The 50,328-nt window shown below is 69.6% G+C and carries 52 protein-coding genes; 25 read left to right on the forward strand and 27 right to left on the reverse strand.

Annotation, left to right across the window (positions count from 1 at the left end; all coding sequences use genetic code 11):
- The first annotated feature begins 327 nt into the window (after window positions 1-327).
- The 10 genes from QM582_RS17615 to QM582_RS17660 all read left to right on the forward strand — a co-directional run bounded on the left by QM582_RS17615 (window position 328) and on the right by QM582_RS17660 (window position 9,733).
- Complete coding sequence (locus QM582_RS17615; protein WP_415086592.1) at window positions 328-1,593, forward strand: ATP-binding protein; 1,266 nt, start codon at window positions 328-330, stop codon at window positions 1,591-1,593.
- Window positions 1,594-1,637: 44 nt separating this feature from the next.
- Window positions 1,638-2,273, forward strand: a complete 636-nt coding sequence (locus QM582_RS17620; protein ID WP_415086593.1) for a TetR/AcrR family transcriptional regulator — start codon at window positions 1,638-1,640, stop codon at window positions 2,271-2,273.
- A complete protein-coding gene (locus tag QM582_RS17625; RefSeq protein WP_415086595.1) occupies window positions 2,270-3,616 on the forward strand; it encodes an HlyD family efflux transporter periplasmic adaptor subunit in 1,347 nt (448 codons plus the stop codon). The genes QM582_RS17620 and QM582_RS17625 overlap by 4 nt, the downstream gene beginning before the upstream one ends.
- A 4-nt stretch (window positions 3,617-3,620) precedes the next feature.
- Window positions 3,621-4,403: an HlyD family secretion protein gene (locus QM582_RS17630; protein WP_415086597.1), complete on the forward strand. Its 783-nt coding sequence runs from the start codon at window positions 3,621-3,623 to the stop codon at window positions 4,401-4,403.
- The gene (locus QM582_RS17635; RefSeq protein WP_415086599.1) at window positions 4,400-5,335 is read left to right on the forward strand and encodes an ABC transporter ATP-binding protein; all 936 of its coding nucleotides are present in this window, start codon (window positions 4,400-4,402) and stop codon (window positions 5,333-5,335) included. The genes QM582_RS17630 and QM582_RS17635 overlap by 4 nt, the downstream gene beginning before the upstream one ends.
- Window positions 5,332-6,471 carry an ABC transporter permease gene (locus QM582_RS17640; RefSeq protein WP_415086600.1) on the forward strand — a complete coding sequence of 380 codons (1,140 nt, stop codon included), beginning with the start codon at window positions 5,332-5,334 and terminating at the stop codon, window positions 6,469-6,471. Before QM582_RS17635 ends, QM582_RS17640 begins: the two co-directional genes overlap by 4 nt.
- Window positions 6,468-7,601, forward strand: a complete 1,134-nt coding sequence (locus tag QM582_RS17645; protein ID WP_415086604.1) for an ABC transporter permease — start codon at window positions 6,468-6,470, stop codon at window positions 7,599-7,601. The genes QM582_RS17640 and QM582_RS17645 overlap by 4 nt, the downstream gene beginning before the upstream one ends.
- Window positions 7,598-8,605 (forward strand): ATP-binding cassette domain-containing protein, encoded by a 1,008-nt coding sequence (locus QM582_RS17650; protein ID WP_415086606.1) that lies wholly within the window; start codon window positions 7,598-7,600, stop codon window positions 8,603-8,605. Before QM582_RS17645 ends, QM582_RS17650 begins: the two co-directional genes overlap by 4 nt.
- Window positions 8,606-8,693: 88 nt before the next feature.
- Entirely contained in the window at window positions 8,694-9,179 is a 486-nt protein-coding gene (locus QM582_RS17655) for a helix-turn-helix domain-containing protein (RefSeq protein ID WP_415086680.1), read from the forward strand.
- Window positions 9,176-9,733: a DUF6036 family nucleotidyltransferase gene (locus QM582_RS17660; RefSeq protein ID WP_415086608.1), complete on the forward strand. Its 558-nt coding sequence runs from the start codon at window positions 9,176-9,178 to the stop codon at window positions 9,731-9,733. The genes QM582_RS17655 and QM582_RS17660 overlap by 4 nt, the downstream gene beginning before the upstream one ends.
- 103 nt (window positions 9,734-9,836) lie before the next feature.
- Here QM582_RS17660 and QM582_RS17665 read toward each other — a convergent pair whose 3' ends face one another.
- Window positions 9,837-10,358 (reverse strand): hypothetical protein, encoded by a 522-nt coding sequence (locus QM582_RS17665; RefSeq protein ID WP_415086610.1) that lies wholly within the window; start codon window positions 10,356-10,358, stop codon window positions 9,837-9,839.
- Between the two features lie 393 nt (window positions 10,359-10,751).
- Here QM582_RS17665 and QM582_RS17670 point away from each other — a divergent pair, with 393 nt between their 5' ends.
- Window positions 10,752-10,997, forward strand: coding sequence for a hypothetical protein (locus QM582_RS17670; RefSeq protein ID WP_415086612.1), 246 nt, complete (start codon window positions 10,752-10,754; stop codon window positions 10,995-10,997).
- 18 nt (window positions 10,998-11,015) lie between these two features.
- Here QM582_RS17670 and QM582_RS17675 read toward each other — a convergent pair whose 3' ends face one another.
- The 3 genes from QM582_RS17675 to QM582_RS17685 all read right to left on the reverse strand — a co-directional run bounded on the left by QM582_RS17675 (window position 11,016) and on the right by QM582_RS17685 (window position 12,068).
- Complete coding sequence (locus QM582_RS17675) at window positions 11,016-11,369, reverse strand: hypothetical protein (RefSeq protein ID WP_415086613.1); 354 nt, start codon at window positions 11,367-11,369, stop codon at window positions 11,016-11,018.
- Window positions 11,370-11,436: 67 nt separating this feature from the next.
- Window positions 11,437-11,850 carry a PIN domain nuclease gene (locus QM582_RS17680; protein ID WP_415086614.1) on the reverse strand — a complete coding sequence of 138 codons (414 nt, stop codon included), beginning with the start codon at window positions 11,848-11,850 and terminating at the stop codon, window positions 11,437-11,439.
- Window positions 11,847-12,068, reverse strand: coding sequence for an antitoxin (locus QM582_RS17685; RefSeq protein ID WP_415086616.1), 222 nt, complete (start codon window positions 12,066-12,068; stop codon window positions 11,847-11,849). Before QM582_RS17685 ends, QM582_RS17680 begins: the two co-directional genes overlap by 4 nt.
- A gap of 191 nt (window positions 12,069-12,259) precedes the next feature.
- Between QM582_RS17685 and QM582_RS17690 the strand changes: the two genes are divergently transcribed.
- Window positions 12,260-13,105, forward strand: coding sequence for an intradiol ring-cleavage dioxygenase (locus tag QM582_RS17690; RefSeq protein ID WP_415086618.1), 846 nt, complete (start codon window positions 12,260-12,262; stop codon window positions 13,103-13,105).
- A 24-nt stretch (window positions 13,106-13,129) separates the two neighbouring features.
- Here QM582_RS17690 and QM582_RS17695 read toward each other — a convergent pair whose 3' ends face one another.
- The 3 genes from QM582_RS17695 to QM582_RS17705 form a co-directional block, all read right to left on the reverse strand.
- A complete protein-coding gene (locus tag QM582_RS17695; protein WP_415086619.1) occupies window positions 13,130-13,495 on the reverse strand; it encodes a type II toxin-antitoxin system RelE/ParE family toxin in 366 nt (121 codons plus the stop codon).
- Window positions 13,495-13,779: a type II toxin-antitoxin system ParD family antitoxin gene (locus QM582_RS17700; protein WP_415086621.1), complete on the reverse strand. Its 285-nt coding sequence runs from the start codon at window positions 13,777-13,779 to the stop codon at window positions 13,495-13,497. Before QM582_RS17700 ends, QM582_RS17695 begins: the two co-directional genes overlap by 1 nt.
- 120 nt (window positions 13,780-13,899) lie before the next feature.
- On the reverse strand, window positions 13,900-14,853 hold the full coding sequence (locus QM582_RS17705; RefSeq protein WP_415086622.1) for a phosphatase PAP2 family protein: 954 nt from the start codon (window positions 14,851-14,853) through the stop codon (window positions 13,900-13,902).
- Window positions 14,854-14,891: 38 nt separating this feature from the next.
- On the opposite strand from QM582_RS17705, the gene QM582_RS17710 reads away from it, so the two are divergent.
- Complete coding sequence (locus QM582_RS17710; RefSeq protein ID WP_415086624.1) at window positions 14,892-15,683, forward strand: maleylpyruvate isomerase N-terminal domain-containing protein; 792 nt, start codon at window positions 14,892-14,894, stop codon at window positions 15,681-15,683.
- A gap of 9 nt (window positions 15,684-15,692) precedes the next feature.
- On the opposite strand, the gene QM582_RS17715 is transcribed toward QM582_RS17710, so the two are convergent.
- Window positions 15,693-18,317 carry a hypothetical protein gene (locus QM582_RS17715; RefSeq protein WP_415086626.1) on the reverse strand — a complete coding sequence of 875 codons (2,625 nt, stop codon included), beginning with the start codon at window positions 18,315-18,317 and terminating at the stop codon, window positions 15,693-15,695.
- Window positions 18,318-18,436: 119 nt separating this feature from the next.
- Window positions 18,437-18,886 carry a hypothetical protein gene (locus tag QM582_RS17720; RefSeq protein WP_415086628.1) on the reverse strand — a complete coding sequence of 150 codons (450 nt, stop codon included), beginning with the start codon at window positions 18,884-18,886 and terminating at the stop codon, window positions 18,437-18,439.
- Between the two features lie 691 nt (window positions 18,887-19,577).
- Between QM582_RS17720 and QM582_RS17725 the strand changes: the two genes are divergently transcribed.
- Entirely contained in the window at window positions 19,578-19,811 is a 234-nt protein-coding gene (locus QM582_RS17725) for a hypothetical protein (RefSeq protein ID WP_415086629.1), read from the forward strand.
- Window positions 19,812-20,373: 562 nt separating this feature from the next.
- On the opposite strand, the gene QM582_RS17730 is transcribed toward QM582_RS17725, so the two are convergent.
- Window positions 20,374-21,126, reverse strand: a complete 753-nt coding sequence (locus QM582_RS17730) for a FadR/GntR family transcriptional regulator (RefSeq protein ID WP_415086631.1) — start codon at window positions 21,124-21,126, stop codon at window positions 20,374-20,376.
- Between the two features lie 83 nt (window positions 21,127-21,209).
- Between QM582_RS17730 and QM582_RS17735 the strand changes: the two genes are divergently transcribed.
- Both QM582_RS17735 and QM582_RS17740 read left to right on the forward strand, forming a co-directional pair.
- Window positions 21,210-24,065 (forward strand): FAD-binding and (Fe-S)-binding domain-containing protein, encoded by a 2,856-nt coding sequence (locus QM582_RS17735; protein WP_415086633.1) that lies wholly within the window; start codon window positions 21,210-21,212, stop codon window positions 24,063-24,065.
- A complete protein-coding gene (locus QM582_RS17740; protein ID WP_415086635.1) occupies window positions 24,062-24,541 on the forward strand; it encodes a YbaK/EbsC family protein in 480 nt (159 codons plus the stop codon). The genes QM582_RS17735 and QM582_RS17740 overlap by 4 nt, the downstream gene beginning before the upstream one ends.
- Here the strand turns inward: QM582_RS17740 and QM582_RS17745 are convergent.
- The 4 genes from QM582_RS17745 to QM582_RS17760 are packed head-to-tail and all read right to left on the reverse strand — an operon-like array spanning window position 24,531 to window position 27,925.
- Window positions 24,531-25,949, reverse strand: a complete 1,419-nt coding sequence (locus tag QM582_RS17745) for a sensor histidine kinase (protein WP_415086637.1) — start codon at window positions 25,947-25,949, stop codon at window positions 24,531-24,533. The genes QM582_RS17740 and QM582_RS17745 overlap by 11 nt on opposite strands.
- Window positions 25,946-26,668 carry a response regulator transcription factor gene (locus QM582_RS17750; RefSeq protein WP_415086638.1) on the reverse strand — a complete coding sequence of 241 codons (723 nt, stop codon included), beginning with the start codon at window positions 26,666-26,668 and terminating at the stop codon, window positions 25,946-25,948. Before QM582_RS17750 ends, QM582_RS17745 begins: the two co-directional genes overlap by 4 nt.
- Window positions 26,665-27,354 (reverse strand): M15 family metallopeptidase, encoded by a 690-nt coding sequence (locus QM582_RS17755; RefSeq protein WP_415086639.1) that lies wholly within the window; start codon window positions 27,352-27,354, stop codon window positions 26,665-26,667. Before QM582_RS17755 ends, QM582_RS17750 begins: the two co-directional genes overlap by 4 nt.
- A gap of 58 nt (window positions 27,355-27,412) precedes the next feature.
- A complete protein-coding gene (locus QM582_RS17760) occupies window positions 27,413-27,925 on the reverse strand; it encodes a hypothetical protein (RefSeq protein ID WP_415086640.1) in 513 nt (170 codons plus the stop codon).
- Between the two features lie 77 nt (window positions 27,926-28,002).
- On the opposite strand from QM582_RS17760, the gene QM582_RS17765 reads away from it, so the two are divergent.
- The 3 genes from QM582_RS17765 to QM582_RS17775 all read left to right on the forward strand — a co-directional run bounded on the left by QM582_RS17765 (window position 28,003) and on the right by QM582_RS17775 (window position 30,401).
- Window positions 28,003-28,602, forward strand: coding sequence for a TetR/AcrR family transcriptional regulator (locus QM582_RS17765; protein ID WP_415086642.1), 600 nt, complete (start codon window positions 28,003-28,005; stop codon window positions 28,600-28,602).
- Between the two features lie 471 nt (window positions 28,603-29,073).
- On the forward strand, window positions 29,074-29,916 hold the full coding sequence (locus QM582_RS17770; protein WP_415086644.1) for a DUF222 domain-containing protein: 843 nt from the start codon (window positions 29,074-29,076) through the stop codon (window positions 29,914-29,916).
- Window positions 29,865-30,401, forward strand: a complete 537-nt coding sequence (locus QM582_RS17775) for a DUF222 domain-containing protein (RefSeq protein ID WP_415086646.1) — start codon at window positions 29,865-29,867, stop codon at window positions 30,399-30,401. The genes QM582_RS17770 and QM582_RS17775 overlap by 52 nt, the downstream gene beginning before the upstream one ends.
- A gap of 241 nt (window positions 30,402-30,642) precedes the next feature.
- On the opposite strand, the gene QM582_RS17780 is transcribed toward QM582_RS17775, so the two are convergent.
- From QM582_RS17780 to QM582_RS17790, 3 genes are read right to left on the reverse strand one after another with little or no spacing between them, the layout of a single operon-like run.
- Window positions 30,643-31,131: a GNAT family N-acetyltransferase gene (locus tag QM582_RS17780; RefSeq protein WP_415086648.1), complete on the reverse strand. Its 489-nt coding sequence runs from the start codon at window positions 31,129-31,131 to the stop codon at window positions 30,643-30,645.
- A 6-nt stretch (window positions 31,132-31,137) separates the two neighbouring features.
- The gene (locus tag QM582_RS17785) at window positions 31,138-31,512 is read right to left on the reverse strand and encodes a VOC family protein (protein WP_415086650.1); all 375 of its coding nucleotides are present in this window, start codon (window positions 31,510-31,512) and stop codon (window positions 31,138-31,140) included.
- A gap of 12 nt (window positions 31,513-31,524) precedes the next feature.
- Window positions 31,525-32,325, reverse strand: a complete 801-nt coding sequence (locus tag QM582_RS17790; protein ID WP_415086652.1) for a methyltransferase domain-containing protein — start codon at window positions 32,323-32,325, stop codon at window positions 31,525-31,527.
- A 107-nt stretch (window positions 32,326-32,432) separates the two neighbouring features.
- Between QM582_RS17790 and helR the strand changes: the two genes are divergently transcribed.
- Together helR and QM582_RS17800 are read left to right on the forward strand one after the other, a co-directional pair.
- The gene (gene helR, locus QM582_RS17795) at window positions 32,433-34,580 is read left to right on the forward strand and encodes an RNA polymerase recycling motor ATPase HelR (protein WP_415086653.1); all 2,148 of its coding nucleotides are present in this window, start codon (window positions 32,433-32,435) and stop codon (window positions 34,578-34,580) included.
- A 78-nt stretch (window positions 34,581-34,658) separates the two neighbouring features.
- Window positions 34,659-35,231 (forward strand): cysteine hydrolase family protein, encoded by a 573-nt coding sequence (locus QM582_RS17800; RefSeq protein ID WP_415086654.1) that lies wholly within the window; start codon window positions 34,659-34,661, stop codon window positions 35,229-35,231.
- Here QM582_RS17800 and QM582_RS17805 read toward each other — a convergent pair.
- Complete coding sequence (locus tag QM582_RS17805) at window positions 35,189-35,827, reverse strand: hypothetical protein (protein ID WP_415086656.1); 639 nt, start codon at window positions 35,825-35,827, stop codon at window positions 35,189-35,191. The genes QM582_RS17800 and QM582_RS17805 overlap by 43 nt on opposite strands.
- A 110-nt stretch (window positions 35,828-35,937) precedes the next feature.
- Between QM582_RS17805 and QM582_RS17810 the strand changes: the two genes are divergently transcribed.
- Together QM582_RS17810 and QM582_RS17815 are read left to right on the forward strand one after the other, a co-directional pair.
- Window positions 35,938-37,464, forward strand: coding sequence for a sensor histidine kinase (locus QM582_RS17810; protein WP_415086658.1), 1,527 nt, complete (start codon window positions 35,938-35,940; stop codon window positions 37,462-37,464).
- Entirely contained in the window at window positions 37,461-38,117 is a 657-nt protein-coding gene (locus QM582_RS17815; protein ID WP_415086660.1) for a response regulator, read from the forward strand. The genes QM582_RS17810 and QM582_RS17815 overlap by 4 nt, the downstream gene beginning before the upstream one ends.
- 30 nt (window positions 38,118-38,147) lie before the next feature.
- Here QM582_RS17815 and QM582_RS17820 read toward each other — a convergent pair whose 3' ends face one another.
- The 8 genes from QM582_RS17820 to QM582_RS17855 form a co-directional block, all read right to left on the reverse strand.
- On the reverse strand, window positions 38,148-39,899 hold the full coding sequence (locus tag QM582_RS17820) for an ATP-binding protein (protein WP_415086662.1): 1,752 nt from the start codon (window positions 39,897-39,899) through the stop codon (window positions 38,148-38,150).
- A 181-nt stretch (window positions 39,900-40,080) separates the two neighbouring features.
- Window positions 40,081-41,340: a multidrug effflux MFS transporter gene (locus QM582_RS17825; RefSeq protein ID WP_415086664.1), complete on the reverse strand. Its 1,260-nt coding sequence runs from the start codon at window positions 41,338-41,340 to the stop codon at window positions 40,081-40,083.
- Window positions 41,334-42,107 carry a PIG-L family deacetylase gene (locus QM582_RS17830; protein ID WP_415086665.1) on the reverse strand — a complete coding sequence of 258 codons (774 nt, stop codon included), beginning with the start codon at window positions 42,105-42,107 and terminating at the stop codon, window positions 41,334-41,336. The genes QM582_RS17825 and QM582_RS17830 overlap by 7 nt, the downstream gene beginning before the upstream one ends.
- Entirely contained in the window at window positions 42,104-43,306 is a 1,203-nt protein-coding gene (locus QM582_RS17835; protein WP_415086666.1) for a glycosyltransferase, read from the reverse strand. The genes QM582_RS17830 and QM582_RS17835 overlap by 4 nt, the downstream gene beginning before the upstream one ends.
- Window positions 43,307-43,339: 33 nt before the next feature.
- Entirely contained in the window at window positions 43,340-43,741 is a 402-nt protein-coding gene (locus QM582_RS17840) for a type II toxin-antitoxin system VapC family toxin (protein ID WP_415086668.1), read from the reverse strand.
- A 3-nt stretch (window positions 43,742-43,744) separates the two neighbouring features.
- Window positions 43,745-44,023, reverse strand: coding sequence for a type II toxin-antitoxin system Phd/YefM family antitoxin (locus QM582_RS17845; protein ID WP_415086670.1), 279 nt, complete (start codon window positions 44,021-44,023; stop codon window positions 43,745-43,747).
- 63 nt (window positions 44,024-44,086) lie between these two features.
- On the reverse strand, window positions 44,087-44,986 hold the full coding sequence (locus QM582_RS17850; protein WP_415086672.1) for a GNAT family N-acetyltransferase: 900 nt from the start codon (window positions 44,984-44,986) through the stop codon (window positions 44,087-44,089).
- Window positions 44,987-44,991: 5 nt separating this feature from the next.
- Entirely contained in the window at window positions 44,992-45,249 is a 258-nt protein-coding gene (locus QM582_RS17855; RefSeq protein ID WP_415086673.1) for a hypothetical protein, read from the reverse strand.
- Window positions 45,250-45,434: 185 nt separating this feature from the next.
- On the opposite strand from QM582_RS17855, the gene QM582_RS17860 reads away from it, so the two are divergent.
- Window positions 45,435-45,848, forward strand: coding sequence for an HIT family protein (locus QM582_RS17860; protein WP_415086674.1), 414 nt, complete (start codon window positions 45,435-45,437; stop codon window positions 45,846-45,848).
- On the opposite strand, the gene QM582_RS17865 is transcribed toward QM582_RS17860, so the two are convergent.
- Complete coding sequence (locus QM582_RS17865; RefSeq protein WP_415086676.1) at window positions 45,845-47,569, reverse strand: glycerol-3-phosphate dehydrogenase/oxidase; 1,725 nt, start codon at window positions 47,567-47,569, stop codon at window positions 45,845-45,847. The genes QM582_RS17860 and QM582_RS17865 overlap by 4 nt on opposite strands.
- Window positions 47,570-47,781: 212 nt before the next feature.
- On the opposite strand from QM582_RS17865, the gene QM582_RS17870 reads away from it, so the two are divergent.
- On the forward strand, window positions 47,782-50,106 hold the full coding sequence (locus QM582_RS17870) for a sodium-translocating pyrophosphatase (protein ID WP_415086678.1): 2,325 nt from the start codon (window positions 47,782-47,784) through the stop codon (window positions 50,104-50,106).
- Window positions 50,107-50,328 lie beyond the last annotated feature (222 nt).

The raw sequence follows: 50,328 nt of genomic DNA on the forward strand, positions 1-50,328 counted from the left end.
CACGGGTTGCGCAACGCATCCTCGCCCTGACCACCGCCATCTGGCACAACCACCACACAAACTCCCTAGCCAGAAGAACACTGACCGCCTACGACCACTAACACCCCCAGGAATTGATCATCTAGTGCCCCGGCCACCAACCTTCGCCCGCTGCGCGACGCCCGGATCGGCGCCTCGCTGCGTTCTCCTCGGTCACCAGACGACCCGCCCGGATGCTTCGATTCGAGCGACGGTTCGGGAGCCAGCGGGTCGACCAAACGGGAGTTGGATGCGCGACCATTCGGGACTTCCGATCGCGACGGAACGGGAATGGCGATACGGTGGGCTATGACTTCAGTCGATGGTCTGGTCGAGCGCAACATTCTCTCCGTCACGCTTTCGCGATGCGCCGAGAGTCCCGTCGTGCTGCTTGAGGGGCCGCGCACGGTGGGCAAGTCGACCCTGCTGCGCGCGCTCGCCGCGCAGTTGGGAGGCGAGGTTCTCGATCTCGACGACATCGCGGTGCGCGACGCCGTCGCCGCCGATCCGGCAACCATGATCGGTGGTCCAGGCCCGGTTCTGCTCGACGAGTACCAACATGCGCCCATCGTCCTGGACGCCATCAAGGCCCGGCTCAACAGATCCAGCGAACCAGGGCAGTTTGTGCTGACCGGCTCGGCGCGGCACGAATCCCTTCCGCGGGCAGCGCAGGCGCTCACCGGGAGGCTGCAACGCCTTCCCGTCCTTCCGCTCACTCAGGCGGAGCAGCACGGTTGCGGACGTGGTCTGCTTGCGCGACTACTCCGTGAACCGGCCGAGGTGGTCGCGGGGCCGCCGTCTTCGACCACAAGGGACGACTACGTCGAGCGCATCCTGCGCGGTGGCCTTCCCCTGGCGCTGGCCGCGCCCACCCCCGCGGCCCGGGGACGTTGGATCGACAGCTATCTCCGGCTGAGTCTCGAACGCGATGTCCAGGAACTCAGTCGGATACGTCAAGCGCACGCGCTGCCGGCCGTGCTGGAACGCCTCGCAGGGCAAACCGCGCAGGTGCTCAACGGCACCGCTGTTGCAGCCGACTTGGGTGTCGATGCGAAGACGGGTCGCGACTACGTGCGGTTGCTCGAGTCGGTATTCCTCGTCCGGCTCCTGCCGGCGTGGGACCGGACTCTTACCAAGCGGACGACAGCCAAGCCGAAGGTCCATCTGGTCGACTCCGCCATCGCCGCCAGGCTGCTTCGGATCACCGCTGCCCAATTGACCCGGCGTGACCCGGTGGCGCTCACGGAGTTCGGTCACCTGCTGGAGAGCTTCGTGATCGGCGAGCTACTCGGCCACGTCGCGTGGACGGACGGGATCGTCGGGGTCGGGCATTGGCGAACGAAGGATCGCCACGAGGTCGACCTGGTCATCGAGTCCGAGGGCGGCCGGGTGCTGGCCTTCGAGATCAAGGCCTCCACTCGGGCAGCTGGTGAGGACTTCAGGGGGCTTCGTGCGCTCCGCGAACGCCTGGGTCATGAGTTCCTCGCAGGATTCGTGTTGTACACGGGCGGGCGGAGCTTCTCCATCGACGACCGGCTGCACGCGCTACCCATCGACACGTTGTGGTCCCGCTGAGTCGCGTCTTGCGCCTCATCAAACTGAACCGTACAGTTTGATGCGTGGAGGAGTTGAGCCCTCGGGCGCGTGCCAAGCGGCGGCAGATCACCGACGCCGCTCGTGCGCTCTTCCTCAGCCAGGGCTTCGCCCGCACCTCGATGGACGCCATCACCGCCGAGGCCGGGGTGAGCAAGCAGACCCTGTACGCCTATTTCCCGAGCAAGGCGGAGTTGCTGCTGGCGATCCTGGACGAGGCGCAGCAGTCGCTCGCCACGCCGGCCGACGGACGGGCCCCGACCTCGCGCGCAGAGCTGCGTCAGGCCCTGCTGAGCTTCTCGCACCGGCTGATCGACACCATGCTGCGTGACGAGGTGCTGGCCGTGCTGCGGCTGGCGCTGGGCGAGGCGGTGCACGTGCCCGAGGTGCGTCCCACCTTCCTGCAGGCGCTGCCGCTGGCGCTGCTCGGCCGGGCCCGGGCGATCCTCGAGGCGGCCGCCGGGAACGGGGTCGTCGTGCTGGATCATCCGGACGTCAGCGTGCGGATGCTGGTCGGCCCGTTGATGAGCTACGTGGTCTTCGGCGGTCTGATGGCCACCGGCGTCGCCGAGCGGCCGGCCGACGAGGCCGTCGAATGGCTGGTGGACGCCTATCTGCGCACCCTCGACTTCACGGACGCCGACTTCGGAGACGCGTCATGACCGGGGCCCGGGCGGCCGTCGCCGGCGTCGCGTTGGGGCTGGTGCTCACCGGCTGCGCCCAGCCGTCCGCCACCATCGAGGCCACCGGACGGGTAGGCGCGGACGTCCTCACCGTCCAGGCGCCGGCGCTGACGGTGCCCCGGGTCGACCTGGACGCCGGCTTCGAGCGGGCGCCCGGGGACGCCGCCAACCTGTCCAGCGTCCCGGCGCTGCTGTCCCTGGGCACCGCGCAGCGGATCGCCGCCGTCCAGGTCCGGCTCGGCGACCAGGTGCGGGCCGGGGACGTGCTGGTCCGCTTCGACGACGCCGCGCTGGCCGCCCAGCAACGTGCCGCCAAGGCCGATCGGACGGCGGCCAAGGCCCAGGTCGGAGTGATCGACGCCGGCATCGACACCACCCACGACCGCGAGGCCGAGATCGCCGACAAGCGCGCCGAGGTGACCGACGGCATCGCCAAGGCGACCAAGGCCCGCCGCACGCTGATCAAGAACCTCGTCGAGGCCCGCGCGGCCAGCAAGAAGCTGCCGAAACAACTCGCCACCGTGCAACGCACCCTCGCCGACCTGAAGCCGAAGCTGGCGCAGGTGCGCGACCGGCTCGCCCAGGTCGAGGCAGCCCTGGCCGCGCTGCCGCCCGAAGCTCCGGACGAGGTGCGTGCCCCGCTGCTCGCCGCCCGCACCCAACTCCGGGCCGCCGAGAAGCAGCTCAGCACGGCCATCGCGAAACTGACCACCGCCCGCGGCAAGCTGACCGCCGGCATCGCCCAGGTCACCAAGGGCATCGGCGCGCTGAACCGGGCCGTCGCCACCATCGACACCAACCTGGCCAAGGCTCGCGACGGGCTGCGGCAGCTCGACAAGGCCCGGCAACGCGTCCGGGACGCCCGCGCCGGGCTGAAGCGGGCGCGGAAGCTGGCCGTCATCGCGGCCCGCAACAACACCGCCGTGGACGCCGCCGGCACCGCCCGCGGCCAGGCCGTGGTCAGCGCGCCCAGCGACGGCGTGGTGACGTCCGTCGCGGCGCTCGGCGATGTCATCGCACCCGGCGCCACCGTGGCCACGATCGCCCGTCCGGCGCTCATCGTGACCACCTGGCTGGCGCCCGAGCAGGTCGCCCGGGTCTGCACCGGCGACCCGGCCACGATCAGCCTCGACACCGCGCCGGCACCCGCGGCGGGACGGGTCAGCCGCATCCTGCCCGAGGCGACCTACCCGCCCAGCTACCAGACCACCGACCAGACCCACCTGACCCGTGCGGTGCCGGTCGAGATCACCGTCAGCGACCCGCTGCCGCCCGGCGTCCCCGCCGACATCCGACTCACGCCCTGCCGAACCACGAGGTGAACCCATGAAGCACAAGCGCCCACCGATCCCGGTGATCATCGTCGTCGTGCTGCTGCTGGCCGGCCTGGGTGGCTGGTGGTGGTGGAGTGCGACCCGTCCCGCCGCCGAGACCGGGCTGGCCCTGACCGGGCAGGTGGAGAGCGGCGAGGTCGCCGTGGCGCCGGCGATGGCCGGCCGGATCACCGCCGTCAAGGTGGCCGAGGGCGACCGGGTGACCAAGGGCCAGGTGCTGGTCCAGCTCGACACCGCCGCGCTGAAGCTGCAACTCAGCCAGGCCAAGCAGGGCGTCACGGCGGCCAAGGCGGCGGTGACCAACGCCCGCGACGACAAGGACGCCACCAAGGCCGACCTGCGGGCCGCGAAGGCCCGGCAGGCCCAGGCCGAGGCGGCGGTCAAGCTGGCCGAGGTGCAGCTCGGCTACGCCACGGTGAAGGCGCCCGGCGCCGGCACCGTGGTGAACGTGGTCGGCAACGCCGGCGCCAACGCCGCCCCCGGACGCACCCTGCTCACCATGACCGACCCGGGTGACCTGTTCGTCCGGGTCTTCGTGCCGGAGACTCAGGTCGGCCAGGTCAGCGTCGGCGGCACGGTGAAGGTGACCACCGATTCCAGCGCCGAGACCTTCACCGGAACCGTGGCGTTCGTCTCCGACACCGCCGAGTTCACCCCGAACAACATCGACACCGCCGAGCAGCGCACCAAGCTGGTGTTCGCGGTCCGGGTCCGGATCGAGGACCCGTCCGGCACCCTGAAGTCCGGCATGCCGGTGGACGTGCGGCTGCCATGACCGTCACCCCGGCCATCGAGGCGTCCGGGCTGACCAGGCGCTTCGGTGACATCGTCGCCGTGGACGGCGTCGATCTGAGCGTCCCGACCGGGGCGGTGCTGGGCCTGCTCGGCCCGGACGGTGCCGGCAAGTCGACGCTGATCCGGATGCTGGCCACCGTGCTGGCGCCGGACGCCGGCGACGCCCGCATCCAGGGTCTGTCGGTGACCCGGCAGGCCGGCAAGGTCACCCCGCTGATCGGCTACATGTCGCAGAAATTCGCGATGTACCCCGACCTGACCGTCGCCGAGAACATCGAATTCTTCGCCCGGCTGCGCGGCGTGGCGCCGAAGCGGCGCCGGGAACGGTCGCTGGAACTGCTGGATGGCATGGGGCTGGCCGACTTCCTCGACCGCCAGGCCGGACGGCTCTCCGGCGGCATGAAGCAGAAGCTGTTCCTGGCGGTCACCCTGATGCACGCCCCGGGCGTGCTGCTGCTGGACGAGCCGACCACCGGCGTCGACCCGGTCTCGCGGCGCGAGTTCTGGCGGATCCTGGCCGATCTGCATCGGGCCGGCACCACGGTGCTGGTCGCCACCCCGTACATGGACGAGGCGGAACGCTGCACCGAGGTGATCTTCCTGGACGGCGGACGGGTCCGGCACCAGGGCAGCCCGGCCGCGATCAAGGCGCTGGTTCCCGGACGGCTCTTCGAGCTCCGCGCCGCGGTCCCGCGGGCCGCGCTGGCGGCGTCCGAGACGGTGCCGGGGGTGCTGGCCGCGCACCTGTACGGCGACGTCGTCCGGCTGCTGTTCGAGGTCGACGACCCGGCGCAGGTGCAGGCCCGGCTGGCCGCGGCCGGGATCGACGGCGCGGTGCGTCCGGCCGCGGTGGACATGGAGACCGCGTTCGCCTTCCTGGCCGAACTGGGCCGTGAGCGGGCGTCGCGATGAACGCGCTGAACCGGATCGCCGCGCTGATCGCCAAGGAGTTCCGGCACCTGGGCCGGGACCGCCGCACCCTGGCCGTGGTGCTGGCCCTGCCGGTGCTGCAGATGATCCTGTTCGCCTACGCGATCAGCTTCGACGTCAAGAACGTCTCCACCGTGGTCATCGACCAGGACCGGACGCCGGCCAGCGCCGCCTACCTGCGCAGCTATTCGAGTTCGGACTTCTTCCGGGTGGTCGGCAACGCCGACAGCCTGGCCGACGTGGACCGGGTCTTCGACCACAACCTGGCCCGGATCGCGGTGGTGGTGCCGGCCGGGTTCGGCCACCATCTGGCGGCCGGCGAGCAGGCGGCCGTCGCGGTCTACCTGGACGGCAGCGAACCCACCGCGGCCCGGGTCGGGCAGGCCTTCGCCACCGCGCTCAACCAGGCCTACGGGCAGCGGGTCACCATCGACTGGGCCGACCGTCAGGGCCTGGACGTCACCTCGGCCGGGCAGCTGGAGCCGCGGGTGCGCACCTGGTACAACCCGGAGAAGCGTAGTTCCGACTTCCTCATCCCGGGGCTGATGGTGGTGATCATCATGGTGGTCGCCGTGCAGCAGACCGCGGTCAGTCTGGTCCGGGAGCGGGAGCAGGGCACCGACGAGCAGCTGGCGATCAGCCCGCTGGCCGGCTGGGAGCTGATGATCGGCAAGCTGGCGCCCTGGACGTTGCTGGCGTTCGCCGAACTGGCCGCGGTGACCGCGGTCGGGATGGGCTTCTTCGGCCTGCCGTTGCGCGGCAGTCTCGGGGTGCTGGCGCTGGGGGCGGCGCTGTTCGTGTTCTGCTCGCTGGGGCTGGGACTGGTGATCTCGGCGGTGGCGCCGACCCTGGAGAGCGCCAACATGCTGGGGCTGCTGTTGTCCATCCTGCCGGCCTTCATCCTGTCCGGTTTCGCCTTCCCGCTGGACTCCATCCCGGGTTGGCTGCAGGCCGTCAGCTGGTTGTTCCCGGCCCGGTTCATGGTCACCATCTCGCGCGGGGTGTTCCTGAAAGGTGCCGGTTTCGGCGAGTTGTGGACCGATCTGGCCGCGCTGGCCGGCTACGCGGTGATCGTGATCGTGGTGGCCGTGCTGTTGACCGCGAGGAGGCGGCGATGAGCGCCTGGGGGCAGCGACGTCGGCGGATCCGGCTGCTGATGTGGAAGGAATTCCTGCAGCTGCGGCGTGACCCGCTGCTGTTGCGGCTGCTCTTCCTGATGCCGATCCTGCAGCTGATCCTGTTCGGCTACGTGGTGGCCGCCGACGTGAAGAACCTGAGCACCGCGGTGGTCGACCTGGACCGGACGTCCACCTCGCGGGCGCTGGAGGCGCACGTGGGGGCGTCCGACTATTTCCGGATCGTGGCCCACCCGGCCGAGTCCGAGCTGCAGCAACTGATGGACACCGGCACCATCGCCATCGCGATCGTCATTCCCGAGGGCACCCAGGCAGCGCTGGATCGGGGCGAGACCGCCCCGATCGGGGTCGTGGTGGACGGCTCGGACAGCCAGGTGGCGTCCGTGGGCAGTGGTTACGCGGCGCAGATCATCGCCCGCTACAACGCCGAACGAATGGACGCCCAGGGCGCCCAGCTGGCCGCGCCCGGCATCGACGCCCGCGTCCGGGTGATGTTCAACCCGACGCTGGCTTCGGTGAACACCATGATTCCCGGGTTGGTGGCGGCGATCGTGATGCTGTCGATCATGGCGGTGATGGGTCAGGCGGTGGTCAAGGAACGCGAACGCGGCACCCTGGAGCAGATGTTCGTCACGCCGATCCGACCCACCGAGTACCTGATCGGCAAGGTCACCCCGTACGCGCTGGTGGCGACCGTGCAGCTGCTGCTGGTGGCGTTCGTCGGCATCTTCTGGTTCGGCGTGCCGTTCGCCGGGCAGATCTCGGTGGTGGCGGCCGGGCTGGCGCTGTTCATGCTCACCTCGATCGGGTTGGGACTGCTGATCTCGCTGGTCTCGCACACCCGGCAGCAGGCGCAACAGCTGATGATGCTGTTCATGCTGCCCAGCTTCGTGCTGTCCGGCTTCATCTTCCCGATCGACTCGATGCCGTCGGCGATCGTCCCGCTGACCTGGTTCGTGCCGCTCACCTGGGCGATTCAGATCCTCCGCGGCGCGTTCATCAAGGGCAGTGGCTTCGAGGCGCTGGGCGTGCAGTTCGGTGTGCTGGCGGTGTTCGCCGTGGTGATCTTCGGCGCCGCCGTCGCCGCGACCCGCAGGAGGTTGACGGAATGACCGACAGCCATCCCCGACGGGCACTGCCCGCCGAACGTCCGTTCGGCACCGAGCCGGACCCGAGCGCCGCCATCTCGGTGCGCGGGCTGACCAAGCGCTTCGGCAGTTTCACCGCCGTCGACGGCATCGACTTCGACGTCCCGCGCGGCACCATCGTCGGCTTCCTCGGCCCGAACGGCTCGGGCAAGACCACCACCATCCGGATGCTCACCGGCACCTCGGCCCCGGACGCCGGACGTGCGCTGGTGCTCGGCGAGGACGTGGTCGCGCACCCCGAGCGGGTCAAGCACCGGTTCGGCTACATGTCGCAGAAGTTCGCGCTGTTCGAGGACATGACGGTGGAGGAGAACCTGCGCTTCTACGCCGGCGTCTACGACCTCAGCCCGGAACGGTTCGCCCAGCAGCGCGCGTACGTGCTGCAGATGGCCGACCTGCGCGGACGGGAGAACGAGCTGACCGCCAACCTGTCGGTGGGCTGGCGGCAACGGCTGGCGTTGGGCACCGCCACCATCCATGACCCGGAGCTGCTGTTCCTCGACGAGCCGACCGGCGGGGTCGACCCCGTAGCCAGACGGCAGTTCTGGGACCTGCTCTACGAGCTGGCCGGACGCGGCGTCACCCTGTTCGTCACCACCCATTACATGGACGAGGCCAGCAACTGCAATCGGCTGGCCTTCATCTACCGCGGCGGCCTGATCGCCGACGGGTCGCCGGCCGACATCCGGCACGACCTGCTCACCGAGCAGGTGATCGAGGTGCGGCTGTCCGACGTGGACGGTGCGCTGGCCTGGCTGGAGCGGACCCCGGGCGTCGAAGAGGCGTACCTGTCCGGGGCGTCCCTGCACGCGGTGATCGACCCCGCGGTGATCGCCGGCGACGGCGTGCTGCCCACCTTCACCCGCGGCCTGCGCGAGGCCGGCTTCGCCGACGCCGTGGTCGGGCTGGTCGAACCCACCCTGGAGGACGTCTTCGTGAACCTGGTGGCCCGGGCGCAGCAGTCGTGACGCCATGACGTGTCGGGGAGCACCTCGGCGGGTTACCATCTAGTGGTACGATTGCGTCGTGAATCGGAGCGAGGTTCTACGTCGCGGGATGGACTCCACTGGTACCAGTCAGGTGGAACTGTCCCGACTCACTGGCCTGCCTCCGAGCAAGATCAGCCGCTACGTCTCAGGCAAGCTCGAGCCCTCCGAGCCAACGCTGAAGCTGCTGCTGTCCAGCCTTGGGCTTCAGGTCGGCTTCGACGTCTCGCTGGTTCCGATGGAGCGCACCAAGCGACGCAGTTGGCTGCTCCATCGCCAGATCTCCCGCAAGCTCGGCATGAGCGGCATCGACGACTCCGGGTGGGAGCGCATGCAGCGCAACCTGGATCGGATGCGGTCGAACGTTCAGGGGCGGGTTCATGAGCGCAACCTGGACCGCTGGCAGCACATCATCGACAGTCGAAGCGTGCGTGACCTGCAGCGTGTCCTGGTCGACACGTCCACCGACGGCATCGAGATGCGCGAGGTGTCACCCATGACCGGCTTCCTTACCGAGGATGAGCGGCTCGGCGTCCTGGCCGGGATCCAGCGGTGAACCGGGAGCAGCTGTGCCACGCGATCCGCGCCGCCTGCGCCATCGCAGAGATCGATCGCGTGATCGTGGTCGGCTCGCAGTCGATCCTCGGCTCGTTCGACACCGATGAGCTTCCGGCCGTTACCCACCTGTCGGCCGAGGTTGATGTCATGCCTGATGTCAGCGATTTCGACCTGATGGTCCGGCTTTCGGATCTGATCGAGGGTGTTGGTGGGGAGTTGTCGCCCTTCGAGGAGCTTCACGGTTTCGCCTTGGATGGTGTCGATCTCACCACGTCGGTGTTGCCGCTCGGCTGGCGGGATCGTCTGGTGGTTGTTCGCAACGAGTTCACCAAGGATCCGGTGACCGGCAAGCAGTACTCCGGCCTGTGTCTCGACCCGGCTGATCTGTGCGTCGCGAAACTGTGCGCGGGTCGCGAAAAAGACCGCGCTTTCGTCGCTGCCCTGTTTGATGCCGACCTCGTCGACCGCGACCTGGTACGAACCCGCCTCGTACAGATGCCTGCTGAACACTCCGATGTCGCAGCGATCGTACTTGCTGAGTTGGACACGTAGAGGCGCGGGGAAGGGTCAACCCTCTGCGCACCGTGGTCGAAGGAGTCTGAGAGATGTCGGGCGAGTTGGTTCCGGCGCAGAGCCGGAAACCGGGTGACGCGGCTCAGGCTCGGTTCCTGGGCCGCAGTGCGGGCGGCACCTGCAGCTTCAGGGCCTGAGCACGTGCGGCCTGCACGACCAGCTCCGGCTTCTTGCCGATGATCTCGTTTCTGCGCGCACGCCACTCTGCCTGTGTGTACTGCTGGTCTCTGGCTGCTCGCAACAACTCCACCATGGCATCGTCCAACTGCCTTGCGGCCTCGACCAGCTCGTCAGGATCATTGAGCTTGATTGCGACCAGCGCGGTGTTCACGCGATCAACGGTCGGCCACACCTTCTCCCGGTCGGCCTCATCCTTCGACTCCATGTCGGCCATAGCCACATCGCGCAGCTGCAGCACCGCGTGCTGGGTGGCGGCAAGGTATGTGCTGCATCGGTCCGTGAGCGCCTGCCGCTTCTGCTCAGCCTGCGTGACCTGGAGCAACTCACGCTGGTTTCGGACTTGTCGCCAACTCGTCCACAGGGCCGCAAATGCGGCGATCACCGCGGTCAGCACGGCAGCGGCAAGGGCTGCATCAATCGGCACGCGAACAGCGTAGGGGCATCCAGGACGAGGGTGCGCGCCGCCAAGCGGGATCGGCTCGCGCAGACCGCGACGAGGCCTGATTCGCTGAGGGCATGATGACGGAGTAGGAGGCCGCTTTGACTGACAACTGGAGGCAGCGTCGGCTGTGGATCGGGTGCTGTGCTGGGCTGCTGGTGGGGGTGCTGCTCCGGTTCGGGGCACAGGCGCTCCCCGGTGACGCACTCGGTCGCGGGCTTTGGGTCGTTTTCGATGTGGGTTTCTGGTTCCTCATGGCCACCGCAGCAGTCTTCGCAGCGGGAGCCCTGGGAATCCTCCCGATGATCCGCGGCGACCGGGTCGGGGTGGCACGACCTGCGAAGATTCGCCTGCTAATCACCGGTGTGCCTCGGGCTGGTGGTCGCGATCGCTACGGCGGGTCATCAATGGCTGATCTTCGTCAACCTCATCGGTACGGTCGCGGACAGCATAACGGCCGCGAGTTTCGGCTCGCTGGTGCTTGACTCTTTTCTGGGTGTGCTTCGCGTGCTGGCGGGGCTCATGATGGCGCTCGGCTTCGTGGCGTTGATGAGTGAGAATCGTGGCGCACCTCGGGCAAGTGATGAGACTCAGAGCAATCATGAAGGAGTCACGCGGTCCTGAATTGTTGTTGAGCCCGCGCTATTCGTTCACGAACACCAAGACGTAGTCGCCTTCGGCTGACCTCCAGAGTTGAGCCTGGTACTGCTGTATGCCGCCTGCGCCGCGGGGTGGCTGCCAACCCTCAATGTCCTGCAGGTGAGGTTCGACGCCGAGCCAGAGGCGACGTGCTTCGGACGGGCCTACCCACTCGGCTATGCCGCCGCCGCAGTCGACCTGCACCGCGTCCAGATCGCCGAGAGTGAGGAGGCGTTCGACCTCGACACGTTCCAGGACGCTCGCCCGGTGGTATTCAGCGCCACTCGTGTCGAACAGTCGCGGGCCGCCGGAGGTCCACAGCCATCGCGGACTCTTCGTGCTCTCAGATCTGGTCACGAGACCAGTATTCGCGCAATCTCCATTTGGTGGACATCCAGGCCTCACGGCTGAGGTGTCCGCTGAGTCACTGTGCAGTGTCGAGCCGCTCGATTGCTTGGCCGGTCAGTCGTGCGATGAGCTCGAAGTCCTTATCGACGTGTAGCACTCGGCGGCCGGTGAGTTCGGCGGTTGCGGCGATGAGCAAGTCCGGAATCGAGGGTGCGCGGTGCTGCCCACGCTCAGCCAGGAGCCGCTGCACTTCCACCGCGCGGTCTTCGATCGCCGGCGTCAAGTACTCGACGGGCATGGCTGCCAGCGGTGGAGTTCTGAAACTACGGACGAGGTCGGTTGCCGAGCGAGCTGAGTAGCCCACTTCGAGGCGAGTGAGGGTCGAGATCGCCACCAGGCCCCGTTGGATGCGTTCCGCCCACTCGGCTGCATCCGCGCTGGCTCCGAGCCGGGTCAACGCAGACTTGTCGACGAGCCAGGTCGTGGTCACGACCAGGCCCGACTCATCAGGGCTTCGTCGTCGAGGTCGCTGAGCGTCTCGGCAAGCTGAATGAGGTGAGCTGTGGTCACTTCGGCGTCGAGTCGCCGTGCCGTCGCATGCAGTTGTCGCCGCAGATACTCGGCTCGGGACAGTCCAAGGCGCTTCGCCTGCTCGTCGAGCAGGTCGAGATCCTCGGCCGGGAAGTCTCGGATCAGAAGATCGGGCATCGCATCTACCTCCTAGATATCTGATGATATCAGCGCTATCGGTGGCGCCTCCCACAGCAAGCTCACAGAAGGTGCACAGCCGGCGTCCGGCTGGGGACACGACGATGATCGGGACAGTTGTTCCTCGTCCAGATCGGAGCTCGTGATGACCAGCAACCGCATCGGCCCGCCCAGCTACCAGGGGCGTCCGCTTGCCCGTCCTGGGGGAGGAGCTGGTCGATCAGGGCCTCCAGTTCGACATCGGCACGTTGCTCAGCCGGCGTGGAATGTTCGTCCTGGCCGGCGCCGGCGCGCTCGGGCTGACCCTTGCCGCCTGCAGTTCGGAGACGTCCACCACCTCGAGCGCGGCGGCGACCAGTTCGACCGGGCTGACCGAGATTCCGGACGAGACCAACGGTCCCTACCCGGCCGACGGCACCAACGGCCCGGACATCCTGGAACAGAGTGGGGTGGTCCGCTCCGACATCACCAGCAGCTTCGGCACCAGCACGACGAAAGCCGAGGGCGTGCCGATGACGATGACCTTGACCATTCTCGACATGGCGGGCGGTGGCGGGGCGTTCGCCGGCGTGGCCGTCTACGCCTGGCACTGCGACGCGGCCGGCAACTACTCGATGTACTCCGAGGGCGTGGAGAACGAGAACTACCTGCGGGGCGTGCAGATCGCCGACTCCGCCGGCAAAGTCACTTTCACCAGCATCTTCCCGGCCTGCTATTCCGGACGCTGGCCGCACGTCCACTTCGAGGTCTACCCGGACGAGGCGAGCATCGTCGACGCCGACAAGGGGATCTGCACCTCACAGCTGGCGTTTCCGAAGGACGTCTGCGACGTCGTCTACGCCACCGACCGCTACGCGGCCTCGGTGGCCAACTTCGCCGCGGTCAGCCTGACCACCGACAACGTCTTCGGCGAGGACGGCGCCGCACACCAGATGGCCACCGTCACCGGCAGCGTCGACGACGGCTATCAGGTGGCGCTCACGGTTCCGATCGACACCACGACGACACCGACGGCGGGGAGTGCACCGGGGCGCTGATCGGGAAGTGGCCCGCACAACCGTTCAGTCGGTGCGCTGCCCGTCTTCGAGGTGTCGGCTGAGTTCCATCGAGTCGTGGAGCACACGCACCACTTCAACGACTGACTCCACGTGCCGATAGACGAGGAGGTGTCGCGGCCGTTGCACGGTGCCGACGGTACTCGGCACATGGTTGCGGCTCAGACGGAGATGCCACGTGACGAAGTCGTCCCCGAGTTCGGGGCGTCGGATAGCGCCGATGCCTTCGGGCTGAGCGGCCACGTCGCGGAGTGCGGCCGACAGCAACGCTTGATAGCGCTTCCGGGCTGACTCGCCGAACTGTTCCTGTGACCAAGCCAAGATGCCGGCCACATCGGATTGCGCTGCCGCTGAGAGGCGATAGCGCCCCATCACGCGGGTCGGCGGGAGGCCGCGCGCGCGCCAAGTTCCGCGAAGTAGTCGTCCAGTGCCGCATCGTCGACTTCGACGTATCGGCCAGCGGCGAGATCGGCCCGACCTTCGCCGACGGCTGAACGCAGCGCAGCGAGCTTTGCTGCGTCTCGGCGTTCTCGCTGCTCGACCAGACGCAGGCCTTCTCGGAGCACCTCGCTTGCGTTCTGGTAGCGGCCGGTGCTCACGAGTTCCTCGACCAGGCTCGACTGGTGTGCGGTCAGGACCACGTTCCGTGTTGGCATGGCGCCTCCATTCGTGTCGAACCGATCGTAGCCGCGATGGCATAATCTGCCAGTGAGCGGCTCGGCGCCTGGTGTCGGATTGAAGGGTGGGGCGGAGCTGCCTAGATCTGTTCGATCGGTTCAGCTTGACGGCTGTTCCTTCACTGGCGCCGGCGCAGTAGCTCCGACGTCGCCCAGTTCGACCCGTTCCCGCTTGTGGGGTAGCGGACGGGTGGCGTCCAGCAGCCGCAGCAGGGCGCCGAGGCCGCCGCAGCAGGTGCCGGCCAGGGCGGCGATGCCGCCGGCGTAGGCGATCAGCGCCGTGGTCCGGTCGCCGGCGTCGGGGGAGCCGTCCCAGGCGAGGAAACCGGCGGCCACGGTCAGCGCCACCCCGCAGATGCCGAGCGCGACCAGGATCACCGACATCGCGCCGGGGGAGTGCGCGGCGTCGCGGCGCCGTCCGGTCCGCTCGGCGAGCCGGATCACCGCCACCGCCAGGTAGCCCCAGGCGCAGGACACCAGGATCGCCGCCGCCACGTCCGAGGGGCGATGCCACTGGTTGACCAGGGTGGCCAGGCCGTAGGCGGAGACCGCCAGGGTGCCCACCGCCGCGGTCAGCGAGCGCAGTGTCGGCGGCACCACCAGGATCAGCCCGACCAGGGCGGCGGCCGCCACCGTGGTGTGTCCCGACGGCAGCGTGTTGGTGCCGTTCCAGGCGCCGTAGTCGAGCAGGTCGTCGCGCTGGAAGATCCGGTACTTGAGCAGTTGGGTGGTGAGGTTGGCCCCGGCCACGGCCGTCGCGGCGGCCAGGGCCGCCACCCAGCGTCCCCGGACCATGCCGATCGCGAGCACCGCCACGATGATCGCCGCCACCGTGGGCACCGACACTGTGGACAGCAACTGGTCGGCCTGGGCGTCCACCCGCCAGGCGCCGATGTGTGAGCCCTCCAAAGCCAGCGCGTCCAGCCGTTGACCGCGCCGGGTGCCGACCATCGCCCACCAGATCAGCCCGACCAGCCCGCCGGCGAACAGCGCCGCGGCGAGTGGTGAGCCGACACCGGGGAGTGGACGGGGGGAGGAGGCGGGTGGGGTCACCACCCCATGGTGTCAGGCCCTGACGTATGGTCGAGAAGATGTTCGACCACTCAACGGTGATCAAGGCCGAGACCAAGCGCTTCGTCGAGGCGGTGACGGCCGCCGATCCGGCCGCAGCCGTGCCGACGTGCCCGGAATGGACGGCCGCCGACCTGCTCTGGCATCTCACCGAGGTGCACGGCTTCTGGGCGCGGATCCTGGCTTCCGGGGTGCTCGCCGACGCTGACGCCGAGGCGATCCAGGGGGAGAAGCCGGCCCGTCCCGGCGACCTCGCCGGCACCGTCGCGCTGCTGGACGCCGAAACCGACGCCCTGATCGAGCAACTCGACAAGCGGGTCGACGAGCAGCCGGCCTGGTCATGGTTCGACACCGACCAGACGGTCGGGTTCACCCGCCGGATGCAGCTGCACGAGGCGGTCATGCACCGCCTGGACGCCGAACTGGTGGCCGGCCGGACGCCCACCCCGATCGACCCCGAGGTGGCCGTCGACGGCGTCCGGCACGCCATCGACGTGATGTTCGCCTGGTGGGGCACCCTGCCGGGTTTCGAGTTCGCCCCCTCCGACGCGGTGGTCGCCCTCACCCTGACCGACGTGGAGCGGACGGTGCTGGTCCGGCCCGGACGCTGGCGCGGCGTCGGCCAATCCGGGAAGAGCTACGACCAGCCCGGCATCGTCCGGGTCACCGACCTGCCGCCGGACGCCGGGTTCGCCGGCACCGCCGAGGCGGTCGATCGCTGGCTGTGGGGCCGCGGGCCGGAACCCGAGGCGGACGGCGACCCGGCCGCCCTGGACGCCGTCCGGGCCGTGCAGGCCGGCGGCATCCAGTAGCGGCCGCCGTCAGTCCCGCGGGACCTGACGCAGCTCGGCCGGCGGCCACGGTGCACCGTCCCGCAGCACGGCGGCGTCCACGGTGCTGCGCCGGGCCGGGTCCAGCATCGAGGCCAGCTCGGCGAAGAATGCCGCCGACTCCGGCCGGTACCAGTCCACCGGAAGCTCCGGTGAGTCCGGGGTGGCCTGGGGCGGATTCGGGTCGGCCTGGTCGGTCAGCCGGACGCCCAGGGCGTCCAGTTCGTCCAGCGGCCGGCGTCCCGGATCGTCCGGAACCAGGGCCGTGTAGGTCTGCTCGCGCAGCGACACCCGCAGCCGGTCGGTGAGCTTGACCAGGCTGTCCCCGGCCACCCGCAGCCGCAGCCACTGCTGACGCTGCCACTGGGCGTCGCTGGCGAACCGGCGGCGCAGCCGCATGCCGGCGACCACGCCGCGCAACGCCAGCGACGCGATGTCGTCGCGGGTCATCAGCAGGTTGTTGCCGCCCTCGTAGCTGCGCTGCCGGACCACCGCGATCCGGGCCTGGAACGCCGGCATGGAGAGCTGCGCGGTGTCCCGCCACTGCAGCCCGGTGCCCAGGATCGCGCTGATGAAGCTGCTCATCGACCCACCCAGCGGCGTGCCCAGCTCCTTCATCGCGCCGGCGTCCCCGTACAGGTAGACGTCCTGGTGATCGGCGCCGGCCGGATGCGAACCGAGGTCGATCCCGACCGTGGGCCACAACGGCAGCGGCGAGTCGAACAGGTGGATCGGGAAGTTCGACGTCACCCCGCCGTCGGTCAGCCACAGTTCCTGCGCCACCGGAGCGGTCCCGGCGGCACCCGGCCAGCGCAGTTCCGCACCGCCGGGCCGGGCCAGCCGGGCCCCGAACTCGGTGCGCACCGGGGCAGCGCCCTCGCGCAGCTCGTACAGCCGGACGGCCTGGAGCAGGGCCGGCAACGCCACCGAGGCGCGGGTGGCGAACACCACGGGCAGGTCCCAGGGCTGCGGGAACGGGTACAGGGCGACCTCGGTTCCGGTGGCCAGTGAGCGCACCGGACGCGGTGCGGCGCCGGCGGTCATCGCGTCGATCACTCGCTGCGGCACCAGGCCGGCCAGATCGGCCGGGTCGAACCAGAGTTGCTCGGACGCCGACTCCGCCGCCGGCAGCGGGAACCGGTAGGGCGCCCGGCGGATCAGCTCGGTGCTCATCAGTTCCAGGTTGATCGACCGCAGCCGCGGGTTGTGGGCGGCGCGGCGCCCGATCCCGGTCGGGTCACCGGGGACGTAGTCGCCGCCCGACCACAGGTGCCCGAACCGCAGCACCTGGTCCGAACCGAGCCCGGCCAGGTCGGCCAGGGCGTCGCTCAGCCAGTCGGTCAGGTTGCCCTGCACGGTGCTGGGCGGCAGGATGCCGGTCGCGCTGTCCAGCAGCGCGGCGAGCCGCCCCCGCCAGGTGTGGGAGTCGACGGCGGCGCCGGAACCACCGATCAGCCCGAAGCGGTGCTTCTTCGCCGTGGTGGAGAACAGCAGGATGCCGATCCCGAAACCGATCACCACGAAGGTCACCTCGGCCACCAGGAACACGATGCTCAGCAGCAGCCCGGTCCCGCCCATCGCGTAGAGGGCGGCCAGCACCCAGCCCACCGCGGCCAGCACCGTCAGCGCCAGAGTGGTCAGCCAGGGACGCGGCTCGACCGGTGGCGGCTGGACGGCGACCGGCGGCTCGAAACCGGTCCGGGTCCGCGGCGGCTTGCGGCGGGGACGGGTCAGCCACAGCGCCAGCAGCGGGATCACCCAGCCGAACGCCAGCCAGAGCAGCAGCACCGACCAGGCGTAATTGCCGGGGCTGGACCAGCTGCCGCCCCAGCGCCACGGCGCCGACGCCGACAGGCCGAGCGGCGCCAGCACGAACGGCACCAGGGTGAGCGCCAGCACCTTGGCGTCCAGGCTGACCAACAACAGCAGCGCACCCCGCACGTACTGCTTCCGCATCGCGGCCGCCAGCACCCGGAACAGTGGCAGTCCGGCCAGGGTGGGCTTGAACAGCTGCACCAGCCGGTACTCGTCCGCCGCCTGGGGCCGGTCCTGCTGGGTCACCCAGGCGATCACGTCGGCCAGGCCGGCGAAGCCCTGCCGGAGGCGTCCCTGGGCGACCTGCTCGGCGTCGCGGGCGTCGTCCGTGCTCGCCCCGGACGCCCGGCGGGTGCGGCCCAGTTCGGCCGCCGCCGCCAGGGACGCCGCGATGGCGCCGGCGGAGGCCCCGCCGAGATTGCGGAACCGGAAGTGCCGGGCCAGTTCGCACAGCGCCAGCGGATAGATCACGGCGCTGGTGGTGCCGCCCTTCATGGTGACGTCCAGGCTGCGCCGGCAGTACTCCTGCTGCTCGGCGGTGAACGGGGCCGAACCGCCGCTGCTGTCCAGCACTGGGCCGGGTGCTTCGTGCAGCCGGGCGCCGGGCAGCGCGTCGGCTAGGTCGTAGGCGTCCGGCTGTTGCAGCGGGGGCTGGTCCTGCGGCTCGTGCCACAGCCAGCCCTCCGGCTCGTGCACGTCGTAGCCGTGGTAGTCGACCAGTTCGTCCGGCCGGTCGTGATGGCCCTGGCCGAGCACGGTGGTCAGGCGGTCGATGGCGGCGTCGTCGCGCGGTACGGGCATGTTTCCTCCTGCGTCCCTCGGGCGGAACTACCGATAGGTGCTCCGCGGTCGCTGGGGAAATACTCCCGTGGCTGTCCGGACTTGCCCGCGGCTGGTCACGTCCTCGCGGGGCGAGCCACTCATGTAGCCAATTCCAGCGCGTACACCTCGTTGGAGAGCGTGCAAGTGTCGAAGTAGCTTGCGGGCACCGTGCCTACCAACTCAGACTTCTCGAACGCGGCGAGTTGACCCAACAGGTATTTGAGGTCGCCGCGCTGCACGGAATGTTCATTCACGGTCGATGTGGCGCCGATTGCGGCAAGATACAGTCTGCCGTCTTCGTCCGATTGATCCTGGATTCGAACGTAAAGGCAGCGATCGCTGAGAACTTCGAAGACTCCGTTATGTCGAATCGCGTCCCCGAACTTTCCGGGATTGCTGAGATAGTTGATACCGCCGTCCGTGACTTTTACCGACAACTCCGTCGGTATCGATGACTGGGATCGGAATGCAAACCAGATCGTCGCCGCCACCAAAGCGCCGAGACCGACGCAGAGAATCCAGGCGGACGGACGTTTGCGGTGAATCATCTCAGTGAGTAGCTTAGGATGTGACCACTACAACGCCGAGCAGGTTCAATGAGCCTACGCCACTGAATAAATCATTGGTCGTGAATGATGGATTGCTGGGAGAGTATACGCGCCCTGATGTAACTCCGAACGCTTTGTTGGCGTAGTACCAGGGGCCTCCTGAGTCGCCGGGTTGGACGCTTCCGGAACTGGTCTTGTAGATGGACGAGTAACCATTATATGTCTGGCCTGCGGCTAGGACAGATGTGCAGAAGTACCCCGTGACCTTCCCATACTTGCAGACCAAGCTGCCTACGGTCGGATTACCTGACGATGTAACTGTCCGGTAGCCTCCTGCCGTGTACTGAAATATGTTGCTAGAGGATCCCGAAGAGAAGCGTGTCCATCTCACGTCCCGATCAGATAAAGCCGACGAGGAGCCAAGGGTGTTACCATCGTATGACGATGGCTTACTCGAGCAGTGTGCGGCCGTCGAGATGCCACGAGTCGAGCCAGCCTTCACGATAAATGCACCGGTGCAACCGGAGTAGACCATGCCCCCCTTCGCGGCCGCAAATTCTGCCGAAGTGCCGTCCACTAGCCTCAGGGAGGTGCCATGTGCGGCGAGAGACTTTATAAGGGTATCGGGGATGGACGCCTCCAGGGATGGACGCCTTTCGCTGGGTACGGCCGCATTGACGCCATTGGTCCTATGGTCGAACCAGATTTCGTGTCGCCGCACCCCGACTTTCTGAAGGAAGTCCTTGACGCCGGAAATAAGCAACTGTTGATCCTGCTCACCGGGGCTTCCGTTGGTGCGCGTTTGGAGAATGTCAGCCACACCCCGAGTCATTGCTGCAACGCCAGCTTCGACGCCATGGTGGATGTAGATGATGCCAGATCCCACACCCCATTCGGCTGCAACCAGGTCGCGCGGGTACCGTGAGCGAACTCGATCGACGAGTTCTTCGAACTGATCCACTCGATAAAACTGGGCTGCGACGTCGGAAAGGGCTCGGTTGTTTTGACGCGCGAACGTCGTCAGATCCTCGAGTTGTGCTGGGGAGAAGAGGGTCAGCGGCACCTGAGGAGTCTGCGCTTGAACAGTGCTTGGGCCGGAGGTTAAAGTGCCACCGATAAGAGCCGCGATGAATAGCGCAACGGCGAGGGCGTGCCTCATGGCAGATTGCCTCCCTTGTCTGAACGCTGAATGTAGCGTTTCAACACCTTAGCCCGCTGGGCCTGAGCCCGACCATCCCCGGAGCGAACTATTTATCGACTTCTCAGGGTGGTCAATGTTGAGTTCGGGGGGTCGTGCGTTCCATGGGTCCGGCCGGCGACGCTGATCACCAGAGCGTCGAATCCCGGCGGGAGGGCTTGGCTTGTCGGGACTTGGCGGCCCGCAATCACCGCTGCCGCAACGTCAGGCAGGTGTCCCAGGGTCGCCGGGGAATACTCAATCCCCGCCCAGCCTGCCGGCGGCCTCAGCCCCGCCGGTGGCGGCAGGTTCAGTCGGCGCGTGTGCTCCAGCCCAGGGTGGCGGCGGCGCTGCGCAGATGTTCTTCGACGGCGTCCGCGGCGCGTTGCGGGTCACCGGCGGCGATCGCGTCGTAGATCGCGCGGTGTTGGGTGTGCAGCCGGGCGGACAGCGTGGGCCAGTCGCCGTGCTCCCGGAACGAGTCGAGCACCATCGAACGCATCGAGTGCCGGATGGCGGTGGTCATCTCGGTGATCAGGGTGTTGTGGGCGGCGTCGGCGAGCGCGACGTGGAAGTCGGTGTCGAGTTCGTTGAAGGCCCGCATGTCGGCGCTCTCGGAATCCATCGCGTCGAGCAGGGTGCTCATCGTGGCGAGATCGTCGGCGGACGCCTGCCGCGCGGCCAGCCGGGCGCTCCAGCGCTCCAGCATGATCCGGGTCTCGACCACGTCGTCGATCGGGAAGTTGGCCAGCGCCATGTGCAGCCGCAGGAACTGGGTGAGCGCCTTGCTCGGCATCGAGGTGAGGAAGGTGCCGCTGTCGGGCCCGACCCCGACGCCGGAGCGGACCACGCCTTGAGCCTCCATCGCCCGCATCGCCTCGCGGACGGCGGCGCGACTGACGCCCAGCCGGGCGGCCAGGTCGCGTTCGGCGGGCAACTGGTCGCCGACGTGCAGCGCGCCGGCCAGGATCTGCTCCTCGATCTGCCGGATCACCAGTTCGTACGCGCGAGTACGCGGAATCGGCTGCCAGTCGATGCGAGCCGGCCCGGTCTTGGATGCCACCGACCCATTCTGCCAGTACCGCTTGACACCTGACCATCGGCCGTCTTACGTTTCTATGGTCAGACCATTGCAAAGGAGCAACCATGGTCGACACCGCCTTCGTGCAAGAGTTGCGCCGGGCCATCGGGGACGATGCGGTCACCGACCGCGCCATCGACCTCTCCCGCTTCGCCCACGACGCCTCGCACTACCTGCTCCGCCCGCAGGCGGTGGTGCTGGCCGCCGGCACCACCGACGTGGCCCGCGCGGTCGCGGTGGCCCGGGCGCACCGGGTCGGCGTCACCTTCCGCTCCGGCGGCACCTCGCTGTCCGGACAGGGTGGCGGCGACGGCGTCCTGATCGACACCCGGCGCGGTTTCCGCTCGGTCGAGGTGCTGGACGACGGCGCCCGGGTGCGCTGCCAGCCCGGGGCGACCGTCCGCGCGGTGAACGCCCGGCTGGCGCCCTACGGCCGCATCCTCGGCCCCGACCCGGCCAGCGAGATCGCCTGCACCATCGGCGGCGTGGTCGCCGACAACTCCTCCGGAATGGCCTGCGGCACCACCCAGAACACCTACCGGACGCTGGCCGGGCTGGAGATCGTGCTGCTCAGCGGCACCGTCGTCGACACCGCCGCCCCGGACGCCGACGCGCAGCTGCGCGCCGTCGAACCCGAGTTGTGGCAGGGGCTGGCCCGGCTCCGCGACCGGGTCCGCGGCAACCCCGACTCGGTGCGCCGGATCGCCCACCAGTTCTCGATGAAGAACACCATGGGCTACGGGCTGAACTCGTTCCTCGACTTCGACGACCCGGTGCAGATCCTGGCCCACCTGATGGTCGGCTCCGAGGGCACCCTCGGCTTCATCGCCTCGGCCACCTTCCACACCGTCCCGCTGCTGCCGAAGGCGTCCACCGCGCTGCTGGTCTTCGACACCATCGCGCAGGCCACCGACGCCCTGCCCGACCTGGTCGGGGCCGGTGCCCGCACCGCCGAACTGATGGACGCCGCCTCGCTGCGGGTGGCGCAGGCGCTGCCCAACCCGCTGGAGGCGCTGCGCGAGCTCAAGGTGCGGCAGCACACCGCGCTACTGGTCGAGGCCCAGGGCGCCGACGCCGACGAACTGGCCGGACGGGTCGCCGACCTGAGCGCCGTGGTGGCCCGGCTGGACGGCCTGACCGCACTGAGGCGTCCGGCGGCGTTCTCCGCCGACCCGCAGATCCGGGCCCGCTCGTGGCAGGTGCGCAAGGGCCTGTACACCGCGGTCGCCGGCGCCCGGCGCCCCGGTTCGACGGCCCTGCTGGAGGACATCGTGGTGCCCATGCCGGCCCTCACCGCGACCGTCGCCGGGCTCGGCGAACTGTGCGCCGGCTACGGGTATCGCGACGCGGTGATCTTCGGGCACGCCAAGGACGCCAACCTGCACTTCATGATCGACCCCGACCTGCGCGACCCCGCGCAGGTGACGACGCTGGCCGCGTTCACCGAGGAACTGGTCGACCTGGTGCTCGGCGTGGACGGCTCGCTCAAGGCCGAACATGGCACCGGACGCGCCATGGCGCCGTTCGTCGAGCGCCAGTACGGCAGCGAGCTGTACGGCGTGATGCGTGCGTTGAAGCAGCTGCTCGACCCCGATCAGGTGCTCAACCCGGGGGTGATCATCAGCACCGACCCGCAGGCCCATCTGAGCGACCTGAAGCGTCCGGAACTGGTCGATCCGCTGGTCGACCGCTGCGTGGAGTGCGGCTACTGCGAGCCCAGCTGCCCCAGCAAGGACGTCACCACAACCCCCCGGCAACGGATCGCCCTGCTGCGCGACGTCGCCGCCGGGGTTCCCGGGGTCGAACCCGACTACTCCTACGCGGCGGTGCAGACCTGCGCGGCCGACTCGTTGTGCCTGTTGGCCTGCCCGGTCAGCATCGACACCGGGGTGTTCATGAAGCAGCACCGCCGCGACGCCCAGCCGAAGGCGGCGCAGCGCATCGGCGTCGGCCTGGCCGAGCACTGGAAGCCGACGCTGACCACGCTGCGGGCCGCCCTGGCGGTCGCCGACACGCTTCCCGGCAGCGTGCTGGGCGCGGTCACCGACACCGTCCGCCGGGTGCTGCCCACCGACCTGGTGCCGCGGGCCGGCGACGACCTGCCCGGTCCCGGCGAGGCGCGGGCGAAGCTGCCGGGCGGGTCCGAGCCGGCCGAGGTGGTGTTCTTCGCGTCCTGCATGGGGGAGTTGTTCGAGCCGTCCGATGCCGGCGCGCCCGGTCCGGCCCGCGCCTTCCTGGCGCTGTGCGAACGGGCCGGCCTCGGCGTCCGGCTGCCCGAGGAGCTGCCGTCGCTGTGCTGCGGGACGGTGTGGCGCTCGAAAGGGCTGGTGGACGGGGCGGCTGCGATGGCCGTCCGGACCGCGACGTCCCTGCTCCGCGCCAGCGAGGACGGACGCCTGCCGGTGGTCTGCGAGGCCAGTTCCTGCAGCCACGGCCTGCACGAGCTGGCCCACGATCTGGAGCTGGGCGGCGAGACGGCCCTGGCCGAGCAGGTGGCCCGGCTCACGGTGATCGACTCCACCCGGTTCGTCAACGAACGGCTGCTGCCTGCGCTGAGCGTGCCGCGCCGGCTCGGACGGGTGGTGCTGCACCCGACCTGCTCCGACCGGCACGCCGGCGACGTGGAGCAGCTGCGTTCGGTGGCCGCCGCCTGCGCCGACGAGGTGGTGATCCCGTTCGACGCCGGGTGCTGCGCGTTCGCCGGCGATCGCGGCCTGCTGCACCCGGAACTGACCGCGTCCGCCACCGCCCGCGAGGCGGCCGAGGTGCGGGCCGGGCGCTTCGACGACCACCTCTCCTCCAACCGCACCTGTGAGCTCGGCATGACCCGCGCCACCGGACGCCGGTACCGGCACGCCATCGAGCTGCTGGAAGAACTCACCCGGGCCGAGCCCGGATCGTCGGGCAGGATGGGGTCATGACCTCCGTTCTGCCCGATGGCGCGCAACGCGTCTCCGCCCGACTTGCCGAACTCGGCCACCCGCACGCCCCGATGCTGCTGGCCGACTCGGCCCGCACCGCCCAGGACGCCGCCGACGCGCTCGGCGTGGAGCTCGGCCAGATCGTGAAGAGCATCATCTTCCGGCGCCGCTCCGACGACGCCGCGGTGCTGGTGATGACCTCCGGCGACCGCCGGGTGGACGAGTCGAAGGTGGCGGCGAAGGTCGGCGAACTGGCCCGCGCGGACGCCGCCTTCGTCAAGGCCGTCACCGGCTTCTCGATCGGCGGTGTCTCGCCGGTCGCGCACGCCAACCCCAGCGTCGAACTGATCGACACCGAGCTGTTCCGCTTCGACGTGATCTGGGCCGCCGCCGGCCATCCGCACGCGGTGTTCCGGCTCACCCCGGACGACCTGGTCCGGCTCACCGGCGCCCCGGTGGCCGACGTCACCGCTTGACCGGCTCCGGCAGTGCCGCGGCGACGGGAAGCTCGACGGCCGCGGTGAACCGGTCCTGATCGACGGTGACGGTGAGCCGTCCGCCCATCAGGCCGGTCAGCCGGTCGGCGATGAACAAGCCCAGTCCGCTGCCCTCGCTGCTCCGGGACGCGTCCCCGCGGACGAACTGGGCGGTCAACTCCCCAGGTCGCACGGTGAGCGGTTCGACGGTGCGGTTCGCGATCCGCAGCCGTAGCCAGTGCGGCGAACGGTCCAGTTCGGCATGCACGCAACTGCCCGGCGCGGCGTACTTGGCGGCATTGCCGACCAGGTTCTCCAGCACCCGGCACAGGTGCTCGCCGTCCGCCCAGACGAGCTCGCCGGACGGCGGGGGACCGATCCAGGTCAGCCGGCGTCCGGTCAGGGCGTCGTCGAAGTCACCGGCCACCTGACTCAGGATCTCGGTGATGCCGATCGGCTGCAGCCGCACCGGCAGGTTGCCGGCGCTGGCCCGGGAGGCGTCCAGCAGGTCGTTGATCAGGCCCTTGAGCCGGTCCGCCTTGCGGGTCAGCACCCCGGTGTACTCGGTCAGCCGCGGCTCGGGCAGGTCGAGTTTGGCGATCAGGTCGACGTAGCTGACGATCGAGGTGAGCGGGGTGCGCAGGTCGTGGGTGAGGTTGGTGATCAGCTCGGCCCGGAACCGCTCCTCCCGCAGCCGGGCCTCCACGGCCGCCTCCTTGGCGGCGGTGATCGACAGGATGCTGCGGCACAGCACCGCCACCGTGACCAGGGTGAGCCCGGCCAGGCCGACCTTGGTGCCCCACTCCGAGAACAGCCACCAGGACAGCCGCAGGTCGTAGTAGGGGTCGGCGCGGATCGCGGACTGGATCGCGGACTGGGCGCCGGCGACCAGCACCAGGGTCGCGATCACCACCACGGCCAGCACGAAGATGCCGGCGAACTGCCTCAGCGGCAGGGTGCGGAACACCTTCGGCCAGAAGATCGTCTGCGCCAGCGTGCCGGCCCGCAGCCGGATCACCGCGGTCGCCCACAGGTACCAGCCGGACGCCGCCAGCACCGCCAGGCACGCCAGATGCCAGACCCAACGGTCCCGGCCGCTCTCGAAGAAGCCGGCGACCAGGGCCCAGATCGCCAGCACGCCGACCAGGGCGAAGAACCAGTCCAGCCGGTGCATCCGGCGCTGGGCCATCCGCGGAGCGTCGAACAGGCAGATCGCGGTGGCCAGCGCCGTCCCGGCCACGAACAGCGCGATGCCGGCGGTGGCGTCCGGGAGGACACGGGTGAACCCGAAGCGGCGTCCGTAGTAGTTGAACGGCTGCACCCCTTGGTACAGCACCGTGATCAGGCCCACCGACGCCGCGGCGAAGCCGGCGACGGCGATCCAGGACAAGCCGATGGTGCGTCTCATGGCAGCGCCACCACCTTGTAGCCCAGGCCGTGCACGACCCGCAGGTAGCGCGGCCGGCCGGGATCGGCCTCGATCTTCTCGCGGATGTGCCGGACGTGGACCGCCACCGTCCGGCCCGGGTCGTAGGCGGGTTCCCGCCACACCGCCTCGTAGATCTGAGCCGAGGAGAACACCCGGTCCTGGTGGGCGATCAGGTGCCGCAGGATGCCGAACTCCAATGCGGTCAGCGTCACCGGGGCGCCGTTCACCCGAACCGTCTTGCGGTCGTCGTCCAGTTCCAGGCCGCCGGTGCGCCAGGCCCGGCCGGCGTCGTCGGCGACCAGGCCGCCCAGCCGGGTGTAGCGGCGCAACGCGGACCGGATCCGGGCGAACAGTTCGGCCGGCGAGAACGGCTTCACGATGTAGTCGTCGGCGCCGGCGTGCAGGCCGAGGATCCGGTCGGACTCCTCGCCCTTGGCCGACAGGAAGATGATCGGCACGTTCGACTCGCGGCGGATCCGGTCGGCGGCGCCGATGCCGTCCAGCCCGGGCATCATCACGTCCAGCAGCACCAGATGGACGGTGTGGGAGCGCACGGTTTCGACGGCTTCGGCACCGTCGAACGCCGACAGCACGTCGTAGCCCTCGCCGCTCAGGTAGATCCGCAACGCGCGGACGATGTCGGCGTCGTCGTCACAGACCAGGATGGTGTGCCCGGTCGTGCGAACCTCGTCGTTCATGGCTGCATCACATACTCCTCCAGCACCAGACCCCGATCGTGACACGTCCGGGCCACCGCGCGGCCGACATAGCGGTAGTGCCACGGTTCGTAGGAGATTCCGGTCAGCTTCTCCTTGCCCGGCGGGTAGCGCAGCACGAACCCGTACCGCCAGGCGTTGTCGGCCAGCCAGCGACCGGCGCGGCTGTCGCCGAACTCGCCGTCGCCGACCCGGAGATCGGCCAGGTCGACCGCCAGGCCGGTCTGATGTTCGCTGTGGCCCGGACGCTGCACGTACGACTTGTCCTCGGCCTGCTGCCACAACCTGCGCTGCTCGGCGGGGGTGCGGTAGCCGCTGGCGACGTACAGCCTGGTCAGGCCGGCCTTCTTGGCTGCTGCGACGAGGTTGCGCAACGGTTCGGCGACCTCGGACGCCACCGTCACCCCGGACCCCGAGACGGCAACGGTGCCGGCCAGTTTGACCAGCTTCGGCGGCTGATAGTCGTCCGGCAGCGGATGGTCGGCGTTGACCAGCAGCACGGTGCGAAGGCCGTTCTTGTTGTTCTTGTCCTGACCGCTGGCCTCGCCCGCGGGTGCCCACAACCCCGCCAGCCAGGTCATCGCCAGCGCAGTCACGGCGAGGATGGTCAGGCAGGCCAGTGCCCGTACCTGCCGCACCCGGCGTGCGGCGCGAACTCCGATCGTCATGGCGCCGATCGTTTCGGCCCCGGGTTAAGCCCGAGGCCGGAGTGTTCTTAAGGTTTGGCTAAGCGCCTCGGCAGCGGCGGGCCACGGCGGCGAGCATGTCGATCCGGATCAGCCCACTGAACGGCTCGATCAGCCGCCAGTAACGGGCGAACTTCCGGTGCGCAGCCTGGTCGGTCGCCTCACACAGGGTCGTGGTGGTGAGCACCGTCCGGCCGTCGGCGAGCGGCTGCAGCACGAACTCCATGCCGAACTTCAGCCAGCCCGGCTCTCCGAACGCGCGCAGTTCCTCCAGTCCGGCGGGGTCAGGAGCCAACGTCGGAACCGGTCGCCACGGCTGACCGATCCGGACGCCGACCCAGCGCACCTCGGGCTCCACCTGGACGGCGACCACCGGTCCCTCGCGCAACACCGAGCGGCGTCCGGCGCGGGGGGCGGCCAAGCCACGGACGACCAGCAGCGGTGCGGTCAGTCGCAGATCGCCCCAGCGCAAGGCCAGCAGGGCATCCCAGACCCGGGCCGGCGAAGCGTCGATCACCCGGTCGTGCCGTTCGCGGAAGGGTGCGCCGGGCAACCCGTCAGCCAGCGTCTCGAGTTTTAGAGGATGCGTTCTAGATTTCATGCTCACAAATGTGCCCTACCATCGGTGCCGTGGCAAGACCCGCGAAGTTCAGCGACGACGACGTCCTCGACGCAGCCCGTGCCGCGGTGGCCTCGCACGGCAAGGCGGCGTCGATCGCGCAGATCGCGGCGGCCCTCGGTGCGCCGGTCGGATCGATCTACCACCGGTTCCCGTCCCGGGAACACCTGATGGCCAGGCTCTGGCTGCGCTCGATCGAGGAGTTCCACGTCGGCCTGCTGGCGGCGTCCGAAGCGGAGGATGCCCGCGACGCCCTGCTGCAATCGGCGCTACACGTCTCCCGGTTCTGCCGAAAGAAGCCTGCGACCGCGCTGGCGCTGACCCTCTACCGGCAGCCGGAACTGCTGGCTGCGGCGCCGTCCGGACTGGCCGACCGCGTCCGCCAGATCAACGACGCTGCTGATGCCGCTCTGGCGGCGTGCCTGCGCCGCGGCTGGGGCCGACTGACCCCGCGCCGCTCCCGGCTGGGCATGATCGCGTCGCGGCAACTGCCGTACGGCCTGGTCCGGCCGTACGTCGGAGGCGCCGTCCCGGACTGGCTGGACGAGGTGATCGAAGCCGCGGTGCTGGGGGTGATCGGCCTACTGGACGCCGAAGCCAGCAGCCGGTGAAGCTATTTCGTTCGCCGTCGGTGGTCGAGCTTGTCGAGACCCCCGTTGGGACGAGGGGGACGGTTCTTTTCGGTCCACTCTCCCCGCCAGTCGAGCTAGTGGCACGAGTGGCACGAGGGGACGGTTCCTTTCCGGTCCACTCCGTCGCTGAAGCAGCCCGATACCATCTGCTCCCAGGTGAGTAGCGCCTTCGCGTGTCACTGCCGCTTTGCAAAGCGCCAGTCGCTCCCGTACCCGTTGGTCGGAGTACTGCAGGAACAAATGAGGCGACGGGTTCCGTCCTTTATCGCCAGAGCCTGTCATCCCGGCGAATGCCGGGATCTTCCACCAGCGCACCTGAACGGCTCGGCCTGCTGAGGTGTTGTCCCAGTGTTGTCCGAAACCAGCGAAGGTGTTGTCCGTTGAAAAACGGCATCGTCAGGGTCGCTGCTGGCGCGGAAACTGTCAGTGGCGGCGTTTAGCGTTGTTGTCATGAACCACACGGCAGGCGCGGTCACGGCAGCAGAGTTCGCCACTGCTGTGACTGGCCTGCTCGACCACATTGACCTGGACGATGTGGTGTTGTTGCCGGATCGGAAGCAACTCGATCTGGTGACGGAGCTGCTGCAGGTCCAGTCCCGGATCGCGGGTGTGATCCACACCGTGTTGGGTGCTGTTGATCGGTCCGAGGCTGCGATGACCGCCTACGGCGTACCCACGGTCAGTTGGTTGGCGGGTGAGCTTCGCTACACCCGCAAGCAAGCCTCCGCCATGCTGCACCAAGCCAAGGATCTGCACCGGTTCGGCCAGATCGGTGAGGCGCTCATCGAGGGCCGATTGAATGACCGGCAAGCTGCCGCCGTGACGCAGGTGTTGCGGAAGCTGCCCACCGACCTTGGTGTCCAGGCTGAAGCCGAGGCGCAGGCGACGATGGTGGGGTTCTGTGACGCGTTCGACAGCCAGGACCTCGCCGGCCTCTCCCGGCACCTCCTCGAAGTGGTGGCACCCGAGGTTGCGGAAGAAGCCGAAGCCGAACGCATCGCCCGCGACCTACGCGACGCCCGACGGGATCGACATCTCACCTTCACCGACAACGGTCACGGTTCCACCCTGATCAAAGGCTCTCTACCCACAGCAGATGCAGCACTACTCCAGGCGCAGATTGATGCCATCGCGCAGCACCTGCACCGGACAGCGTTGGAGTTGCGGGATCCGGGGTGGAGCAGCCGAGCTGGCCACAACGCCAAGCTGACGCCCTGGTCGAGCTCGCCTGTCGCGCCGCTGTGCAGCAGGTCGCACCCAAACACGGTGGCGACCGCCCCCATGTCGTGGTGACGATCGACTACGACGATCTGCTCAACGACTGCGCACACGCGGGCTTGGTGGACGGCACCGGCCTTACGCCCGGCCAGTTGCGGCAGTTCGCCTGCGACGCCGGCATCCTCCCCATCATCCTGGGCGGGGCATCCGAGCCGCTGGATGTCGGACGCCAAGAACGCCTCGTCACCCCAGCCATTCGGCATGCCCTGCACATCCGTGACCGGGGCTGCGTCTTCCCCGGCTGCGACCGACCAGCAGCCGACTGTGATGCCCACCACATCATCCCCTGGGTCGATGAAGGGCTGACAGCATTCCACAATCTCTGCTTGTTGTGCAAACATCACCACAATCTGCTCGAACCCGACAAGAAACGGGCTTCAGAGTTGCAATGGGAGATCAGAATCGCCGACGACGGTATCCCCGAGATCATCCCGCCACGCTTCGTCGATAAACACCGACGACCGCGACGGCACCAACGATTCCGAGAACCCGCCGGATAGCGGCGCCGCGGTCACCGGCGCAAGCTAGCCTCTGCTAACCCTCGTCATCCCGGGATCGCCCCGGGATCTCGGTGGACGGTCGGGCGCAGGGAGATTCCGGCATTCGCCGGGATGGCAAAAGGGTACCGGGATCGAGGCTAGGGGTGCCCGGATGACGAAGAGTGCCGGAAATGACGAAGAGTTTGTCATCCCGAGCGTGGGGAGATCCCGGCATTCGCCGGGATGACGAAGGGTACCGGGATCAGTCCAGGGATTGCGGCGTTGGTCGCGATGCCGGGTGCAATGACTTGATCATCACCAGGGTTGGGCCCGCCCAATCCAATCCGTCGAACTCGTGCATCGGCGCGAATCCGACCGCGCGGTAGAAGGCACGCGTCGCGGCGTAGCCGGCATGCTCGAACGACGGGCCGACCGTGTGTACCTCGAGGAAGTCGCAGCCGTCGGCGTGCAGGTGATCCTCAATCGTCGTGACGAGCGCGCGGCCGACACCGGTTGCGCGCAGCGGCGCACTCACCGCGATCAGGGCCAACTCGGCGGACTCCGGAAAATGCCGCTCGATGAGCGCTACACCGGCGACCTCGCCGTCGTCGACGGCCAGGAACGACTCCAGGATCTCCGCCTTTGCCACGTAGCCGAGGAGCGCCTCCTCGATGCCGAACCAGTCGGGCAGGGTCCGGAGCACTCGCTCGACTGCCAGCGGGTCGCGGCGGCGTTCGACAGTGACGGGCACGCGTGTTCAGCCGTCGACCCACAGGCAGAACGGGTGTCCGGCGGGATCGATGCAGACCCTGACGTTGGCCTGCGGCTGATAGCGGGCCATCCGGGCTCCGCATTGCCGGGCGTGCTGCAGTCCGGATTGCAGATCGTCCACCTCGATCTCCAGGTGGACCTGCATCTGCTGATCGCCCGGCGCACCGGGCCAGGTCGGCCGGACGTGATTCTTCTCCAGTTGGCAGGCGATGCCCACACCGCCGTCCGGGTTCCGCACCCCAACCCAGGTCGGGTCGTCGGTCGGCCCCAGGGTCCAGCCGAGCAGCCGCGCGTAGAACCGCGCCAGCGACACCGGGTCGGACGCGCCCAGCGTGACGGTGCTCAGCCGGATTCCCTGCATGGGCACAACCTCTCACACCTCGATCAGCAATTCACCGTGCAGCACACTGATCCAGCCGTCGTCATGGGACGCCCAATCGCGCCAGGCGTCGGCGATCACGGCCAACTCGTCCGCGCTCGCCAGCCCGGAGGTCACCAGTTGCGTCGCGATCGCCGAATCGACGATGCGGTCCGCCCAGCCCTCGCCCCACGCCGCCCGCGATTCCGGGTCGGCGTAGCACCAGGTGCTGGAGGCCGCGGTGACCCGCCGGCAGCCGGCGGCGTGTGCCCAGCTGAGCAGGTGGCGTCCGGCGTCCGGTTCACCACCGTTCGCCCTGGCCGCGGCGCTGTAGAGCTCCCGCCAGCGGTCCAGGCCGGGGCTGGCCGGGAACCAGGTGAAGCCGCCGTAGTCCCCGTCCCGGACGGCGACAACGCCGCCCGGACGGCAGACCCGCACCATCTCCCGCAACGCCCGCACCGGATCGGCCAGATGCTGCAGCACCTGATGGGCGTGCACGACGTCGAACGAGTCGTCCGGCAGATCGAGGGCGTGGACGTCGCCGACCAGGCACTCCACCTCCGGCCCGCCGGCGGCAACGACACCGTCCCGGGTCAGCGCCGCGATCTCCTCCGAGGTCTCCAGTGCGACGACGCGTCCGGGAGCGACCAGCCGGGCCAGGTCGGCGGTGATGGTGCCCGGCCCACTGCCGACATCGAGCAGCGACAGACCGGGACGAAGGCGTCCGATCAGGTAGGCCGCCGAATTGGCGGCGGTGCGGGTGCGATGGGAACGCAGCACGCTCTCGGCGTGTCCGTGGGTGTAGCCCGGTGCCATGAGCGGCGACGCTACACCCGGCGATTTCTGACGACCCTGCAATTCCAAGCTATAACCCATACCGGGGCTTGCCGCAAGACCCCCACCCCGGAGCAGAATCGTCGGCCATGTCCCCTGTGCGCAGTGCCTTCAACCTTCCCGAACGCCTCGCCGCCAAGGCCGACCCGCGGCTGATCGGCGCCGACGAGCGACACCTGACCGCGATCGCCGACTGCGTCGCCGACCAGCTCACCGAGCTCGCCGGACGCCTGGACGAGCTGCGCCGCTCCCGCGGGGTCCGCGGCCGCCAGGCGCTCGACCGCGACCTGGAGATCCACCGGCTGAGCGGCCGGCAGCGGCTGCTCACCCGGTTCACCCAGGACGCCTGCCTGGGCCGGATGGTGCCCGCCGACGGCGGCGAGCCGACCTACATCGGACGCGTCGGGCTGACCGACCGCTCCGGACGCCAGCTGCTGATCGACTGGCGCACCCCGGCCGCCGAACCGTTCTTCGCCGCCACCCACGCCCACCCGCTCGGACTGGCCAGCCGGCGCCGCTACCGCTGGACCGACCGCCGGGTCACCGACTACTGGGACGAGGTGTTCAGCACCGACGGCCTGCAATCCCACGCCGCCCTGGACGCCGAATCGGCCTTCCTGGCCAGCCTCGGCGAATCCCGGACGACTCGGATGCGCGACGTGCTCGGCACCCTGGCCGCCGACCAGGACGCCATCATCCGGGCCGGCTCGTCCGGTGCCCTGGTGGTCGACGGCGGTCCCGGCACCGGCAAGACGGTGGTGGCGCTGCACCGGGCCGCCTACCTCGCCTACGCCGATCCCCGGTTGAACGGACGCCGCGGCGGGCTGCTCTTCGTCGGCCCGCACGAGGCCTACCTCGCCTACGTCGCCGACGTGCTGCCTGGCCTGGGGGAGGAGGGCGTCCGGACCTGCACGCTGCGCGACCTGCTGCCCGAGGGTGCGGACGCCGTCGACGAACCCGATCCGGAGGCGGCCCGGCTGAAGTCGTCGGCACGCATGGTCGAGGCGGTCGAGCCGGCGGTCGCCCTCTACGAGGAACCACCCACCACGACCCTGGTGGTCGAGACGCCGTGGGCGGACGTCCGGCTGCGGCCGGCCGACTGGGTCGAGGCCTTCGAGTCGGTGGACACCGGCGCGCCGCACAACGAGGCCCACGACCAGGTCTGGGAGACGGTGCTGGAGATCCTGATCGACAACTTCCCCGATCCGGAGGTGCCCGCCGAGACCCTGCGCGCCGCCCTGGAACGGAACGCGGACCTGCGCCGCGCCGTCCGGCGGGCCTGGCCGCTGCTGGAGCCGACCGACCTGGTCGCCGACCTGTGGTCGGTGCCCGCCTACCTGCGCCGCTGCGCGCCCTGGCTGAGCCCGGACGAGGCCCGAGCCCTGAAACGCCCCGAGGGATCGCCGTGGACCGTCGCCGACCTGCCCCTGCTGGACGCCATGCGGCACCGGCTCGGCGACCCGGAGGCGTCCGACCGGAACCGGCGCCGGAGGGCCGCGGAGGCCGCCGACCGGGCCTACATGGACGACGTGGTCGAGGACATCCTGGCCGCCGACGACGATCCCGAGTCGGGCCTCAAGCTGCTCAACCGGGACAGCATCCGCGACGCCCTGGTACAGGCCGATGCGCTGCCGTCCGCGCACCTCGACTCGCTGGCCGGCCCGTTCGCGCACGTCATCGTGGACGAGGCCCAGGAGCTGACCGACGCCGAATGGCAGCTGCTGCTGCGCCGCTGCCCGTCCCGCAGCTTCACCGTGGTCGGCGACCGGGCGCAGGCCCGGCACGGCTTCACCGAGTCGTGGGCTGAGCGGCTACGACGCGTCGGCTTCGACGACGTCACCGTCGCCACCCTGACCATCAACTACCGGACGCCGGCCGAGGTGATGGCGGCGGCCGAACCGGTGATCACCGCCGCGCTCCCGGACGTCGTGGTGCCGACCTCGATCCGCAGCGCCGGGGTCCCGGTGCGGCATGCGGCGGCCTCCGAACGGGACGCGATCCTGCGCGCCTGGCTGGACGACCACGACAAGGGCATCGCCTGCGTCATCGGCGACCCGGAATTCGCCGGCACCGAACGGGTCATGTCGCTGAGTCCGCAGAACGCGAAAGGGCTGGAATTCGACCTGGTGCTGCTGTTCGACGACGATTCGGAATCGGGCATCACGGCTGCCGTCGACCGCTACGTGGCGATGACCCGAGCCACCCAGGAACTGGTGCTGCTCCGGAATCACCCCTAGCCAGTGCCGGAAGCGTGTGGTTCAATGGACAATCCCTGGCCGCACGAAGCAGTGCGCACACCCACCACAGGAGACCGCATGAACACCCCCTCTACAGGCTTCCGTGCCCTCGATCATTGGCTGGTCGTGATCGACCCGCAGAACATCTTCGCCGCACCCGATTCCGACTGGGCGTCGCCCTTCTTCGACGACGCGGTCGCCAATATCCGGCGGCTGGCACCGGCTTTCGGCGACCGGGTGCTGATCACCCGCTGGCTGCCCACCGCCGACCGGGACACCTCATGGGGCGAGTACTTCGCCGACTGGCCGTTCGCGGACCGTCCGCCGACCGACCCGATCTTCGACCTGGTGCCCGCCGTCCAGGACCTGACTACGCGTCCGACCCTCGACCGGCCGACCTTCGGCAAGTGGGGTCCGGAGATGGAAGCCATCGTCGGCCATGCCCCGCGCGTCGTGCTGACCGGCGTCTCGACCGACTGCTGCGTGCTCTCCACGGCCCTGGCCGCCGCGGACGCCGGCGCCTACGCGGTGATCGCCGCGGACGCCTGCGCCGGCTCGACCGCAGAGAACAACGCGGCCGCACTGCAGGTGATGGGCCTCTATCCGCCTCAGCTGACGATCTCGGACACGGCGTCCATTCTGGGCAGTTGACGAGTGGTCGCGCCGACCCCGAGCAGCGACATGCCGACGCCCTGGACGAGTTCGATGTAGCCGGGGTGCTCCCAGGGCGATCCGACCGTGCCCAACAGCACCACCAGTCCGATGGCCGGGAGGATTCCCAGCAGGATGCGGCCGCCGATGCCCAGCGGGTTGCTGCGCAGCAGCGCGAACCCGAGCAGGCAAGAGCCGAGCAGCATCACCGCGAACATGACGGTGCCGACGAGTTCCCAGCCGGCGGCCAGGCCCTGGGATTCGCCCGGGCTCGGGCGTCGCCACGTTTCGACGCCGAGCATGGCCAAACCCATGAAGCCGAACGCCGCCAGCAAGATCGGGCGAAGCGCCCGGGCGAACCGGTTCGCCGCCCGGAACGCGTCGGCCTCCCGCCACAGCACCACGACGATGCCGAGGTAGGCCAGGCCGTGCACGATCGTGCTGACCGTGATCGCGACGGCATTGCCGGAGGTGCCGGAGGCCGCCGAATACTGGCCGGTCAGGGCGTGGGTGACGGCGTCGTTGAGGGCGATCGCGGCCAGACCGAGGTTGGCGGCCAGGGCCGCCCAATGCCAGGGGCGCAGTGCAGGTTTCATGGGTTCAGCGTGCGGCGGCAATGCGTGGGCACGCGTCGCCCGGGCGGCAGTCTCCCGGGTCATCAATTCGGACGACGACGCCGACGGGGGCGGCTCCGTATCCTGATCGCATGTCGTGGTCTCGTCCGCTGTCCGCGACCCTCGTCGTCGGGGCCGCGCTGGGTGGTGCCGCGCTCGGCAGCCGGACCGGCGGGACCGCCGAGATCTTCTTCCTCACCGCGATGGGCGCCGTGCTGGGTGCGGCGGCCGTGACCGCCGGACGCTCCGTCACCCGGGCCGCGGCGGCACGGACGGTGATCCGGGCCACCGGGCAGGCGACGGCCGAGGAGTTCGTGGAGCGGCTGATCGCGTCCGAACGCGAGCGGCTCGGCGCGGACGTCGAGCGTGAGTTGCGCGTGCGACTGACCGAGATCGTCGCCCTGGCGAGCAATTCCGGAGCCGACCTCGGCGCCGCGGCCGTGCAGGTGCACACGGCGACCCGGGCCGCCACCACCGAACTTCGCCGGCAACTCGGGCTGCTCCGGCAGGCCGAGTCCGCGGCGGACGAGCCGAATCCCGAACCCGTGCCGACGCGCTCGCGAACCGACCTGCTGCTCGGTATCGGGGCGACCCTGCTGGCACTGGCCGAGACCCTGGCCTATCCCGTGCTGGGCGGTGAAGCGCCCAGCCCGGGGAGGATCCTGGCGACGCTGGTGATCGCGCCGACGGTGCTTCTCCGGCGCGTGTCGACCGGTGCCGCGGCGGTGCTGTTCGGTGGGCTGTGGCTCGGCGGTGCGCTGCTGGCCGCACCGCCCTACGGCGGCCTCTGGATGCTGCTCAGCGTCGGGCCGATCGCCTTCACGCTCGGGCGTCGTGGTGGGTGGGCCGGCTTCGCTTGCTGGGCGTTCCTGGTCGGTGCAGTCGCGGGCGGCATGCTGCTGGCCGACCCCGAGAACCTGCCGCTGAACACCGCTGCACCGGTGCTGGCCGGGCTGATCGGACTTGCCGCGAGGCACGCCGATCGGGTCGCCGCACATGCCCGGAGCGCGGAGCTGTCCCGGCGCGACGAGGTGCAGGAACCGCTGCAGCAGGGTTTCGCCGCCACCCGTGACCAACTGGCCCGTGACGTCCACGACACCGTGTCCCACGCGATCGGGGTGATCGCCGTCCATGCCGGAGCGGCCGAACTCGCCTGGCCCGAGCGTCCCGAACTGGCGCGGCATTCCCTGGACGTGATCGTCACCACCGCGCGGGCCGCGTTGGCCGAGCTGCCCCAGGCCGGTGAACGAACCGTGGCGGAGTCGCCGGCCGAGCTGTTCGCCCGGTTCCGACAGGCGGGGCTCGCGGTGGTCGTGCAGTCCGACCCGGTGCCGGCCGAACATGACGCCCTGGTCTCCCGGATGATCCAGGAGTGCCTGACCAATGTGCTGCGCCATGCCGGAGCCACGCGGGCGGAGGTCAGCATCGGCGTCACCACGGACGAGGTGACCGTCTCGGTTCGCGACGACGGCACCGGTGCCGGGCCGGCGTCGGGTGGGTTCGGGCTGGTCGGCATCCGGGAACGGGTGGCGTTCGCCGGCGGATCGGTGAGCGCCGGCCCGGCAGCCGGCGGCGGCTTCCAGGTGCTGGCCCGCGTCCCGCTGGTGAGGCAGCCATGACCATCCGGGTACTGATCGCCGACGACAATGCGTTGCTCCGGGCCGGCCTGGCCACCGTGATCGCCAGCGATCCCGGGTTCGAGGTGGTCGGTGAGGCAGCCAGCGGACCCGAGGCGGTGGCTGCTGCCGCGAGGCACCGACCCGATCTGGTGCTGATGGACGTCGAGATGCCCGGTGGCAACGGCATCGCAGCGATCGCCGAGCTCGCCGTCCGGCAGTCGCAGGTGAAGTGCCTGGTGCTGACCATGTTCGACCTGGACGAGTACGTCGCCGACGCGCTCCGGGCAGGTGCGGCCGGGTTCCTACTCAAGACCACCGAACCGCGTGCCCTGCTGCAGGCACTGAAGGACTGCGCCGAGGGACGCACGGCGCTCAGCCCGGCGGTGCTCGACCGGCTGGTGGCGAGCTTCGTCAACCGGCCCGAGCCGGTCGGGCGTCCGGCCTGGCTGACCGAACTCACCCCGCGGGAACGCGAGGTGCTGTGCTCACTGGCCGGCGGCCGCTCCAACGCCGAGATCGCGCGCCACCTGCACCTGGCCGAGACGACGGTGAAGACCCACGTCGCCCGGGTCCTCGCCAAGCTCCAGGTGCGGGACCGCGTCCAAGCCGCCGTGCTGGCGCACCGCTTTTCGCTGGTGACCGACGACCAGTGAAGGCATGAGCGACGGACTTGCGCCGGCGCGTCAGGTTGGGCGACCAGGGTTGTTGTCGACCCGCTGGTAGGTCGTTCCTCGTACTCCCTGGGCGCCGAGCATGGTCACTTCGCCGGCGTCAATGAGTTGGGTCAGCGCGTATCGGACCTGGCCCTCGGTGAGGTTGGTCGATCCGATGAGCTGTTTGACGGATCGCGGCTCATCGAGGGCGCGCAGGATCGCCGCTCGGTGGCGGGTATTGGTTGGCCGAGTCCGCTGGTCAACGGGTAGCGATGGTTGACGTTCCGGGGCCGGCTCGACGTGAGCGGAACGCTCTCGCGGCGAGGCTTGTGCGGACGCGATGGCGTATTGGGTGCCACCTCGCTTGCCACGCGCCTGGACGAGGCCGGTGTCGACCAGCCTCTGCAGCATGCGTCGGGCGGCCACCGAATCAAGTGGTGCGAACTCGCGGCGCACTTGGGTGTTGTTCCAGGTAGCGCCGTGTCGCATGGACACCAGTACGGAGCGTTCCTCGCTCGTCAGATCGAATCCGTCGGCAACGCGGGCCAACCATGCGAGGTCGTCCTCGCTCAGCAGGGTGTGCCGCGAGATGATCACGCTGAACTGAATCCCGGTATCGACAAAGCGTGGCGGCCTCAGACCGGCATCGCGGAGCGCCTGAATCGCCTCACGAATGCCGCCGCCCTCTCCTTCGATCACTCGGCTGCTGTCCGGAAGCCGAACGTACTTGCAGAGGTCGTAGAGGGTGGGATTGACGGCGCTCTTTGCTCCGGGCCGACCGAGTTGGCTCTCGGAAACGCCCCACAGGCCTCCCGGGCTCGTGATCACCAGCCGATCGTGAAGCAGCCGGATCTCTACCCGCTTGGAGTCTGTGATCGCATCCAGGTTCCGGTGAACGAGAGCATTCGCGACGACTTCGCGAACGGCGCGCATAGGGAGTTCTGCCCGGTCGACGCCGTGACCGCGTTCGTCGTAGCCCATCGCTGTTCGGGTGTTCCGCAGCACCCAACTCATGGCGTCATCGAGAAGATCGGGGATGGGTCCGACCAGGTGAACAAGGTCACGAGTCCGAGGTCCGTCAGCGTCTCTGGGCAACTGGACGGCGGCAGTGACGCCGAGGCTCGGAGTGGCAGCCTGAGGGGCAACTCCCATGGCGTATAGGCCGGCGAGGCTGAGTTCGCCCGTGCGGGAGGTGACGCCGGTGTAGGCGAGAATCTGGGCGTCCGTGGCGGCGGCGTAGCGCCGGGACGCGGTACGTGCCGCGGACAGGAATGAATCGAGCAGGACCGGATCGAGATCGCCCACCTGCGTTCCGGGAATCGCCTGGCGGTCGGGGCGGGTCGGACGCATCGCCTGCGTCTTGAGCAACTCCAACTGGGCGATCTCCTGCTCGCTCATCCGATAGTCGCCGTCGGATTGCCGCAGGTAGGCATGTCCGCCATGGCGTGCCGGCCGCTGATGGAGGGGCAGTCCTTCTACCTGTGCGACCAACACCGGGCGGCCGCTCACCTGGAAGGTCTCGAATGAGCAGCGGGTGGGCGGGGTAACGGCGGTTCTGGCTTGTGCGGCAACCGCCGCCTCGAGGCCGGCGACATCGGTGAGGCCTACCGGACTGAACCCCGTCGACTCGTCCAGGCCGAGGATGATGGTGCCACCCTCGGGCATATTGGCGAAGGCGCAGAGTGTCTCGCCGAGGGCCGGATGTCCGCCGATCGCCGACTTGACCTCGATGTCGGTGGCGTCCCCTTGGCGATCTCGCAGGTCGTCGATGACCTCGGCCAAATGTGCACTCGTCCACTCCACATATGAAATCTAGAACGCGTAGACTTGAACTTCAAGTCTGCACAGTGGGGCGGCGTCGACGCGACTCATCTCGGCTAGTCGGATAAGAGTACTAGTGAATCAGAGAACTGCTGGCGTGTGGGGTGTTCGGGTTGGCTGCCACATATGAAACTGGCGGCCCTCACATCTCGTCGAGCGGCTCGTAGGCCTGCGGGTCGGGCGGTGCCTGTGGCTCGGACTTCGCCACCTGCAGGTGCCGGCGCCACATCAGGTAGCCGATCGCGGTGAGCAGCAGCGCGGTGCCGGCCAGCATCGGCAGCGAGAACGCCACCGCCGGGGCCAGCGCGCCGGCGATGATCGCGTTCGACACCAGCGAGACGAAGCTCTGCACCGAGGACGCCGCCCCGCGGTTGGTGGGGAACAGGTCGAGCATCGCCAGGGTGAGGATCGGGAAGGCCAGCGCGATGCCGAAGGTGTAGACCGGCAGCAGCAGCACCGCCCAGGGCAGCGTCTGGGCGGCCGGCACCAGCATCAGCGCCAGATTGGCGGCGCCGGCGGCCAGGCTCACCCAGTAGCCGACGGTGGCCAGCCGGCGGCCGCTGACCCGGCCGGCCAGCCGTCCGGAGAACCAGGAGCCGATCACCATGCCGGAGATCAGTGGCACGAACAGCAGCCAGAAGTCCTGCTCGCCCTTGCCGAGCAGGTTGACCACGATCATCGGCGCCGCCGAGATGTAGACGAACATGCCGGCGAAGTTGATCATCGCGGTGAGCGCCAGCCGGCGTCCGTCCCGGTCGGTCCAGACCGCCCACAGCGAGCTGAACAGCGGGCCGACGCGCAGCGGCGACCGGTCCGATTCGGGGTGGGTCTCGGGCAGGAACAGCCAGACCAGCAGCAGCAACACCAGCCCCAGCCCGCACAGGAACCAGAAGATGCCGCGCCAGTCGCCGTGGGTCAGCAGCCAGCCGCCGACGATAGGGGCCAGCGCCGGCGCGAGGCCGAAGATCATCGCGATCTGCGACATCACCCGCTGCGCCCGGTTGCCGGAGAAGATGTCCCGCACCATGGCCCGGCTGATGATCTGGCCGGCGCCGGCACTCAGCCCCTGCAGGCCGCGGCCGACCAGTAGCAGGGCCAGGTTCGGGGCCACCGCACAGGCCAGCGACGCCACCACGAACAGGGCGCTGCCGACCAGGATCACCGGCTTGCGGCCCAGGGCGTCCGACAGCGGCCCGTGGAACAGGCTCATCACCGCGAACGACAGCAGATAGACGCTGATCAGCTGCTGTAGCGCCAGCGGCGAGGTGTCCAGGTCGATCGCCATCTGCGCGAACGCCGGGAACATGGTGTCGATGGAGAACGGGCCGACCATGCCCAGGCCGGCCAGGATGGTGAGCAGGATCCACTGCGCCGGCAGCTCGCGTCCGGACGCCTTCAGCACCGCCGCACCCCGATGCGCAACTGGATCGGTTCCCGCTGGCCGCCGCAGTGGATCACGTCGTCGCCGTCCCGGGTGAACTGGGACGCGTGCGCGTCCAGCGCCGGGATCAGCCGGGGCAACCAGTCCGCCAGTTCGAACCAGGTGGCGCCGTCGTCGTCCGGCGCCGAGCCGTCGCGGGGGATCGAGATCACCTCCGCGAAACCGACGCCGGCCAGCGCGGCGGCGGCCCTGGCGACGTCGTGGGCGTGGACGTGGTCGGGGTGGCCGTAGCCGCCGTCGGCCTGATAGCTGACCACCAGTTCGGCAGCCCACCAGGTCGCGAACGCGGCCAGGTCGGCGGACGCCTCGGCGACGCTCGCCGCGGTGAAGGCGTCCGGCCCGGCATCCTCACCCGGGCCGGCCACGGTCCGGGTCACCCAGCGCATCCCCGAATCGACGTAGCGGCGCGGCGGCAGCTCGGACGCCCGCGCCGGCGGCTCGCCCAGGAAGAACGGCCCCTCGGCGCCCAGCGCCCGCAGCGCCGCGGTCAGTTCGCCCTCGCGGTGGACGTCCAACGCGGCACTGCCGGCCAAGCGACTCAACGGTCCCGGCACCACCTCGCCGCGCTCGCCCCGGGTCGCGGTCACCACCGCGACCGCGACACCCGCCGCGGTCAGGTGCTGGATCAGCGCGCCGGTGGCCAGCGTCTCGTCGTCGGGGTGGGCGTGCGCGAACAGCACCCGCCGGACCTCGTCGAAGGGGCCGCCAGCAGCGGACGGCGCGCTCACAGCACCTCCCGGTAGTGCAGGTCGAGCAGCCGGGCCGTCCAGTCCCAGTTGAACCGGCGGGCATGGATCTGCGCCACCACACCCATCCGGGCCAGCCGCTGCGGCTTGGCCAGCAGCCGGGTGATCGCGGTGCCCCAGTCCTCGGGTTGCCGGGAGTCCATCAGCTGGCCGGTCTCGCCGTGCACCACCGCCTCGCGCAGCCCGCCGGCCGCGGACGCGATCACCGGCGTCCCGCACGACTCGGCCTCCAGCGCGATCAGCCCGAAGGTCTCCGAGTGCGACGGCACCAGCACGATCCGGGCGCCGCGCATCAACTCGGCCAGCCGTTCCCGGGGCTGCGGGCCGATGAAGTGGACGGCGTCGCGCAGCCCGTGCGCTTCGACCAGGGCGTGCAGGTCGGCCTCGTAGGCGGCGAAGTCGGCCGAGACGTCCCCGGCGATCAACAGGTCCGGACGCAGTTCGACCGGCACCTCGGCCAGCGCGCCGATCGCCAGGTCGGGACCCTTCAGCGGCTGCAGCCGGGCGGCGTAGAGCAGGTACCCGCGCGGGTTGGTCGAGTTCGTCCCGGTCGGGCTTGTCGAGACCCCCGGGTGGAAGACGGCCCGGTCCACCCCGGGCGGCACGATCACCACCCGGTCCGGGTCGGCGCCGCAGCGTTCCACCACGGTGCGGGCCTCGGCGGCGCTGATCGCGATCACCGCGTCCGACTCGGTGGCGACCAGCCGCTCGCCCGGCACCCGGGCCGGCGACTCCGGCGGCTCACCCTCGGACAACGCCGAACCGGGCAGCGCCGCCACCGAGTGGAAGCTCTGCAGATGCGGGACGCCCCAACGCCGGGCCACCGGCAACGCGGCCACGCCCGACATCCAGTGGTGCGAGTGCAGCACGTCGTAGCGCGCGTCCAGCCCGGCCAGGCCGGCCGAGAACTCCTCGATGTGCGCGTCGATCAGGCTCTTGGCCAGCCGCTGCGGCGGACCGGCCGGCAGATGCAGCAGCCGGACGGCGTCCGACAGCTCGACCAGGTCGGGCTGCGCCGGGTCGCTGCGCCGGGTGATCAGGTCGACCCGGTGACCCAGCCGGGCCAGCGCGAACGCCTGGTGGTACTCGACGACGTTCATGCCGCCGGCGTCACCGGAGCCCGGCAGATCGGCGGGGGAGGTGTGCATCGACACGAAGGCGATGTGGAGGGGCTCGGGCACCTGCTCACCCTAGACCCACCCCGCCGTCCCGATTCAGGCGGCTGCGACGGGGTCCGTCACCAGCAGGCCCAGGTGCTCCGCCACGGACGCCATGGTCTCGTCGTGGGTCGCCACGGTGACACTCCCGCCGATCAGCAGAGCCGTCGCCAGGTGCAAGGCGTCCAAGGTCTTGATGTGTCGCTCGATGGATTCGGCGACGGTGTGGGTCTCCCGGGTGATCTCCAGCATCCCGACGCGATCGAGCAGCGGCGCCCCGTCGGACACCGGGCGTCCGTCGCGGCGCAGCACCCGGACGACCTCGGTTCGCAGCAGCCGGGACGAGACGAAGGTCGCCCCCGTCTCCTGCATCCAGGACTGGAGCCGCCCCCGTTCCGGGACGTCCAGGATCGTTCGCAGGGCCACCGAGGAGTCCAGGTAGATCAGCGTCGAGGCCATGCTTCAGTGCTCCCCGCGCAGTTCGTCCAACAAGACGTCGGCTTCCGCGCTGGTGTAGGCGGGCCCGCCCGGGCGATCCGGCCATGGTGCCGGCGTCGACGCGGGAGGTGTGTATCGCCCCTCGCGTTCCAACCGCGCCAGTGCGCTCTCACTGTCGTCGACGACGCTGACCCGCCAGCGCGGCTTGCCCCGCTCGGTCACCACGACATCGTCCGTCGCGGTGACGCGGGCCAGCACCGACGCGGTGTGCTGGTTGAGCTCCCTTTTGGTGATCAGCTGCATGCCGCAAATGTACTACGTCTGTCAGACATGTGAACTGAGCGGCGACGAGCCCAACTCTTCGGCTCAGCTGGACCGTCCCGCCGGCGCCGGCGACGAGTAGCCGACGATGGTGGTCTCCAGGTCGAAGCCGAGCTTGCGGTACAGCGCGATCGCCGGGGCACGGTGGTCCTGCACGGTCAGGTTCACGTCGTGCTGCGGCGCGGCCTCGATGATCCGGCGGCAGATGGTGGCGGTCAGGCCCAGCCCGGCGCCGGTGCCGCGGGCGGCGGGGGTGACCGCGACGAAGTCGAGGTAGCCGGCCCCGTCGGCCTGGACCCGTCCGCAGCCGTAGCCGATCACCGTGCCGTCGGCCTCGCTGACCAGGGTGATCCGCTCGCCGGCGATGCCGTCGTCGATCATCTGCCGGGTGGGCAGGTAGGTGCCCGGGAACTCCGCGTCGTGCAGCGGGTCGATCGCGGCGAAGTCGTCGGCGCGGGCCGGGCGCACCCGCGGGTCGTCGGACGGCCATCCCGCGACGGCGTCCGCGCGCACCACGAACACGTGGTTGGGTACGGAGGCCGTCCAGCCGAGCTCGGCGGCGAGGGCGGCCAGCGGATGGTTCAGCACGTCGCCGGAGATCTCGTGCTGGACGATCCCGGACGCGCAGCCGGCCACCGCGGCCTCGACCAGCGGGCGGGCCACCGCGTCCCAAAGCCCGTCGGCGGCCCACGGGCCGTAGATCCAGCTGCGGCCCAGTTCGGCGTCGCTCTCGGTGACCGTGGCGCCGACGATGCGGCCGTCGGCATCGGTGACCACCAGCGCCGCGCCGGGCCAGGCGTCGCCGAACTCGTCCAGCTCCAGGCGCACGGACTCGGGTTCGGTGCCCAGGTAACAGGTGCCGGTGGCCGGATCGGCCTGCCGGGCGGCAATGAAGTCGAGCAGTTCCCCGATCTCGTCGGACGCGACCGGTCGGGGCTGGCTCATCGGCGTCAGTGCTGCAGATCGAGCAGGCGGCCGCTGGTCTCCCAGGCCAACGCCCGTGCCACGGCCAGACCCAGCGCGTACTGATCGTCGACGACGGTCAACTCGGTGCGCCACAGCTGGCTGGTCGGCTCGTGTGCGGGGTCGTCGTCCTCCATCCGGAAGGATCCGGACACCCGCAGTAGCGGCCGGTCGCAGTGTGTCACCGCCAACTGGCCGCAGTCGTCGATCACCTTCCATGGCTGCCCCTGCTGCACCGCCGACATGCCGGCAGCCAGGTCAGAGGCTGTGAGTGCTCGCTCACCAACGATCAATAGATCGCGTGTCATGAAGTCCCCCGTCTTCAGATCACCCGAAATAACACTTCCGGTGAGCCAGTCTGCCAATCGAATGGCCCAGGGGGAAGGGGGTCCGCCCACTGGAACCATTTTTTCGGTGTAACAATGGTGCGGTGGCGGAACGTGATATCGCCTGTGCGATCGTCGAAGGGCGGATGGCTGCCGACATCGTGCTGCGAACCGATGAGGTGATCGCGTTTCTGGATCACCGCCCGGTCTTCAAGGGCCACGTCCTGGTCTGCCCCACCCGGCACGTGGACACCCTGCTCGACCTCCCCGACGAACTGGTGCTGCCGCTGATCGGCGCCTGCCGCCGGATCGCCGCCGCGATGGGGACGGCGCTGGGCGCGCAGGGCAGCTTCGTGGCGATCAACAACGTGGTCAGCCAGTCGGTGCCGCACCTGCACGTCCACGTGGTGCCGCGCTCCAAGGGGGACGGGCTGCGCGGCTTCTTCTGGCCCCGGACGAACTACGCCGCCGGCGAGCAGGCGGAGTATGCCGAGCGGCTGCGTCAGGGACTCGGCTAAGCCTTGACCGCCTCCACCACCTCGGGTGCCGCCGACCGGGCCTGGGCCGCGGACGCGTCGTCCGGCTCGGTCGCTGCGGCCCGCTCGGCCTCGACCCGGGCCGTGTAGGCGTCGATCTCGGCGGCCTTGCGTCCCTCGTCCCAGCCCAGCCGTTCCGCGGCCAGGCCGGCGATCTCGGGCAGTGCGGCCAGTCCGGAGTCGGCGATCTCGTAGGTCAGCCGGGTGCGGTTGACCAGCAGGTCCTCCAGGTGCAGCGCACCCTCGTGGGTGCAGCCGTAGCCGATCTCGACCCGCAGGTAGTCCGGGGCGTGCTCCAGCGGCTCGGCCAGATCGGCCTGCTCGCGGCACTGGGCGATCAGGGTGTTGATCTCGCTGCCGTAGCGGTCCAGCAGGTGCCGCACCCGGCGTCCGTCCCAGCCGAACTCGGCGCCCAGCGAGTCGGCCTGTGCCGACAGCACCGAGTAGCCGGTTGCGCCCAGCAGCGGCGTCTTCTTGGTCAGCGACGGACGGGCCTTCGCCTGCGCCTCACCCAGCGCGAAGTCGACCGCGTCCTCGGCCATCACCCGGTAGGTGGTCAGCTTGCCGCCGGCGATGGTGACCAGCCCGGGGGCGGCCTCGGTGACGGTGTGCTCCCGGGACACCTTGGTGGAGGCCGTCCCGTCGCCCTTGGTGGCCGGCTGCAGCAGCGGCCGCAGCCCGGCCCAGGTGCCGATCACGTCGTCGCGGCTGATCGGCTTGGACAGCACCACGTTGGCGTGGTCGATCACGTAGTCGATGTCGGCGGCCGAGGCGACCGGGTGGGTGAAGTCCTGCTGGTAAGGGGTGTCGGTGGTGCCGATCACCCAGTAGCGCTCCCACGGAATGATGAACAGCACCGACTTCTCGGTCTGCAGGATGAAGCCGACCTCGCCGTCCAGCCGCTCCTTCGGCACCACGATGTGGATGCCCTTGGAGGCCAGCACCTTCAGCCCGCCCTGGGCCTCGGCCAGATCCTGGGTCTGCTCGGTCCACACCCCGGCGGCGGCGATCACGTGCTTGGCCTTGATGGTGAGGCTCTCGCCGCTCTCCAGGTCGGTGACCTCGGCGCCGTCCACCCGTCCGGCGGTCTTGGTGAAGTCGGTCACCTTGACCCGGCTGGCGGCCAGCGCGCCGTACTCGACGGCGGTGCGCACCAGGGTCAGGGTGAGCCGGGAGTCGTCGACCCGGGCGTCCCAGTAGCGGATCGCGCCGACCATCACGTCGGGGCGGACGTCGGGGAACAGCTTCTGCACGCCGGAGAGCCGGTAGTGCCGGTGGAACGGGGTGGTGGCCTTGGCGCCCAGCCGGGCCATCACGTCGTAGAGGGTGATGCCGGCCGCCACGTAGGGCCGCTCGATGTACTTCTTGGTCAGCGGGTACAGGAAGGACACCGGCTTGGCCAGGTGCGGGGCGAGGGTGGCGAGCAGCAGCTCGCGCTCGTGCAGCGCCTCGTTGACCAGCTTGAAGTCCAGCGCCTGCAGGTAGCGCAGGCCGCCGTGCAGCAGCTTGCTGGAGCGGGACGAGGTGCCGCTGGCCCAGTCCTGGGCCTCCACGATGCCGACCCGCAGGCCGCGGGTGACGGCGTCCAGCGCGATGCCGGCGCCGGTCACCCCACCCCCCACCACCAGGACGTCCAACTCCTCGGCGGCCAGCCGACGCAGGGCTGCGGCGCGCGAGGTCGGGTTCATTGCGGTGGCTGACATGGGCTGCTCCTGAGACTAGGGACGGACCTGCAGTCGCGATCCAACTAGGTTGTGGAGAATTCCGCAACCGAAGCGTTCACATAATCGACTCTTGTCGGAGACTCGTCCGGACGGCTGTCGCCCGCGTAGGTTGACCAATAGACTCCCCCCACCCCGGACCGGGGGAACCGACCTAAACCACCTGGCCACAAGCCGCGGCTCGAGGAGGACGCATGCTGCAGTTGGGCGCCACGAGCCTGGCCATCGTCTGGACCATCGCTGGGATCGCGGTGATCAGCCTCTTGTACGGGGTGTGGCTGCGACGTCAGGTGCTCGCCGAGGACGAGGGCACCACCCGGATGCGCGAGATCGCGCGGGCCGTCCAGGAGGGTGCCGCGGCCTACCTGAGCCGCCAGTTCCGCACCCTCGGGGTGTTCGCGGTGATCGCCTTCGGGCTGCTCTTCCTGCTCCCCGGCGACCTTTCGGTGAGACTGGGGCGTTCGGTGTTCTTCCTGGTCGGAGCCGGCTTCTCGGCGGCCATCGGGTACCTGGGGATGTGGCTGGCGGTGCGCGCCAACGTCCGGGTCGCGGCGGCCGCGATGCGCGACAACGGCCGCATCGAGGGCGCCAAGATCGCCTTCCGGACCGGCGGTGTGGTCGGCATGAGCGTGGTCGGGCTGGGCCTGCTGGGCGCCGCCGCGGTGGTGCTGCTGTATCGCGAGCAGGCGCCGTCGGTGCTGGAGGGTTTCGGCTTCGGTGCGGCGCTGCTGGCGATGTTCATGCGGGTCGGCGGCGGCATCTTCACCAAGGCCGCGGACGTCGGCGCCGACCTGGTCGGCAAGGTCGAGCAGTCGATCCCCGAGGACGACCCGCGCAATGCCGCCACCATCGCCGACAACGTGGGCGACAACGTCGGCGACTGCGCCGGGATGGCCGCCGACCTGTTCGAGTCCTACGCGGTGACCCTGGTGGCCGCGCTGATCCTGGGCAAGGCCGCGTTCGGCGAGCAGGGCCTGGTGTTCCCGCTGCTGGTGCCGGCGATCGGTGCGCTGACCGCGGTGCTCGGCATCGCCATCACGCGTATTCGCGGCAACGAATCCGGCCTGACCGCGATCAACCGCGGCTTCTACACCTCCGCCGCGGCCGGGGCTGTGCTGGCCGCGGTGGCGGCCTTCGTCTACCTGCCGTCCAGCTTCGCCGCGCTGCCCGCCGTCCCCGACCTGGTCAGCTCGCTGCCCGGCGATCCGCGGCTGATGGCGGCGGCGTCGGTGGCGATCGGCATCGTGCTGGCCGGCGTCATCCTGTGGCTCACCGGCTACTTCACCGGCACCGACTCCAACCCCACCATCCACGTGGCGCGCACCTCGCTGACCGGCCCGGCCACCGTGGTGCTGGCCGGCATCGGGGTCGGCTTCGAGTCGGCCGTGTACACCGCCGGCATCATCGCCGCCGCGATCTGCGGGGTGTTCCTGATCTCCGGCGGCTCGATCATCCTGTCGCTGTTCATGATCGCGCTGGCCGGCTGCGGCCTGCTCACCACGGTCGGCGTCATCGTCGCCATGGACACCTTCGGCCCGGTCTCCGACAACGCCCAGGGCATCGCGGTGATGAGCAAGGACGTCGACGAGCAGGGCGAGGCGATCCTGACCGCGCTGGACGCCGACGGCAACACCACCAAGGCGATCACCAAGGGCATCGCGATCGCCACCGCGGTGCTGGCCGCCACCGCGCTGTTCGGCTCCTACACCGACGCGGTGAACCACTCGCTGGCCTCGCTCACCCAGCAGACCGGCAACGCCATCGTGGCCTCGATGCTGACCTACGAGATCGTCTCGCCGATCACCCTGGTCGGGGTGATCCTCGGCGCCGCGACGGTCTTCCTGTTCTCCGGGCTGGCCATCGACGCGGTCACCCGGGCGGCCGGGGCGATCGTCTTCGAGGTGCGCCGCCAGTTCGCCGAGATCCCCGGCATCATGACCGGCGAGGGACGTCCGGAGTACGGCCGGGTGGTCGACATCTGCACCAGGGACTCGCTGCGTGAGCTAGCCACACCGGGCCTGCTGGCGGCGTCCGCCCCGATCGCGGTCGGCTTCGGCCTGGGCGTCGGCCCGCTGGCCGGCTTCCTCGGCGGCGCGATCGTCGCGGGGGTGCTGATGGCGGTCTTCCTGGCCAACTCCGGCGGCGCCTGGGACAACGCCAAGAAGCTGGTCGAGGACGGCCGCTACGGCGGCAAGAACTCCGACGCGCACGCCGCGACGGTGATCGGCGACACCGTCGGCGACCCGTTCAAGGACACCGCCGGGCCGGCGATCAACCCGCTGATCAAGGTGATGAACCTGGTCGCGGTGCTGATCGCCCCGGCCGTGGTGGCCATCTCGGTGGGCGAGGGCGCGAACCCGGTGCTGCGGATCGCGATCGGCACGGTGGCCGGGCTGATCGCGATGGGCGGCGTGGTGCTGTCCCGGGTCCGGGCGCACAAGGTGGACGTCGAGGGCCGGCTGGAGCACGAGATGCACCTGGTCGACGACGATCCGGCCAGCGAGGTAACGAACAGATAACTCATCCCCCCGTCCGGGTACGAAACCCGGTCGTGGTGGTTTCCTACTGGTGAACATCGATCAGGGGGAAACATGTTCGACAACGACTCCGCGGCGATCACCGCCGCCATCCGTTCCGGCCGGCTGCAGCAGATCCAGGCCGAGCCGCGCCGCCAGCCGTCCGCGGCCACCTCGACCACGTCCGGACGCCGGCTCGCCGCCGCGCACGCCGGCCGCGGCACC

Origin of the sequence: Micropruina sp. (assembly GCF_047607385.1) — a bacterium.
Taxonomy (GTDB): domain Bacteria; phylum Actinomycetota; class Actinomycetes; order Propionibacteriales; family Propionibacteriaceae; genus Micropruina.

What these genes read in the sequence shown, in the direction of transcription:
- QM582_RS17870 (WP_415086678.1), top strand. Translation starts at nt 47,782, where the DNA reads ATGCTGCAGTTGGGCGCCACGAGCCTGGCCATCGTCTGGACCATCGCT.
- QM582_RS17715 (WP_415086626.1), bottom strand. Translation starts at nt 18,317, where the DNA reads ATGCCCGTACCGCGCGACGACGCCGCCATCGACCGCCTGACCACCGTG.
- QM582_RS17695 (WP_415086619.1), bottom strand. Translation starts at nt 13,495, where the DNA reads ATGGGGCGCTATCGCCTCTCAGCGGCAGCGCAATCCGATGTGGCCGGC.
- QM582_RS17685 (WP_415086616.1), bottom strand. Translation starts at nt 12,068, where the DNA reads ATGCCCGATCTTCTGATCCGAGACTTCCCGGCCGAGGATCTCGACCTG.
- QM582_RS17615 (WP_415086592.1), top strand. Translation starts at nt 328, where the DNA reads ATGACTTCAGTCGATGGTCTGGTCGAGCGCAACATTCTCTCCGTCACG.
- QM582_RS17700 (WP_415086621.1), bottom strand. Translation starts at nt 13,779, where the DNA reads ATGCCAACACGGAACGTGGTCCTGACCGCACACCAGTCGAGCCTGGTC.
- QM582_RS17840 (WP_415086668.1), bottom strand. Translation starts at nt 43,741, where the DNA reads ATGGCCTCGACGCTGATCTACCTGGACTCCTCGGTGGCCCTGCGAACG.
- QM582_RS17750 (WP_415086638.1), bottom strand. Translation starts at nt 26,668, where the DNA reads ATGAACGACGAGGTTCGCACGACCGGGCACACCATCCTGGTCTGTGAC.
- QM582_RS17745 (WP_415086637.1), bottom strand. Translation starts at nt 25,949, where the DNA reads ATGAGACGCACCATCGGCTTGTCCTGGATCGCCGTCGCCGGCTTCGCC.
- QM582_RS17650 (WP_415086606.1), top strand. Translation starts at nt 7,598, where the DNA reads ATGACCGACAGCCATCCCCGACGGGCACTGCCCGCCGAACGTCCGTTC.
- QM582_RS17640 (WP_415086600.1), top strand. Translation starts at nt 5,332, where the DNA reads ATGAACGCGCTGAACCGGATCGCCGCGCTGATCGCCAAGGAGTTCCGG.
- QM582_RS17815 (WP_415086660.1), top strand. Translation starts at nt 37,461, where the DNA reads ATGACCATCCGGGTACTGATCGCCGACGACAATGCGTTGCTCCGGGCC.
- QM582_RS17735 (WP_415086633.1), top strand. Translation starts at nt 21,210, where the DNA reads ATGGTCGACACCGCCTTCGTGCAAGAGTTGCGCCGGGCCATCGGGGAC.
- QM582_RS17655 (WP_415086680.1), top strand. Translation starts at nt 8,694, where the DNA reads ATGGACTCCACTGGTACCAGTCAGGTGGAACTGTCCCGACTCACTGGC.
- QM582_RS17850 (WP_415086672.1), bottom strand. Translation starts at nt 44,986, where the DNA reads ATGAGCCAGCCCCGACCGGTCGCGTCCGACGAGATCGGGGAACTGCTC.
- QM582_RS17855 (WP_415086673.1), bottom strand. Translation starts at nt 45,249, where the DNA reads ATGTCGGCGGTGCAGCAGGGGCAGCCATGGAAGGTGATCGACGACTGC.
- QM582_RS17740 (WP_415086635.1), top strand. Translation starts at nt 24,062, where the DNA reads ATGACCTCCGTTCTGCCCGATGGCGCGCAACGCGTCTCCGCCCGACTT.
- QM582_RS17725 (WP_415086629.1), top strand. Translation starts at nt 19,578, where the DNA reads ATGGTCGAACCAGATTTCGTGTCGCCGCACCCCGACTTTCTGAAGGAA.
- QM582_RS17630 (WP_415086597.1), top strand. Translation starts at nt 3,621, where the DNA reads ATGAAGCACAAGCGCCCACCGATCCCGGTGATCATCGTCGTCGTGCTG.
- QM582_RS17805 (WP_415086656.1), bottom strand. Translation starts at nt 35,827, where the DNA reads ATGAAACCTGCACTGCGCCCCTGGCATTGGGCGGCCCTGGCCGCCAAC.
- QM582_RS17755 (WP_415086639.1), bottom strand. Translation starts at nt 27,354, where the DNA reads ATGACGATCGGAGTTCGCGCCGCACGCCGGGTGCGGCAGGTACGGGCA.
- QM582_RS17635 (WP_415086599.1), top strand. Translation starts at nt 4,400, where the DNA reads ATGACCGTCACCCCGGCCATCGAGGCGTCCGGGCTGACCAGGCGCTTC.
- QM582_RS17800 (WP_415086654.1), top strand. Translation starts at nt 34,659, where the DNA reads ATGAACACCCCCTCTACAGGCTTCCGTGCCCTCGATCATTGGCTGGTC.
- QM582_RS17845 (WP_415086670.1), bottom strand. Translation starts at nt 44,023, where the DNA reads ATGCAGCTGATCACCAAAAGGGAGCTCAACCAGCACACCGCGTCGGTG.
- QM582_RS17865 (WP_415086676.1), bottom strand. Translation starts at nt 47,569, where the DNA reads ATGTCAGCCACCGCAATGAACCCGACCTCGCGCGCCGCAGCCCTGCGT.
- QM582_RS17720 (WP_415086628.1), bottom strand. Translation starts at nt 18,886, where the DNA reads ATGATTCACCGCAAACGTCCGTCCGCCTGGATTCTCTGCGTCGGTCTC.
- QM582_RS17625 (WP_415086595.1), top strand. Translation starts at nt 2,270, where the DNA reads ATGACCGGGGCCCGGGCGGCCGTCGCCGGCGTCGCGTTGGGGCTGGTG.
- QM582_RS17710 (WP_415086624.1), top strand. Translation starts at nt 14,892, where the DNA reads ATGTTCGACCACTCAACGGTGATCAAGGCCGAGACCAAGCGCTTCGTC.
- QM582_RS17785 (WP_415086650.1), bottom strand. Translation starts at nt 31,512, where the DNA reads ATGCAGGGAATCCGGCTGAGCACCGTCACGCTGGGCGCGTCCGACCCG.
- QM582_RS17790 (WP_415086652.1), bottom strand. Translation starts at nt 32,325, where the DNA reads ATGGCACCGGGCTACACCCACGGACACGCCGAGAGCGTGCTGCGTTCC.
- QM582_RS17645 (WP_415086604.1), top strand. Translation starts at nt 6,468, where the DNA reads ATGAGCGCCTGGGGGCAGCGACGTCGGCGGATCCGGCTGCTGATGTGG.
- QM582_RS17770 (WP_415086644.1), top strand. Translation starts at nt 29,074, where the DNA reads ATGAACCACACGGCAGGCGCGGTCACGGCAGCAGAGTTCGCCACTGCT.
- helR (WP_415086653.1), top strand. Translation starts at nt 32,433, where the DNA reads ATGTCCCCTGTGCGCAGTGCCTTCAACCTTCCCGAACGCCTCGCCGCC.
- QM582_RS17810 (WP_415086658.1), top strand. Translation starts at nt 35,938, where the DNA reads ATGTCGTGGTCTCGTCCGCTGTCCGCGACCCTCGTCGTCGGGGCCGCG.